Origin of the sequence: Bacillus sp. EKM501B (genome assembly GCF_011800505.1) — a bacterium.
Lineage (GTDB): Bacteria > Bacillota > Bacilli > Bacillales > Bacillaceae_G > Bacillus_A > Bacillus_A cereus.
Window position 1 is genome coordinate 1 of record NZ_JAALFZ010000027.1, and the last position, 56,170, is coordinate 56,170.

Consider the following 56,170-nt stretch of genomic DNA (forward strand, 5'->3'; position numbering starts at 1 on the left):
GATGGTTAGGTTGGTCATTATCTCGAAAATAATGTTTTAATTCTTTACCCTGTGGGACTACTAGTTCAAAGTTTCCTTGGGTACCAAAAGTCCCCTGAACAAAACAACCACTATGAGTCTGATTACTTAATTCTGGTATGCTACAAGGATTTGAATCAGGATACATAAATTTAATGGTTGCCAAATCACCTTCACTTAACCGAATTCTTTGTCCCATTCCTTCACATGTAGCATCCTTTTTAGTTATTTTACCTGTAATTTCAGGGTAATGCATAATTGAACAACAATCATATGGGCCAAACTTTGTTCCATTATCCACAATTTTATAATCGTTAGTCGTAGCTACAGATTGGTCAATTATCACGTAGTCGTCTCGATCAGGGCGTTGATGTTCGTGAATTAGACCAAATGCATGTCCAATTTCATGAATTAAACTTCCTACTGTGAAATTACCGTCTGAATTACAAATAATTGACTGTGGATTACCTCCTCCAGTCCTACCGATATCAGATTTGCATGCAATTCCTGAACTTAATGTTCCTATTTGAAAAACACAATAATCATCTTCACCATTAAAAGGTACTAAACGAACATTCGACATGCTGTTCCAGTGGGAAATTGCTTTCTCAATGATTTTCCGATTTGAAGATCCAATCGGAAAATCAGTATCACTAATTTTAAAAGGAATATAGCCACCTGGCCACCGTTTGTTTTCATCAGTTATATAGAATCCCATTTATTTCTCCTTTATCTCAAAATATTAAAATGCAGTAGATTCCCTTATCTTGTACCTTTTTTTTATTTTTATGTATTTTCTCATGTCCATCCCACGGAAAAGAGGGCGTATTCAAGATACAAATTTTTTTGAAAATACAAAATTAAAAATGGTAAAGTTAGGGGGGATACAAGTAACCCTAAGAATTATCTTATTTTGTATAAAAGGAGAGTGAAATTAAAGTTGAAAGGGGGGAAAAGATTAATAGAAGGTGAGGAATCATTTTAGCAGCATGTAAATTATTATTTATTAAGTACAAGTTAAAGAGTCACTAGATGTAAAAATTGATGATATTTAGGTAGAAATCATTATAAAGGAAGGCACGCAAATGAATATATTTAAGTTAAAAACAGATAGTAATGAAATATTTAAATTGACTGTATACAATTATGAAAATCAAACTCATAAAAAATCACCTTATTATGATATGAGTGGTAAAGAGGGGAGATACTATGCAGTATGTCCTTCATGTAATAATCCAATTCAAATATATAAACTCTATAAAGATACAACAGAAGGGCAAGGGCTACATGCTAGGCATTTTGGCAAAAGTATTAGAGGTTTAGCAGTTTATAATGAAGAAAGATATCTAGCTTGTGAATTAAGTAATCCAGAGTCATTTGGTGGGGAGACTAAACGTAAAAATAAAGAAAAATCTAATGAATTATTAACATTGATAAAAGAATATCCAGATGTATTATTTAATGAAATAAGAAAAATATCTGGTATTGGTTTTTCTTACAAAAAATTTGATACGATGCTAAAACACTTTATGAAATCGGAAGGTTACTATTATAATGCGATAAATAAATTTAATTTACCATATGGCTTTTTATATATGCAAAAATCTATAAATTTATATCGTGGATTTCTTCATAAATATAGTCCTCATGTTAATGAAATAAAAGAAGCAATTCAAAATAGCAAGTACCACACTGTTATTGAGGAAGAGATTAAAAAGAATATTGAGGATTACGCGGCATTAGATTTTTATTTAACAAATCATTCAGTCAAAGGAACAGAAGAAACAATTGAATTGAGAATTGTTGAATCCGCTGAGGACTATGAAAACATCATATTTAGAAAGAAAATTCCAGTGGATAAATTCTCTTTTATGAACAAAGTTTCAAAATTGAAGGATAGATCAAATGAAAATAATGATCAGGAAAAATGGAGACAAAAATTACAAGCAATAGTAGACGAATATATAAGTAGATAAGAATAAGCATTCAAGAAATGAACAAGTAAAAATAAATATTCATAAAAAAGTCCTATTTTAATAGGACTTTTTTATTTGTCGGAAAAAATCGTAAGAATAACTAGGGTTAAATTTAAGTTGAAATTGCTTCAAAATGCTATGCAAGAAAGTAAAAACCACTTTACCAAAAAAGCCCTTTCCATTGCTATAAAGCAACGAAAAGGGTAAGTGTGATGAGTGATTGTATTGGTAAAGGGCATAAGAAATAAGATGCCTTCAAAAATATTTTAAATTCCTCTTATATTGTATCTTTAAAGTTTACGAATTGGGACGGTAACAAAGTTAATTTGAAAGACAAGGTTTGAAATTGCATATCAGACAATCAGTAATACATATGCTTTACCAAAGCAATTACCAAAGTAGATATCAACCTTATATCCAAAGAAACTAGCATGATATCACTATCAAAAGAAATCCTCGATTATCACATGCTTTTAGGGGATTTTGGGTTTTGTTTATAGTAGGAGGAACGTAATGAGAAAAAGGAGAGGGTACTTCATGGGATAATCTAACGAGAGAATGAAACCACATACCTAGTCCTAAGTTTCGAAATGTGAAAGAAATTACAGAATGGTGTAGAAGTTCATTAAACAAAATTATATGTGGGTAGGATGCGCTTAATCAAAATGCAATGAGTACAACGGATACAACAAATTTCTTATATAGGTGGATTAATTGGTATGTTACAGAACCATTAGACAACACAAGAAATACGAAAGTTACCAGATGAATTTTTCGGTGTCATAAACAATGTACCTTTCGATACATTTGAACTCATCAAAAATACCTCTCATATGGTGTTAGATTGTATATACTTTGCATTGTACTGGATACCCAATTTGTTAACGTATTCTTTTCTTAGGAGGGAAAACATGTTGAATCGAAAAGAAACAATTTCTTTTCAAGCCTTTATGGATCAATCTTATAAGAAGAAAAAACAAACAAAAATATATAGTATTGGTCCTATTAGTCCGTTCGCATTTTTTCATATGTCATCACCGCTTGTTCATACTTATGTAGCTCTGGGAATAGTAGGTGGCCTTACAATTGGATCTGTTTTGTTAGAAAAATACTTAGTACGAAATGATTATGTTTTTGCATCCAAACTTCTTTCTAATGGCCTGTATTACGGTGTAAGAATTGGAGGTATAGGCTTTATTGGCTATGTATTTATTCGCATTTTAATCATGTTGTAAGGAGGCTGGAAAATGAAGGGATGGTTAAAAAAGAAGAGATACAAATACCAGCTAGAAGAGGTATTTAAGAAAGCGAAGCTATATGATGAGCACATTACACGAGGTGGAAAGGTCCCCATTTATCCTACGATTCATGATGTTTACGAAGAGAAAGAAAGTGTACGGTACACTTTTACATTGCCAAATGGTGTTGATCCAGCTCAAATTCATAAGAAATGGTTTTGTTTTCAACAAATACTAGGCGAAAATCTTATGATGGAAGGCAATATTAAAAAGTTCGTACTCCATGTATTTCATTCTAATGCGAGCTTACAGCCTTACGATTACAGTTATAAACAATGGCAACCATTATTGAAACAATATCGTCTTCCTGTGGTAGTAGGGCGAGATCAATTCGGAAATACGATTGTGTATGATATGGTTGATTCAAATACACCTCATTTACTAATTGCGGGAGAAACAGGAAGCGGAAAAAGTAGTATGGTGCGCGTAATTTTAGCCACATTAATCCAACATATGTCACCAGAGCATTTACATTTGTACCTGGGAGACTTAAAAAATTCAGAGTTTCATTTTTTAAGAAGAGTGAGGCATGTGAAGTATGTTTGCATGGAAGAACACGAAATGACAAGTATGTTATCAAAATTATGGAAAGAGGTATTGCATAGAAGAAAGTTAATGGAAGAATATGAGCTGGGTCATATTGATGAATATAATCAAATAATAAAGGATAAACCTTTACCCTATATTTTTATTGCCATTGATGAGGTAGCAATGCTACAGGACGAAAAGGAATGTATCACCATAATAGAGAAAATATCAGCTGTCGGCAGATCGCTTGGTATCTTTCTTATGCTAAGTATGCAACGTCCAGACGCAAAGATACTTGATGGTAAGTTAAAGCTCAATTTGACGGTAAGAATGGGCTTTAAATGTGCGGATTTAATCAATAGTAACATTGTGGGGACGCCTGGATCAGAAAATTTAAATCAATCGGGTCAAATGATTTTAAAATTAGATGGTTTAAAAAAGGTGCAGGCTCCTTTTTTGGCATTGGACCAGGCGAAAGAAATAATAAAACCGTATCGTTTATCTAAAGAGCAAATTGTAAAGAAGGAAGAACAAGAGCATCAAGAAGATAAAGTCTTTGGGGTGTTAGATGATGCTAACGAATAGGGATAAGCAAATTATAGGCAATTTAAAGCAATTTAGATGTATGTCGCGTGATGATATCATTGATCTTCATTTTAGAAATGTGAAAAATGCAGTAACATGCTGTAATACCGTTACAAAGCGCTTAAGCCGCGAAGGATACATTGATGTAGACACATCACAACGTCCGTATGTGTATTTTCCTTATCCAAATACCATTCGTAAAGGAAGCCAAAAGATACGTCACTTTTTAGCGATTGTGGATGTATATAAGCAGTTATTACGAATCGAAAGACCGAAAATATTTCAAGTAGAACCTAAATATAAAAAAGGTTATATGGAACCCGATATATTTACCATTTGGCGCAAAAGTCCATTTTTTATAGAAGTCCAGAACTCCATTTATAATAAGGCTACGATCCAAACGAAAATAAAACGTTATGAATTGTATTTTCGTAGCATGGAATGGAAAAAAGAATCGTGGCAACCAAAACATAATATGGTATTTCCCTCTCTTTTAATCCTTACTGACCTCAAATATCCAATCTCTAGTTCTAACTTTCGTATTTTTCAAGCGCCCTCTATTCAGCATTTTCTTGCACAAGTACAGCAACCAAAAGACATTTCGGTTCAAATAGGTTCAGTCAAAGTAAAATTATGAAAGCACAAGATACTGTTTCTTGTGCTTTTTACATATCCCAAAAGTCATTGATTTTGGCGTAAGGATCAATTTTTCTAATAGCATTTAATAGTTTTTTCATGATTTCAGGTTTGGGGATATAATCTGTATCTCTACATGCTTTACTGATGGTTTGAACAGAAACCTTCGACTTTTTGGCTAGTTCCTGTTGTTCGATTCCTTGCCGATCTAACCATTTTTTTAATTTAGTTCTATTTTTGCGGAAAAACATTTATCTCACTCTCCTGTCCTTATTTTTTTATTTACAATTATGGACAGGAAGTTAAATTCATATACAATTCAATTCAACTTAAATTTAAGTAAAATACAAGAGAACGAGATTCATAGAGTATTTACACGAACGATTTATTGATAATTTCACTTGGAATGAGGTATACATACAATGCAAAGATTTGACTTACGCATGATACAACAAATCTTTGCAAAGCACTTTCCAAAGAAATTTATCTTAATCTGTGTCTAGAGAATATGAAAAAGGACTACTTTGTTTTACTCGTATAAGATAAGTAAATGGAAAATGAATAAATAGAAAGGCTGTGGGTATATTACGTTTTGAGCATTGACTCAAAATTGTTATTGGAGTGGAAAAAATGACAGGTTTATTGGTTGTATTGTGTTGCACAATTATATTTTTTCTTTTAGCACAAATTCTCACTCCATCATCTACTTATAATCCTAATAATGATTCACAACGGGTGAAATGCTCTAACAAATTAGAAAAGCGAGTATATGATGCATTGCGCTTTAAAGGTTATTATCCAACTGTACAATATAAAGTACCTAATAAGCGTTTTAAGTTAGATTTTGCATTTTTTGCCCCAAATGGTATAAAAATAGACGTAGAGATTGATGGGCCTTTTCATCGAACACCAGAAGGAATCAAACGAGACAGTAGACGGGATAAATACATGAAAACAAATGGATGGAAAGTGATTCGTATTACTGACATTGCATTAAATAATGGGTTTGAAAAACAAATACTTTTGTTGGTGGCAATATTAAATGAATTAGGGATAGAATCTTCTAAAGAAACCGATTTTGTTATGTTAGAACAGGAATAAGACGTATGATGAAAAACTCCATCATACGTTTTTATTTTTTGAAAAAAACCTAGACCAGAATCCTTGTTTTTGTTCTTAGGTGGTTGTAATAAGTTTTTGTGATTCACGCATCTCATCCAAATCTCGTTTTAAGAGTATATCAATGCTATAGCACAAGGTGAATGCGTGGTTGTTAAAGAATAAACTAAAGTAATGGGAAGACAGAAAAAGGTACTCTAGGAATTAACAGAGTAATTAAATGGAATTAGGGATCCCTATAACAAAGATCAAAATTAATGGGTGCTATAGTATTGATACAGGTATGCTGAGTAGCTAAAGCGAAGACTAATAGAAAATAATACGGAGCGCCATGGGATTCCCTTGCGAGTATTAAGCAGGAATTGAGAGATAAAAAAACTTACTTGGAAGTGGGATAAAAAGTGTACAATGAGTATTAAGGATTAGTAAAATGATACTGTGGTAAGAGTGTAGCGATACTATAATGGAGGTGGTTGAATGGAGAACAGAGATGATGTTGTAAGTGAAGTGTATTTAAAAACAATAGATGTCTCCCGTATCACCAATCTAGCAGAAAGTACAATCAGAAAATATAGCTTAGAACTCGAAAAACAAGGCTATGAGTTTAATAAAGATGGCGATACAAGACTGTATCATGCCGATGATGTAACAGTTTTTAATACTTTAAAAGAGATTAGAGAAAAAACTAAGGTTTCATTGAATCACGCTGTTAGCGTGTTGATGACACAACATTCCCGTGCGACACAGGGTGTAGCGCATTCGGAAGTTGCTGTGACAAGGCCTCGGAGTGAAGAAGAGCAATACGCGCTACAATCCATATCGAGTGAAATTAGAAATTTCTTAGAAGATATCAAGACTGAATTTATAGGTTTTCGAAAAGAACTTGAAATTGAACGACAAAGCAATGATTTATTTAAACAAGAGCTTGAAGCGGAACGTAAAAAAAATCAGGAATTAGAAAAGAAACTCGATCTTATTATGAAGGAATTAAAAAAAATCAACGCTAAAGCTGATATTTCTAACCAAGAACCCAAAAGGAAGAAATTATTTGGGATATTTTAAGTTTATACAAAACAAAAAGAGTTGCTCTCATACAGGCAACTCTTTTTGTTTTAGAAATCAGGATCTTCTAAATCGTCTTCATCTAATGATCCTGTAATGTTGGTATTAGTTATTAATTGTCCCATTTGACCTACGTCTTTTAATAAATCGTCTGCCAGGGAATTATGGGTATTATCATCGTTTTGCATAAGAACAGCAGATACAGGAGCCACCCGGAGATCTGAAATTGTTTGTGTAATTTGTTTTATGGCATTCATCATTTGTTCTTGGTTTTTTGAGACATTTAGAAGTTCTTTTTTTGCATCAAAGGGCTCTTTTTGTGTTAAGTCTTGTTCAACTAATTGAATAATATAAGTTGCCAGCTTTTTTGAGCGGGCTTTTTGCTCAAGGTGATTATAAACTTCTTCGCTCATGTGATCTGTTCGAAGCCCAAACACTGTTTGTTTCTCGGTCTTTTTAGTACGCCCCATAATGCGGCTCCTCCTTTCTGGCTATACTTATTTCTCTGTTTTTTGCAGCATTTCACCGCGACTTTTTACTTCAAGACCATATAAATTTAATTTGCGTGAATCTGGTAAGAAAATATGATTTGCTTGAGCAATTTCAGCTCCATACATTTCTTCAATGACTTCATGAATGCTAGTTTCTAGTATTGGGGCAACACCACCGAAATAAACATATTTATAAACTTTATCAGCTGGTGCAGGCATTACATCTTGGATTTTTAAAATTAGAAACTTAGCAAACTCTTTTAAGGAAGAACGAATTTTGTCTGTTAAATCTACACGTTGGCCAGTGTTTCCGTCGATTAATTCCATTTTTGGTTTTTGGAAATTGTTTACTATAAATGTTTCAAAAGAACGTAAATCTGAGAATTTTTCTAGGAACTTTTCTTTTCTTAATTTTTCGATATGAGATAGATAAGATAATTTGTCTATTGGTTGCATTGAATCACGGTTCTTAGGTGACTTTAAACCGGCTGGTGATAATACTAGATCAATTGTTCCGCCGCCAATATCAACAAGTACTGTATCGTTGTTATCGAATTGTCTCGCTTCTTCACGATCTTCTAATTCAAAATTCTTTTTAATTGCTAAGCGTGCAATTTCTCCTTCGATACGACAAGTTGCCCTTTCTACAGTTATTTTTAATGTTTTTTCCATTCCTGGTGTATGTATTGTCACTTCATGCTCTCCAGCAAATCGTTCCGCCATTGCATTCTGGGCCTCACTAAATTTGGCTGTTCGTTTCAGTAACCATATAGGTAACATTGTTTGGAAATATTCAATTTCAATTGTATTGTCATCCGATTCACGAGTTTCATTAATAGCATGATAGAAAGAAATAGCTGATAAAAACATTACGTAAGGGATAGGACTTGTAATTTTATCATGGAGTTTATTAACATGATTGTTAGCTAATGCATGTTTTCCAGCTTCGTCGCCAACTAAGAAGAATCGTTCAGTGTCTTCTCCTGGGATTGTTGTTGAAATAAGTAGGCGGGATAATAATTCTTTAGGATTAGTAATGGTTGCTACAAAATGAGAGTCAGCTTCATCTTTACTGATTTCTACAACGTTTGTAGGTGTTTCAATATAGAAACCATCAATCAAGTTCATATCAAGTGAGTTTCCGGAATCCTTATTCATCATAGTAATTTTCATTAACTATTCACTCCTTTAGTTATCTTGTTAACAATATAACATTTTTTTGTCTATACTGGAAGATATATTTTGATATTAGTTAACAAAAATAAAGTGTTATTATCCCTATGTTTTTAAGGGTTTGTAATGATTTATTTTATATATATTACATTTATGTTAACTATAAAAAATATTGTTAACTTTTGTTTTAATGTATATGTATTCTTCACAAGATATATGTTTGTAACTGTAGGAAGTAAAAGCAAACCTTTCCCATCCAAAGGAGGTTTATTCTTTAAACAGTTGCTTTGATCAGCAATTGCATTAGTTGATTCAGCACTTATACCTAAAAATAAAGGGAAAATAGCATGATAAAACATTTTTACATTTTAAAATCACGTTATTATAAAGAAACTTGGTAGTCTTTAATTAGCCTTTAACTTAACCTCAAACTTAAGGGAGATGTATAAATGAACATTGGTAGACAGATACAATATCTTCGTAAAAGGGATAATATGTCCCAAGAGAAGTTAGCAGAAAAAATTCATGTTTCCAGACAATCTATTTCTAACTGGGAAAATGAAAGGAACTATCCAGATATTCATAATTTACTAATGATGAGTATCCTCTTTAATGTCTCCCTGGATGATTTAGTTAAAGGAGATGTAAAGATCATGAAAGAAGAACTTCAAAAATCAACTTTCTTTAAGTGGAGTTACATCATGTTAGCATTAATGATTATACTTCCGATTTCTATTGCACCTGTATTTTACTTTTTGGGTTATTATGGTCTTATAATACCTGTGGTACTTACGATTTTGCTTATGTTTTCATTACAGCAAGTTGAAAACATAAAAAAAGAGCATAATTTAAAAACTTATCGTCAAATAGTTGATTTTATAGAGGGAAAACCTGTAAGTGAAGTAAGACCTAATATAAAAGACAAATTATTAAAAATAGGTTTGATGCTTGCAAGTGCTTTAATTAGTTATAGTTTGATTTATTTAGGATTGAGTGTATTTGGAAGATAACTTAGAAAACTATTAAAAGTCCTCCGGATTGTTTAACTGGAGGACTTTTGTGTTTACATAATTATCGTTCTAGGAAGTTAAATATTATTAACCGATATGTCTTTATATTTGTCTTGGAATATCTTAAATTGTTCTTCGTACTTCTTAATTTTTTTTAAATCAGTATCAGAGTTGAGAAAAGGTTTACGTTTCCCAACAACCATTATGTTTTTATCATCAATAGAATCATCTGGAAATTTAATGTAAGGTTGAAAGAAATCACATTTAGTATTTTTAAGAATTATTGAAAGTCTTGCATACTCTTCAGTTGGAAACTGATTTGAGATATTTAGTTCTTGTAATTGATGCAAGCATGACAGGGGTTTTAAAGATTCATCTTTTACTCTAATATTCATTAAAGTAAGATCCTTAAGGTTAGACAGATATTTTAAAGGCTCTAATGTATCAATATTAAGTGATTTCCATATTCCACCTGATAAATTAAGTTTTTTAAGATTTTCACTATGTTTTAAGGGGGCTACATTGTCTAGTTTTGAGAAATCTTCTATCGATAATGAGATGAGTTTAATATTGTGAGTCAAATCCCATAATGTTGTTGCTTTTGTATTCCAACACATATGTATCTCTTCAATGTCAGTGAGTTTTTCAAGTGATGATAAATTTTCTACCCTCATTTCATAAATGTAAAGAATTTTGGGCTTTATGTAATTGAGGATTGTTTCGAATTGTTTTTGGTTCACTGTAAAAATCCATAATTTATTGATTTTGGGGAACGATGCTAGTTTTTCTAGATTTTTTGTTTTTCCATTTATCGCTAACTCATCGGGCGTATCTTCTAATGTTTTCAAATCATTAATAATTTTTGGTTGTTCACCTATGGGAAACATCTTATTTCCTCCTTTTAGAAATTGTTGTGTATTTAAAGTTTATACAACAATTTGTTTATAGGGTAGTTCTTTTTGATATGTATATTTTATACATGATCGGTTAACATAACGCATTATTATCGGTAGCCAGATTTTTTAGAATCCCTGTATGTACAGGGATTCTTCTTTTTTTGTCTCGTCATTTCGTATACAGGATTTTATACATTGTTGATATAGCGGGGATTCTGGGGATCCCCGCTATTCTTTTTTTGCATAAAATCTTGTATATAGAAAAAAGATTTTAATGTTATTATCGAGAAGTAATACATATCGGTGTTAAAATCGGAATGTATTTCGGAAATTAAATTGTTTTTAAAATCGGTTTTTATATCGGTTGTAAGTACATTCCGATTTTGATTGGAATGTTGATTTAATCGTGTTTTTTAAGTGAAAAACGTATTCCGTTTTTTGGGGAGGAATAAAAATTGGAACTAAAATCGGAAATGCACACACCGAAAATTGTTGCGGATATTTTAGGGGTCACACCTGATTTGTTAAAGGTATGGTCAAACGAATTTAATATACAAACGGAGCGAAGTCAGGGAGGGCATCGCAGATACTCGAAGGAAAATATAGAAGAATTAAAAGCAATAAAAGAAAAAATACAGGTCCAAAAATGGTCTTACGATCAAGTTCGGTCATGGCGAAACGGAGAACTTGATTCGTTTGTTTCAAAAGAAGAAAAATCAGAACTAGAAAAGAAATTGAATGAAGTATTAGAAAATCAACAATTACAAAATCAATTTAATCAAGCCCTTGTTCAAAAATTGCAAGAAATTACGAATGAATTGGTTACGACAAAAGAGCATTTAGCGAATACAGAGAAAAAGTTAACTGAAGTAGAAGGTAAAAACAGTGAATTAGAAGTTTTTATAGAGAAGAAGCTAGAAAAACGAGATCAGTTATTGCTTGAAAACATTAGAGATATGCAGGCGCAAAATCAGAAACAAAAACGGAAAGGTTTTTTCGGTTTGTTTAAAAAGTAAATTTTGCCGGTATTTTATGTAGGGTTCTAATGTCGGAAAAAGAAGAATAGAAATATAGCATACATACAATAAGGGAATGCAGTATAGATCAGTCTATAAGCATTCCCTTGCTTTTTTTATTTTATTTATTATTTTCTATATTTTTTTTCTTGTTCATAGATACCAGCAGCCATTCCAGCTTGGAATAAAATAAATGCCCCATGAACTACTAATGGTACTATGCCACCGTTTGTTGTTTGAATTTCTTCTTCTGTTAAATTTACTGCATTTTTAATTTCAACGTTTTTAATTTCGATATTTTTCATTATTTTTCCTCATCTCTTGTTGTTATTTATATTATTTTTTGTATGCTTGTTCGCCAATCCATTTTCCAGCGTCATATCCTGCTTTTACAATTTTTCCGCTGTTAACGATTACTGCAGTCCATCCACCTAAATTTGCTGGTACTTGCCAAATTCCGCCACCATTTGTTTGCATTTCTTTTTCATTAAGTTCTGTAAATTTAGTTGCATTTAATTTCATTATTATGTCCTCCTAAGTTGAATATTAAATAATAGTATTATTATATACTGATATTTAATTAACATTCTAATACGAAAATAGTATTATTAAATATGCAATATTGCATATTTCTTATTTTTTTATTATTCAAATATACTTCTATATATATAATTAACTATATTTCAATATTATTTTTGAGAAAGTAGGATATAAATTGGTAAAAAAATTTAAGTGTATTAAACAACATGATTTAAAGGATTGTGGGCCAGCTTGTCTTGCTATGATAGCTAAAAATCATGGTCTTTCTATATCGATTTCTAAAATTCGTGAGGTAGTTGGTACTGATTTAGAAGGGACTAATGTTCAAGGTTTATTAGCTGGAGGAGAAAAATTAGGTTTTGAAGTAAAAGGTATAAAAGCTACAGATTATACAGCGTTAAAGGAAATTCCTTTACCAGCTATTGCACATGTTGTAATGGATGGAGGATTATTACATTATGTAGTAATTCATAAAGTTAAAAAGGATAAAATATATGTTGCTGATCCTGGAAAAGGTTTAGTTACATATGATATAGAAGATTTTTGTAAAATATGGACGGGTATTTTGATTTTATTGAGTCCTAAAGTTGATTTTCAAAAAGGGAACGTTTCTCAAAGTACCTTTTCACGTTTTTTTGGGTTATTGAAATTACAAAGTAACTTATTACTTCCTTTGTTTTTAGCATCTATATTTTTTAATATATTTGGTTTTGCTGGGGCTTTTTATTTTAAATTTTTAATTGATGATATTGTATCTAATCAGTTAATTCAAACGTTACATATTGTGTCTATTGGAATTGTTATACTGTATGTTTTTAAGGTGTTACTTTCTTATTTTCGAACACATTTAATTTTATATTTTAGTAGAAGAATAGATATTCAATTAATGTTAGGATATTACCGTCATGTAGTTGGTTTACCTATGAATTTTTTTGAAACTAGAAAAGTAGGTGAAATAATTTCTAGGTTTATGGATGCTAGTAAAATTAGGGATGCATTGTCTAGTATTACAGTTACGTTAATGATTGATACATTGATGGTAATGTTAGGAGCTATTTTACTTTATATACATAGTTCTACTTTATTTGGTGTTACGCTTTTGTTAATTCCATTTTATATAGCTACTATTTTGTTATTTCATAAACCTTATGAAAATATTAATAGGGAAGAAATGGAGAGTAATGCGAAGTTAACTTCTTATTTAGTAGAGTCTTTAAATGGTATTGCTACTGTTAAATCGTATAATGCAGAAAGAGAAGTTTTCTTTCAAGTTGAAAGTCGCTTTATTAATCTTATGAGGCATGTTTTCAAAAGAGGTATGTTAGCTAATTTACAAGGTTCTTTTAAAATGGGACTTGAATTAATTGGTGGAACGATCATTCTTTGGGTTGGTGCTTTACAGGTACTAAAAGGGAATATGACTATAGGTGAATTAATTACATATAATGCATTATTAGTTTATTTTTTGAATCCAATTGAAAATATTATTGGTATTCAGCCAACTATGCAATCAGCGTTGATTGCTGCAGAAAGATTAAATGATATTTTTGATTTAGAAATAGAAAAGTCAGAAGTTGAGGAAAGAAAAGTATCTCCGAAATATTTAACAGGTCAAATAGATTTTAAAGATGTCACTTTTAGATATGGAATGAGAAATAATGTTTTAAATAATATTAGTTTTTCGATTAATTCTGGAGATCAAGTTGCATTTGTTGGAGAAAGTGGTTCTGGAAAAACAACAATTTCAAAATTATTGATGAATTATTATGAAGTGAATAATGGAAATATATTTTATGATGATTATCATATTAAAGAGATTAATAAAAATACCTTACGTGAGAAGATTGCATATGTATCTCAAGAATCTTTCTTTTTTAGTGGTTCAATATATGAGAATTTAACTTTTGGTTTAGATATAAAAATATCATTAGAAGAGATTATTGATATGTGTAAAAAGGCTTGCGTTCATGATTTTATTTCAGAATTACCATTAAGATATGAAACTTTATTAGAGGAAAATGCTTCTAATCTATCTGGTGGACAAAGACAGCGTTTAGCAATTGCACGGGCATTATTAAAGAAACCTAATATTTTAATACTGGATGAAGCAACGAGTAATTTAGATTCAACTACTGAAAAGCAAATTACAGATATGTTGAAAGTATTAAGAGAACAGGGGATTACAGTTATAATGATTGCTCATCGCTTAAGTACAATTGAGCATGCTAATAAGATTTTTGTTATGAAAAAAGGAGAGATTATGGAAGAAGGGACACACGAGGAATTATTATCTAAAAAAGAAGAATATTATAGACTTTGGAAGAATCAAACGGTTCATTCTGATCAAATAATATTAGAATCACATGGTATGTGAGGAGTTTAATATGCATAAAATACATTCATTTGAAGAGTTAACAGATAGTGCGGAGCTTTTGGATAGAAAGCCACCATCTTTTGTAAAGTGGTTTTTAGGATTTTTGGGATTTTGTTTGCTTTTTGGAATCCTATGGGGATATTTGGGTAAAATTGATATTGTGAGTAAAGGGACTGCTATTGTTCAGAGTGGTCAAGATGTATCTATAATTAGAACGTCATTAAATGGGATTGTGGAAGAATTAAGAGTAAAATCAGGAGATGAAATAAAAAAAGGTGATATTATTATCCAATTTAAAAATGAGGAATTAATGGATAAGAAAAAACAATTAGATATTATGATTAATCATATTGAAATTCAAAAGAATATGTTATTGCAGTTGAAATCAAGTATTGAAAAAGAAGTAAATTCTTTTTCAGAGAATGTTGATAGTAAATTTTTAGAGGAATATAAGAGTTATGAAAATGGTTATAAATTATTAAGAAAAGAAAAAGAATCTGAGATTAAAATGCTAGAACAAAATAAGGTTTCAAATGAAACTGATGAGGTTTTACAAGGATTATTTGTGGAACAAGAAAAAATAGAGCAAGAAATTAAGATGTTAGAACATAATAATGGTCAGGATCTTTCAGGAGTTTTAAAGGAAGAATTTGATTACAAAGTAAATTTATTAAAATCTCAAAAAGGTAATATTGGTAAACGTATAGAGCAGAGAAAATCTATATTAGATAGTGAAAATAAAAAAATATTAATTCAGAAGAAACATAAAGAAGAACAAAATAAAATTGCTTTAGATAAGTATAAGCAAGATAATATTGTAGCAATTAATCAACGTTTAGAAAAAATGGAAGAAGATTTATTTTTAAAGAAACAAGAAAAAGATTCTTTACTAAATAATGAGGGGAATATGTCAATTCGTTCTTCTAAGGATGGCATTGTTCAACTATCTTCTCCTTTACAAAAAGGTGATTTATTGGAGGCTGGACAAGAAATTACTTCTATTATTCCGAAGGAATCTGATAAAAAAATTAAGATTTTATTATTAGCTGATAATAGGAAAGATATAAAAGTAGGAGATAAGGTTAATTATTCTTTTAATATAGATAGCGAGAATAAGTTGGTTGGAGTGATAAAGTATATATCAGCACAACCAACATTTAATAAAGATATGAAATCTTATGTATATGAGGTTGATGCCACGGTTAATACAGATAAGTTAGATGATTTAAATGTGGGTATAGTAGGTAATGCTTCTATACTTATAGGTGAAGAACCAATTTGGAAATTTATTTTAAAGAAATTAGATTTTCTTTCATAAAATTGAAATACAAATGAGAAGAAATTAATCCTTTGTTATAGGATTAATTTCTTCTTATTTTTATTTAATTATATTTTAATTTCATTAAAAATGATCCTAAATCATATCCTACTTTTATTATCACAATGGCTGAAATTATAATTAATGGATATTTCAAGAATGGATTATTTAAAAGTTTTTTTATTTTTTTCATGTTGTAGTCCTCCATTGTACTAATTACCTTATTTCTAATATTATCATGAATATAGATATAATGATTAATGATTATGGTGTTTTTTTCTTTGTTAGATATAAAATGTATCAAGTATATTGTCTTTTTCTTCTTTGTTGATACCGATATATTTAAGAGTAATTTGTGGTGTGCTATGATTAAGTATTTCTTGCAACATTGCTACATCTTTTGTTTGCTTATAGAACCAATAGCCGAAGGTTTTGCGCATGGTGTGAGTCCCAATGGATTCTACACTAGCAAAATCTCCGGCTTTTTGCAATTGTCGATAAGCCTGGATTTTACTAATGGGTTTGTCTCCTTTTCTTGAAGGGAATAACCAGGTACTTTCTAGTGATTGGGCATATGAATATACTTCATCAAAAATAGAAGTAAGGTTAATTATGCGTTCTTTCTTCGTCTTTCCTTCTTTGATTTTAAATTCTTTTCTCTTTTTTCGTTTTAGTTTTACTATGGTTTGTGTTTCGATTTGGAGTAGATCACTCACGCGTAGTCCAGTATGGATACCAATTAAAAATAGGATATAGTCTCTTTCAGAACAATGACGTTTAAGAGCCCATTTCATATCTTCGATCTGTTCTTTGCTACGGATAGGTTGGACATCAATGAGATGTGGCTTTTTATTCATGGATTTATGACCTCTTTATTTATATCGTTTTGAATGTATACTTTTGTTGTGTATTTTGAGGATATCAGGGAATTTGATGTGAAGTCAATGTTTAAGGGGAAATGAATGTAAACTAATAATAAAAAGTTTATATTCAGGAATGATAACAACAATCTAATTATTTAAGGTTAATTTAAGGTTATTTTCATAGATATTTCTAATTTGTATATTATAATTACAATATTAAGTTTTATTTATGGAGGATGTTATAAAGTGAACTACAAAAAGGGTATTTTGATAGGTTTATTATGTGTATTTGTTTTTTCATTAGGTGGTTGTGATTTTCTGGATGGATTTAAAAGTGGATTCAATTCTAAAACTGAAAAAGTAGAAAATCAGGAGAAATAATAAATTTTTTATAGATGTTTTGAAGCCGAAAGATGACTTATTTAATATTATCTTTTGGCTTTTTTAGTTTCTGATAATATTGTATTAATTGAATGTAAAGAGGAATTTAGTAAGGATTTGAATATGTGAACCATTAGTTTACATGTATTAGATTAATGGTTTCTTTATTAATTAAGGGTTTATATGTAATGATTTCTTAGAGGTGAATAATATGAAATTAGGTTCGCAATTGAAAAAGTTTCGTGAATCAAAAAGCTTTTCACAAGAAGATGTAGCTCGAAAGGTTGGAGTGACTAGACAAGCTGTTTATAAATGGGAGAGTAATAAAAGTTATCCTGATATTGATAATTTGATTTTACTTAGTGACTTATATGAAGTAACAATTGATGAGTTAATAAAGGGATCAGGGGATGCTAGAGAGGATTTAGATAAAAAGGATAATGATGAGTGTGAAGATGATGAGGGAAATGATTTTGGATTTTTTATAGGTATTGTTCTTATATTTGTAGGGATATTTATTGGTATTGAAGGAATTTCTTTATTTATAACTATATCAGGGATGCTAATAATGGTATTTTATAGTGATGTGAAAAAAATAATTGTTAATGAATTTAAAATAAAAAGAAGACCAAACTAGATTTTTTTAGTTTGGTCTTCTTTTTATTGTTGTTTATGCCAAAACTGAACATATCTATGTAGAGCCTCAATGCTTTTTAATCCTAAATAGGCTTTAATTTCAATGGATTTCATGCCATTTTGTAGCGCATTTAATATAAAACGGTTCCGTAGCATAGTAGGCGTTACATGGATTTCAGCGCGTTTCGCTTCTTTCTGTAACATGCGTTGTACAGCGATTCTAGTTAAAGCAGCGGGTTGATCTTTTTCATAGTCCCATCGGAATGTTTGCGGGGCAAAATCAAACGCCACAAAAAAGGGATCGCCCGTTTGTTGGCGCGGTCTTACAAGATTAGGAATCTTGTTGTAATATGATAAGGCAAGTTTTACATGCTCTTTTGAAAGGTTAATAGATCGTTTGTGGGCGTGTAACCCTCCTGGGGTAATCGTATTGGTCCCAAAGTGTACATCATGCATAGAAAGCGTAAGAATGTCCTGGATAGATAGCCCATAATCTAACATGAAATGAATTAATAAAAGATTACGTTCTAGAATAAATTTTCTTCCTGACGCCTGGTAGTCGGTTAATCCGTTATAACTACGCATGACGCGGAATAGCTTTTTAATTTCTTTGTCCGATGCAAAGTGTTTAGAAGTTAGTCCAGGAGGGGAGACATCACTTTTTAAATCCTGGGCCACACCATGAAATTGTAAAAAGTTAATGAGAATACCTCGTACACGCTTGATATTAGAAATTGATGCTCCACGTTCCTTTTTAAGAGCTTTTAAGTATCTTTCCAATACATTTGCATCAAAAGAATAAAAAAACGATTCTGGTGGCAATTTGACGCGTTTCTGAATCCATGATGTGAAAAGTGTGAGATCGTAGCGGTATTGTTTAACGGTGGAAGATTTACGGCCATGTTTTAACAGATCAGAAAGGAAAACATCAACAGAAAGTTCCCAAGTCATGGTTATATACTCCTTTGTCCTAAAAATTGTGTACCGCAATTATATGCGAGAATCATACAAACAAGCAATAGGGGATTCTAGGTCGAGGTGTTTTCTTTGGGGCTTGGTGGGAGTCCATGGTCAGGACATTGCGGGGCTATGCGGAGACATGTGGGCATGGCTAGACAGGGCGTGGAGTTATGATATAGGTGGATATATAGATGTGTAGGAATGAGTGGAAGGCGAATGATGGGTCGATGTTGAAGGAGGACGATATGCGAGGAATGGGAATGGCCGCTATTGTAAAGAAACAAATGATAATCGCAAATATAAACTTATTATTGGCCATGTACTATTTTTGTTCAGGAAGTCTTCTGTATTTGTGTACGTTATGGGAAACGTAAGATATTTTCCTACAAGCATTTTTGATTGTAATTGTAGGAATTGCAATCATTCGATTGAGAAAAAGCTGGTATGTACCGCAAATACGTATCCAACTTCAAAAACTGCAGGAGCAAGTGACAAATATGAATGATCTGTGAGGAACTTTAAGAAAAAGGGAGTGGAGAAATCTTGATACATCAATATGAATTTGAATTTTCGGTGATGTATAGCGGCAAGGTAACAGACTCACAATCTACGATTATTCCAGCATGTTCTTTAGAGGAAGCAAATGAAAAATTACAATCAGAAGTAAAGAGGCGATTAGGAAAATGCAGTATAAAAGTGAATACGGCAAGTTTATGTGTTTCAGAGGATAGTCGGTATCTAATCGAACAAAAATAAGAGAGGAAAAGTCTTGTTTCTACAGCAAGGCTTTTTATTATTTTATGAGCTGATCTTGATGTGGAATTTCTGTTATAAAATCTCATTAAGTTTCGGTTTTGAGGGGGATATAATCTTTTGTTTTTTTGAGAAAAAAAGTATTGGGAAATGTTGAAATGACAATATTTTTCATGGTCCAGGTATATGTACTTAAGTTATGCACCCTAAAATAGACTTAAGCACATATATCTAGATATATGTGCTTAAAGGTATGTGGCTATTATTATGTGAAAGTTGGAGAGGGATTAAAAAAATGGAGCACGAATCTTTTTGTTTGGATAAGAAATAATACAAAATGGTGCTTTGAATTATCGGATTGGATAGAAATTTAAATGTATTGGCATTTTTGATTGTATTTTGTATACTAAACGTGAGTTTTTCTTACAGTAGGCAATCTTTCAGTTTCTATGAAACGCAACTAATCTGTTAATTATGTATGGTTTCAAACAAGCTCTTATGTCGATGGATATAAGAGCTTGTTTGCATGCGTATCCCTCTTTTATGTACAATGAAAGAAAAACATCTTATGAGATGGGGAGAGGAAAACCCATGTCCAACCAACAATTAGTGAATTTACGCATCGATTTTGCTTTTAAACAATTATTTGGCACAAGTGGAAATGAAGATATCCTAATTGCTTTTTTAAATGCGATGTTACAGGATTCTTTAGAATCACCTATTGTTTCGTTACAATTAGAAGACCCGCACTTACACCGAGAACATGAGGAAGATAAATTATCAATTTTAGATATTTCAGCGACATTAGATACAGGAACAAAGGTAAATGTGGAAATTCAATTGAATAATAATCATGATATGATTAAAAGAAGCCTGTATTATTGGGGAAGGCTATATACATCTCAATTACAAAAGGGGATGTCTTATAGTTCTCTTCACAAAACCATTACGATTAATTTGTTAAACTTTGTGATGTTTCCCGAATATGAAGCGTTTCATACAACTGGAATTCTATGGAATCAGCAACAACAAAAGAAGTTAAGTGATGATATTGAAATTCATATCGTGGAAATTCCAAAATTAATGCAACAGTGGCGTAATGAACAAGTAAATCCCTGGGAAGATTCGTTTGTTCGCTGGTTGTTACTACTTCCAGCGAATGAAGATGAACGATTAACCCAAACATTGGAGGATATTGCGATGAACCAAGACCCGATTTTACAAAAAGCCCTGAATAAATGGGAACGTATGAGTCAAGATTCTTCTTTCCGACAAGCGTATGAAGCAAGGGAGAAAGCGTTAATGGATGAAGCCGCAAAGTTTGCTTATGCAGAACAAAAAGGGATTGAAAAGGGCATTGAAGAAGGAAAAATACAGCTTATTCGTGGTATGCACAAAAACGGAATGCCAATAGAAGATATTGCAAAGTTTACAAATTTACGTATAGAAGAAATACGGAATATTTTACAAGCCTAAATGATTAAAAATAACACCTACAAATATTGTAGGTGTTATTTTTTAGTGGCCACCGCCACCTTGACGGTAGCAGCTATCTAAAGGAGAGCACATGTTAGTAGCATGTTGCTCTCCTTTTTGTGTTTATATTACAACACTTACAAGAGGATTCGCAATTTCACATGCGTTTTTTAAAAGAGCGCCAGGGTTCAACTCTAATTGATTTTGTACTTTTATCTCTTAATGTGTATTCTCTTATATAATATGATTTTTGTTTGTTATGTTCTTTCATTGTGGTGTCTCCATTATGATAATAAGAAGGAGAGGAAAGCACTTAATTAAAGTGCTTTCCTCTTTTGAAGTGTACCTATGTGACCTACAGACTGCTCTTCAATAATAATTGATATATCCATTCAATGATATTTGGCTTCAAATCTTGATCTTTAATTGGAATTACTTTGTTGCTAATCTTAATTAGCATAATGTTTCCAAGGGTATAGCATAAAAGGATTTTGATGAGGGACAACAATCCGCAAGCTTGTTGCATGATTTATAACTATGTAAAAAGAGATAAACGTAACAAATTTGGTTTTATAAACACATCATAGTTTGAAATTCCATATGGAGTTTTTATAAAAAGATAATATATTTTAATACTTTCAACATAATTTTATATGTTTTGTATGTTTATATAATAATTGTTTTATATGTTTTATATGTTTATATGTTTTAGGAAGCTGAAACATATTGATATGAAAGGGATTATAATACTTATCTATAACAAAAATGGTTTAAAAGATAACAAATTTGGTTTCATCTATAACAAAAATGGTTTAAAAGATAACAAATTTGGTTATCTATCTATAACAAAAATGGTTTAAAAGATAACAAATTTGGTTTCATCTATAACAAAAATGGTTTAAAAGATAACAAATTTGGTTATCTATCTATGACAAAAATGGTTTAAAAGATAACAAATTTGGTTTCATCTATAACAAAAACGGTTCTAAAGATAACAAATTTGGTACATGATATACATTTTTATAAATTTAAAAAGATGAAGTTTCATTATCTAAGTACTCTACATAACATAATTATGTTATGTAGAGTACTTAGATATCTTACAGTGGGAAATCGATTATAAGGGTTTGAAAAAAATTAACTATAACAAAGTGATTTTGTTTGTTATAGTTAATTTAGTAATAGGGGTAGGAAAGGAATGACGTATGTAGATATGTCTATAAATCAAGATTTGCAAATTAAAGAGAATAATATTGTCTCCAAATCAAATACATTGATTGAAGCTAATTCACGTTTGAATTTAGTTGAACAAAAAATGTTACTTTGTTTGGCTAGTAATATTGAACCCAACGACCGGGACTTTAAAACATACACATTCCCAATTAAACAATTTCATGATTTACTTGGTTTGAATGGATCTACTAAATATACAGAGTTAAGTAAAATTACAAAGGAACTATTATCTAAAGTAATTGAAATCCGAGCTGGGGAAGAATTAATACAAGTATCTTGGCTTTCTTCAGCAATTTACAATAGAAATAAAGGGACAATTGACATGCGTTTTGATCCTTTATTAAAGCCATTCTTATTAGAACTAAGTAGCAAATTTACAAGCTATAGATTGGCTAATGTTGTTAAATTAAAAAGTACATATGCTATACGTATTTATGAGCTACTTAAACAATATGAAGATTTAAAAGAACGTACAATTAGTTTAGAAAATTTAAGGTATTATTTAGATGCAATGGATGTATACCCTAACTATGCAAATTTCAAGCAACGTGTATTGAAGCCCTCTCAAAAAGAATTAAATCAAAAAACAGATATTTCTTTTGAATTTGAGGAAATTAAAATAGGTAGGAAAGTACAAAAAATTAGATTCATCATTCGTGCTCAGAAAAAGAAAGATTCTGATTTAGTTCATTTTGAAAAAAAATTAGATAAGTTTCAACAGCCAAATACATTCGAACAAAAAATCAAAAGATTTGAAGAACGTTGTAAAGAAAAAGTATTTCCTAAAGTGCTTGAGAAATGGGCAGAGCATAAAGAAATTGTATTAGAGATAATTGAGGATATACGTTTTCGTTCAGATATTGATTCGCCAATCGGTTATGTAGAATTTATTCTAAATTCCCGATTAAAAGAACTTTCTGATAAAAGAATATTAAATGAAAGTAGTCAAAATGAAGAGGAGTCTAATAATAAGTTACTAGAAATTGATACTATTATAGATTCAGTTATTACTAAATATTCAACAGCTACAGGGGCCATAGCTACATTTTTAGTTAAAGATACAGCAATTGAGGAGTTAGTGAGAGTAGTTACATTAGAGGAAGCTGAAGCTATTTGGAAAGAACAAGAAGAGTTTATTATGGATAAAATTTATGGACTTATTAAAAGAAATAGAAGTAAGAAAAGATACTAGTGTTACATAAAAAAATTCATTCCAAAAGAGTTTTTTTAGTATTGAAATTCTCTAAAACTCAATGTATTATATTTTTGTATTTTCTCGCTTTGTGAAGCCGAAAAAACATCATCACTTCTAAAAGAACCCGATCTCCAGTGGGTTCTTTTTTCTTTGAATTCATTACATTTTTTTGGCTTATTTCTTGAGGAAGTATTACATCACTATTAAGCTTAGAGTATAAAGATGTTAAATGTTTGTATGTTTTTTTGATTTCTACGACTAAGTGAAATATAGGTATTGGTTATTATTTTATTTTTTTTTAAGTTAAAGGTTTTGTAACTTTCGCTATTCTTTTAATGAAACTAGATTTGTAATTAAAGCTGGCCTAGTGTGGTCTCATATTCTTTTAGTATCTTATAAAAATTGCTTATCTTAAGTTCTAATAGGGGTCACCATATATGCCCATCAACTTAAGAATTTTATAACGCTCCCAAAACAAAAAATTGTACATCTTCACCTAAAGATGTCAATTTTCTCGTTTTGGGTATTTGTTTTTCTTAGCTTGATAGGAATGGAGTATCTTGTTTTTGTTAACTTAACGGCGATGTCTCCATACCCTAAAAAAGGAGGATTTTGTATATTTAAGTGGAAATATACTATAACAACTAGTGCTCAATTTGTATTAGTGTTACAAAACGAACTCACTCTTTAGATTGTTTATAATTGAACAAATAACTGTATTTTAGGGTTATTAATTCTCATCAGGATGAAAACTAATAAAAAGGGATGATTATATGTTTAAAAAATTTGTTGTAAGTGTATTAACATTAGGATTTCTTGTTATGGGAGGAATCTCTGCACAAGCGGAGGGACTGAATGTTCTTAGCAATAATGGGATATGTAAAGACGTTACACAAAATGTAGAAGCAAATGAATATGTGAAAAGCTGTTTTAAAACATTTCCGAATCCTTTCCTCGGTCCAATAATAAGCATCCCTAATACTTTTACATATGATGATGGTACTTATCAAGGGACACTCCATCTTGTTTCTCAGGAACGTTCCAAGTTTTCGATTGTAGCTTATTATGAAGGAACTTTAAAAAAATACAAATAAATATAAAATCTGGATTTGTTTAACAATAAATTAAATGTGTTTATTGAAAAATACAAAAAGGCACTCTGTTGCAAGGTCTCTTATAAGAAAGTTTGATTTGAATTACATGTTTCAACTCTGCTATTTGCTCCTCTTATTAATAAAGCATAAAAAAAGAAGAGTAATGACACTTATCTGTCACTACTCTTCTTTTTTTTGTAGAAATGATCTGAATTAGAGGTAATAACCCATCCAATAACTATTAATGTTACAGAAAATAACTTAAGACATGTCTTATATATATAATCTAAATCTTTAAGATAAACAAAGGATATTACCCCCATAACAGCACCAATTATCCCAATAATCAAACCTTTATATTTTTGTAAAAACATTCAGTTACCCCTTTCATATAAACAAAATATTATATATATGATACCAATTTGTGGAATGAAGTTAAAGACTTAAAATGTTGTATATTCTATTTATAGGTTCTATTTTTTATGCAAATAAAAATTTCACTTTACATAATTAACTAATTGTACCGCTACTCACTCTATTTTCTCTAACTAGATCTTGTTGACTTAAATTGTGTCTATCTATGAATTTGTTAAATTTATTTTTTAGTTTGTCGATAGCAAACCAATCCATTATATTCGCTTTAATTAATTTAATTTTTTCGTTTATATTTTTGGAGTTCTTCAAAGAGTTTTTGACGTTCCGCCTCAATGACTTTTGCTGAATTCTGTTTACTAGGTTGCTCTGTTTCTTCTGCATGTAGCCATTCTGGAACAAGTTCTCGTCTTTTGGTTCTCTGATTATTAGATTTTGGTACTAAGTCTAATAATTGTTTCTCACGTTCCCTCCGAAGTTCAAGATCTGTAATCTTATTTTCTATGGAGGTAATTAAGTAATTTTCATAATTTGGTACATTGCCTTTTTTATAGTTATTAACACATTTCTTTAAGACAGAATCAAAGGATCTCTTTTGTATTTTATCTTTAAAAAGATCTCGAACTTTATTGGTAATTATTGAAATTTGTTTATCTGATAAACAAATTTTATCTGCAGTAGGGGCATGTTTAGTATCATTAATTTTTGAATTTTGAATGTTATTTTTACTTGAAAATAAAAAATTCGATATATCTTCATCATCAATATTTGTTTTTCTTTCTTTTGTATATTTTTCTTTTGTATATGTACCATTAGTACTGTACTGAGAGTGCTGTACTAATGGTACATCACTAATTTTATTTGGAGAAATCAACTGATGTACTAATGGTACATCAGTTGATTTCTCCGTAATAACAAGGGTTCCGCCACTCATTAGGTTTAAAGATTTTACGGATGCACCCGAATTTATTAGTTCTGAGCAAGTCTCAAGAATGAATTCGGAAAGTTCCTCAGATACGAATGGAATATCCGAAACATTATAAAAAGATTTCTTTTTTCCATCTATGTAGCAATTAAAACCAATTATATAGTTTTTATTTGCAAGTTCTTTCCAAGCTGCATCTATATTTTTCCTACTAAACTTTTTATAGAGTTGCGTTTTATAAATTACCCAATCGCTAGGTAAGCTCATAAGATGGGAAAGAAGACCAATTGCTCGTAAATCAACTAAATCATTTTGTAAGGGGTTATTATGTATTTGAGCATATTGATTTGTATGACGTCGTTTAATTATATTACTCACGATATTATTGCTCCTTTTAGAGACAAAAAGAAAAAGACCGGTTTCTTTTTTTAGTTATAGGAAATCAAGCCTATTGAAAAACCGTTTTAAAAATGTACACTATATTTAATAAAGCAATAAAACATGCTTTACAAGCATCTTTTTAGTAATTGGAAGTTGTTCTGTACTGGGAAAAGTAGGAAAACAACTTTTTCTTTTTGTCAATTTTCTGATTATTTCGATATATTGATAGCTAAATGAAAAATATAAAGATTAGATGTTATCCCTATTATTTATGTGAAATTAATTGATTAATAATTTTATAAAAATGAAATCGCTTTCTATATTATCTTACGTGTTATTAATGTTATGGGCTGAATATACAAATCTGCATATTCAGCCCATAACATTAAATTTACCGGCGAGACTTTAGTAGTTTCTTGACTATGTGTTTGATGAAAGAAATCCATACATAGTTTTTTAGTGATTTGATAAGGAAATATAATTAGTCCCATTCATATAATTTCCGTACCATATTAAGAGTAATTCGAAATATATAATGGCTAGGAATTTTATTATACAAAACCAAAAGCCACATATTAATCACTTCCATATCTTAATTACAGATCATTTGAGCAGAAAAGAAGAGAACATTCATTAAATTATATAGCGATAGGCTTGTTAAAATATAAATTAAAAATATCCCTTTTTTCATGCTATTTGAAAATGAAATATTATATCATACTATCTATTAAATATGTATTTTCAAGAGGCTTTAATTACAAATCTTTATTACATAATATCCCTCAATTGTATAAAAATATTGTACCATATTGAAATTAATATAAATAACATATTTTATAATTAATGTAAAAAAATAAAAAAAGTTGTGTTTTTTGCTAAATATATGATTTGGTCATAACATGTTTATATTTTGAATTTTTCTCTCTTTTTTCTAAATACCTTTTAGTAAGTTCATAAACTTTATCCACACGTTCTAAAATTTTTTCGTTATGAGTAATTTCACTTTTTTGTATATTTATGTTAAATTGTTATTACCATCACAAATGTCTTGGATAATTTAACTTTCAAGGCTCAGCCCATTGTACTAGTAGTATAATGGGCTTTTCCACAATATATGTTACAACTATATTGGTGTACATATATGTAAGTCGATATTTAGAAATTTCATAGAGTATCTCTTAGTATTAAAATATATTTTTTTAAGTCTGTGAGTTTGTTTATTCTTAATATTTAAATTATGATAATACATATTGGTAATAATTATATAAGATACTATTAATTACCGAAAGGAGAAAATTATGAAAAGTATTATACTATTTGATGGTGATTGCAATTTCTGTAATCAGAGTGTTCAATTCATTATTAACAGAGATCCTAAAGGATATTTTCAATTCGCATCGCTTCAAAGTGAATTGGGTAAAAAATTGTTAAAAAAGTATGAAATAGATGAAACAATAGATAGCATAGTATTAATAGACAAAAATAATAGTTATATTAAATCAGATGCTATACTAAACATTTGTAAAAATTTAAAAGGTATATGGAAATTTCTTATTATCTTTCTATTAATTCCAAAGCCGATTAGGAACTTTTGTTACGAAAAATTCGCAAAAAATAGATACAGGTGGTTTGGTAAGCAGGAACATTGTATGTTACCATCACCAGAAATAAGAAAAAGATTCCTGGATTAATTTCAGGATTGTCTTCAGATTAACAATGTATTGTTATGGATTATATTGAAATAAATACGCTATTCTTTCTTGCGAATTAAAGAAAGGAATGGTGGTTTTTATTTCTTTTTTTTGAAGTAGGTATTTATTTAATTGGATAGATTCCTCCTAGTAATAGATTAAATCTGGTATTTATATCAATTCAAAAAATATAAGTCAAAATTAAATAAGGAGAAATTTATAATGTTTATTAATGTTTTGTTAGGTATTGTAGTTATTTGTATAGTGGTTTTGGTTATTGTGTTTATGCGAGCGAGGAAGGATATGAATAAAACGGATCCACAATATATTTTGTCGTATATTAAAGAAAACGCACAGAAGAATACATGTGCATTAATTATAAAAAAAAATGATGAAATTCTATGTTCTATTAATGAAGATAAAAGGTTACCGTTAGCAAGTATGGTTAAATTAATAATTGCTATTGAATTTGCTAAACAAAGTGCTAACGGGATCATTAATGAAAACGAATATATTTCTTTAAGCGAATTAAAGAAATATTATATCAAAAACACAGATGGTGGCGCACATCCAAAATGGGAACAGGATATGATACAAAATAATCAGATTAAAAATGATTGTGTAACTTTGCATAATATAGCAAGGGGAATGTTACAATATAGTTCGAATGCAAATACAGAATATTTAATCAATATTCTTGGGATTGAAAATATTAATCAAAATATAAAGGAATTAGGCCTTAAACATCATGAAGAAGTATATCCATTTGTGTCAGCTTTATATATTCCAGGATTCTTGCAGGAGAAATTTAATTTAAGTAAGAAGGAATTAGTAAAACATCTAAATAATCTCTCTCAAGAAGAATATAAGAAGTATGCGTTTAAAATAAATGAATTAATGAAAAATGAACATCAGCTGCCGAATTTGAATATGTTTTCACTAGACTTACAAAAGAATTGGTCAAATCGTTTGACATCAGCAGCAGCTTCTGATTATATCTCTTTGCTAGAAAAAATTAATTCCAAAAATTATTATGATGAATTAGTGCATCAAAAATTGGACAAAATTCTAGAGACTGTAATAGAAAATGAACATAATAAAAAATTGTTTTTACATGCAGGACAAAAGGGTGGTTCTACTGCATTTGTTTTAACTAATGGCTTATATGCAACAAATAAAAAAGGAGATTCATTTGAAATTGTATTTATGGCAAACGAGTTAAATAGAATTGATGCTTTCAAGTTACGTAAGAGTCTAAATGAATTTAATTTAAAAATATTAAAAAATGAAGAATTTAGGGGAAAGATAAAGATGGAATTGGCATGATAAAAGAGAAAATTGCATTCTATGTGCTATAGCCGTATAGAATAGAAAGCACCTGAATTCTCTTGTCCAAGAATCTAAAAATAATGAGCCCATATTTTAACGTATTCCCCGAAAGAATTCTCCTTCCTCAAGCGTGTGAAGGGCGTAGCCCAACGATAGGTGGGAGATGAATTTCGGTTTGGCATCGCCAAAAACTTTTGATAAACTTGCTATATGAAGTTCTTTGATAACTTGATATAGAAGGTTGCAGGAAGAAAATAGAGTGCGAAAATCAAGCCATTCGGTTCTTGCGTAAAATATCAACCGTACCAAAAGAGCATCCATGCGTTGGACATCTAGGGGTGGAACACCCCGAAGTAACGCTCAGGGAGACGAAAGGTTACTTTCGTCGTGGAACTGAGAAGCTCCCACTTCAAGCTTTGCTAAGTGGCGAGTAGTTCACAGAAGAGAATGGACTATATGCTATATGTAAACGATTATAATAGATAATATGTTCATGAGTTTTGATCAATCCTTTTTATAAAAACTAAATGCAGATTTCTAACAAAAGACTCCATTTTGATTAATCTTTTTTCAAAATGGAGTCTTCTTATTTACCATATAATATGTGTTTGTGGAGCTTTTTTGATTAAACTTTATTTCAAATCAACAATTGATGGCTATTTTTGCAAAGGAAACTGTCATGATAATACCTGTATCGAATTGCTTTTCTTCAATCATTATATTTAATATTATTTTGATACTCATATCTTAGTAACAGGCCAAATAATATATTCTGCTTTTCCTAAAATTTTCGCTTCAGGTACAAAGCCAAAAGACCTACTATCTTTAGAGTTTTTTCTATTATCCCCTAAAACAAAGAAATGCCCTGATGGAACAACTTGTTTTCCAGTTAGATTTTTTAAATTGAAATCAGAAGTTATTAGATCTTGGTCATCCTTCTTTTGGGAGAAATCTAAATATTTTTCTTGATAAGACTTTCCATTTACATATAAAATGTCATTCTTATATTCAATACTATCTCCCGGTAAACCAATAATTCTTTTAATCAGTTGATTTTTATCATTATCTACAATTACTACTACATCAAATCGAGAAGCTTCTTTAAAAATATACCCAGCTTTGTTTATAAAAATTTTATCTTTATTATGTAAAGTTGGCATCATAGATTTGCCGTCTATTGAAGTAAAAGTAAAGATAGCATCATTACAAATAAAAGCTATCAGAAGTGTAATAAATACATACTTAAAACGCTTTATAAACTTCATAAAAAACCCTTCTTTGTTGTGTCATTTTATACATATTTTTCCTAGAAAATGTTAGTTTAAGATTCTATTAGCGATAGACACGAATTGCACCTGCAGAGTTATCACTAGACTGACCAACTACTTCGAATTTTAAACCGAAATTTGGTAATTCACGTCCGGCATCTGGAATTTGATTGTTAATATATTTATTAGAATCATCAAATTTTGAAACACCTGGTAAACTTGCATAATCAAAAGTCCCAAACATTGGGGTTCCAATTATCCATCTGGGTGTTGGATTAAGTGAGAATGCAGCATCAGAAATTTGATATTTTGTACTGTTTGCCACAGTAGGTTTTCCATTTAACTCGCCTACAATTGGTTCTGGGTGAGAATCTACGACACCCAAGAAGCCCCGTCCAGGATGAATTCCTACCCAATTATCCGTATAGCTTGAATCTGCATACCATACAACAAGCCCGGTATTGTAAATTGCGTGTGCAAATCTTAAGCCTTTATCAGAACCTGCGTAATTCCTCCACTCCAAATAATAATTATGCTTTTTATCTTCAATGCCATTAGCCATAATAAAACCATTTAATTTAAATTTTGGTTCGCTTTCAGCATCATCTAAAAATACAACGTCTCCATTTATACTTAGGCTAGCATTATCAATCGCAAATCCCATTGAAGTTAAACTTCCATCCGTAATATATTCAATCATTAATTTTATTTTTTTACCTTTAAATGAACTTAAATCATAGGATTTATCTATCCATTCATAATTGGTAGAAGTAAACTTATCTTGTGTTTCATTTTCGCCAATTCGCTCAAGTATTGTTTTATTCCCATTTTCTTCTACAGCGGTGATTTCAACGATATCAGAATTACTTTCAATTTCAAAAAAGGATTTGAAATCAAATTTAGCACTTGTTGCATTTGTTAAATCAAATGTAGGCGTTTCTAGTGTTGTGTGAATGTCGTCACCACGTGTACTAAAGTAATATTTTTTACCGAATTCGGGTTGGATTCCGTCTCTCACTTGTTTATCAGGTAGATTGACACGAATAATTCCCGGCCGATCTGATTTTGTTACACTTTGATCTAAAAATGTTGCATACCCTATACCTTTATTTAATTGAGCATAATCTACTTCAATAATATTTGCCCAATTACCACCCATTGTATTTTGAAAAAATTCTTTATTTTGAGGCGAAAAGCTTGTAGGAGTTGTACCTGCGATTTCTCCAGCCCAACTTCCGTCACTCATAATAGACCAAGATTCAATTGGCTCACCTTGTCCTGAATATTTTGTATCATATTCATCCGGAAGTCCTAAATCATGTCCAAATTCATGAGCAAATATACCAACTGCTCCATCTTCAGGCTCCATTGTATAGTCATAAACAGCTATCTTATTATTCCAATATGGTACTGAAGATTTTGTTTCTTCAATTGCAAACGGTTCTAAGGCAACTTTTGAACGATGAGACCAAATGGCATTATCCCCTAATTTTCCACCACCTGATTCTTGTCCTTCGCCAGCATGGATAATCATTAAGTGATCAATAATTCCATCAGGTTCATTTAACTTTCCATTTTCATTTACATCGTATTGGTCATATTTATCGAATTCCGACAAATCAAGCCCACTAGCTACAGCTGATTTTAGAGCATCCTTAACTAAATCTCTTGGTTTTAAAGGTCCCTTATTATCGCGACCTTCATTTGCGTCAGCACCATAATCGGATGCCTTTCCTGGGACTGTAATCCAATTTGTAACTGTACCATCTACGGTGTAACTCCCACCAGATTGTTCTTCATAATATTGTTTAAATGTATTAATTTTAGTTCCGTTAGATAGGGTAAATTGTTCATCACCGAATAACATGTTCTGGTAATGTTGTTGGTTAAAATCATTTGAGTACATATAACCTGGGACTTGTTCAATATTATTGTGTTTAAAATCATCAAATTCAACGAGTAAAACTAGGACTTTATCCGTACGAATATCTCCATGATATTCCTTTGATTTTGCTGGAGGAACGGGTAATTTACCATTTAAGCTTCTTGTCTCTGCTTTTTGATTACTTGCGTTACTGTTTGCTACTTGAGCTGATTTTTCTTTTAATTCTATATTTGATTCTTTAACTCTTTTCATAAAATTAGAAGCTTCTTGTGTAATCTCATCTCTAGATACAAGGTCTTTTTCAGTGTCCATTTTCTTTTTTTTAATATAATTTTCGACAGCTTGTAATTCTGCTTCTTTTGATGCAGAATTATTTATTCTACCTTGTTTTTTCAAGGCTTCTGCAAGTCGCTCCATAGGTATGATATTTTCATCCATGGGTATAGAATATAAATATTTTTTTTGTGTTTCTGCATAGGTAGAGTGATTGTCTAACCCCAAAGTATAGCTTAGTAGTAGTATTGCTACAGTAAAGATAGGTAATAGTTTAAAAAGTTTTTTTTTCATATTTTTTTCCCCTCTTCTAAAAAAATAAATATATCCTAGCGTTTTGATAATAATAAAAATATATTGTTTTTTCAATATATTTAGTGCATTAAAAACGATTCCAAATTAATTTTCAAAATTTTAATTTATACATTTAGGTTAAAATAATTATTTGAATATAAAACTATTTGACTACCAGATACTGTAATATGTTGATTAATCATTGGTTTTTATATTTTACAAATATATATATTTTTTTGTAAATACAAATAAGTCAAAAAAATAATATTGTCTTTTTTGTAAAAGGATGGTAAATTCTTAATTGTTAGTATTTTCTAATACGAATACTAAATATAAAGATACAACGGGAGGAATTACTTTTATGAAAAAGAAGTTTAAATTTGTGGCATTATCTTGTGCATTTGGACTAGGTCTAGTCGGAACAACATTATTCTCTTCACAAGCTTCAGCAAGTTCTTTAAATACTAAAGTTGTAAGCTTAGAAAATTCTAGTCAAGAGCCAACTGTAGAATATGGTAAAACTTCAGGGCTAGCAAAAGCTTGGGTTTATGGTACGGAAGCAGCTACCTATTATGCAAAGAAAGTTGGTAAAGCCGCTCTTGATGCAACTGGATGGATGGCTCCTTCACATGAAATCAAGGTCAATACGGACATTGTTTTTGATCAAAAATAATAATTTTTTGATTAATGATAAAAACGCTGAACTTTATGTTAAAGATAAGTTCAGCGTTTTCTCCGTGAATTTTATATGAAATTAGGATACGTATAATAACTCCCATATATGTAAAAGAGATTATTTCTGGATTTTGAATAGAGGCATATAAGTATTACCTCCGTCTTGTTAATTTTCTATATTAACTTCCCAGTATAGAAAAGCTATTAAATATTTATCAGGTGAATTGAATTAAATTAATAACTTAATATTGGAGTGAAGATTTTGAAACATAAATGCATGTTACTTACTATAATATCGATCTTGTCATTATATTTTTGCTTCCATTATGTAATGGTAATTTTTGCAGTAGGCCCTACCAATCCAATATCCACCAATTTAAATCCGATAACTTCTAAGTATCTGGATAAGACATGGTTTGCTCAAAATTGGCATTTATTTGCTCCGGATCCACTTACTAAAAATAATTATATATATATGCAGATTAAATTTGATAATGAAGCTGAAGAGGGTAAGGAATGGATTGATATTTCAACACCATTAATTGAAAATAATCATAAAAATGTTATTACACCTTATAATCGAATTGTTCGACTTGTAGATGGATTTCATACTGAAGTTGCAGGACAAATTTCAGACGATCTTACAGTAAAATATGAGGAAGCTATATTAAAAAAAGAAGATAAAGATAAAAATAAGAATGATGGAAAAAAAATGATTGATGAGCAGTCAAAAAGAATTCAAGAAAAAGGGGAAAAAACCATATATCGATATGCTTCATCTTATGCCAAAGCATTATATCCTAATAAGAAAATCGATTCTATTAAGGTAAGGGTAACTTCGTATAATGTTATTCCGTTTTCACAAAGAGGCGTTAAAAATCCTAAACCCGAACTAATGTATGATAATGATTTAGGATGGAGAAAAATTGATAAAGATGTAATATCTTTTTACTAAATGATAATCGAGGTGTAATAAATGAATCAGAGTATTTCAACTAGAATATTAAATTGCTTTTTACAAGAGAAATATTATAAAGGTGCAAGTTTACTACGTATATCTTTTGGTATACTAACCCTTTATTTCTATTTAATACAATACAGTCAGCGTCATTTTTTGTATTCTGAGGTTGGTTATAATGCTAACTATTTTGGGGTTGCTCCCTCTCTTTATAGTTTGAATTCTTCATTATTATATTTTGATGTAATATATCTTTTGGGAATACTGTTTACCTTTATTTATACAATTGGATATAAGGGCAGATTTATTAGTATATTAAATTTTATTTTCTACTATTCATTATATGTTCGTATGGGTCCGATTAGTGATGGTGGAGATAACTTAATGTGTATTAGTTTATTCTTTCTTTTATTCGCTGATTGTACAAGATATTTCTCTATTGATGCTATTAAAGGAAAAAAGGTTACTAATAGAAACAATACATTAGCAACCAATATAAGCACAATATTACATAATTTTTCAATTCTTTTTTGCATCACTCAAGTATGTGTTGTTTATGCAACATCAGGAATATATCAAGTAATGGGTGATCTTTGGAATAATGGTACAGCTTTATACTATGTATCACAGGTTAACACAGTTTCCACTCCTTTCTTAAAAGAATGGGTAAATAATTACGTATATCTTGCTGTCATATTTACTTATCTTAGTATTTTTGTAAAGCTTGCTTTTCCATTGTTAATTATAAATAAAAGAACTAAACTCTTTGGGGTAATAGCTATTTGCTTTTTCCACGCGGGTATTGGTATAGGGATGGGTTTATATTCATTTTCTATAGTTATGATATCCATGGAATTGTTAATATTTACTGACGAAGAGTATCAAAAATATACTAAAAAGTTAAAAGATTGGTATAAACAAATTTCGATATTATGGAAGAGTAAGATATCAAGAGTTGAAAATAAAGAATTATCTAAATCTAAATAATTTTTAATTATGATTAAATATAATTTTCTATATTCATTTTGTAAAAAATGAAGAGAAAATTGCTTTAGTCTTAATTATTTTATAGTTTAAATTATTTAGTATACATCAAAAACTTTAGTAGACATTAGGCCTCTTGAAGAAACGGATGTAAAGCATGTCGATAATGAAGAACATTTTGTTAAAAGAATAGATATTTTTAGTTTAGTGAGTAATTATTATTGAAATATCAAAAAATTTCAATAATATGTCATTATTCTATTGAAATTTATAGGTTTAAAGGTTAAAATTTACATGAAAGTAAAAAAAAGCAAAAAGGGATGGGTTTATTAATGAAAAAGAAATTTAAATTCGCAGCATTATCTTGTGCACTTGGACTAGGTCTAGTTGGAACAACATTATTTTCTTCACAAGCCTCAGCTAGTTCTTTAGATACTAAAGTTGTATCTTTAGAAAATTCTAGTCAAGAGCCAACTGTAGAATATGGTAAAACTTCAGGGCTAGCAAAAGCTTGGGTTTATGGTACGGAAGCAGCTAAATTTTATGCAAAACAAGCTGTTCAAATGTATCTTGATAATGGTGGGCTTGCTCCAGCTAATGAATTCAAAGGAAATGCTGATATCATTTTTGATCAGAAGTAATGTAATAGAAGATGTTCTAATTAATTTAGAACATCTTTTTTATTTTAAAATATTTCCTTTTTTTCAAAAAAAAGGTTGATTATATTTGATATTTTCAATATAATGAAAAATGTCAGATATTTCTATATATTAGGAGGACTAAATATGAATATACTAAAAAATTCAAAATCATGCACTGAACAAAAATTAGAAAGTTTAAAATTACAAAAATTAACTCCAACAGAAATGGAAAATATTAATGGTGGTGATGGATTTATCAATTGGAAGCAGGCACGGAGAAATGCTATTAGATTAAGAAGAAAATTTGGTATTTAAAATAGGCATATTAAGATTAGTATGAAGTGAAATTGTAGATAAATATACTTTGTGTGTAGTAGCGGCTGAAAAGGTCAAATAAAAAAGCTACTGGAGTTACTGATTCTAATAATTTAAATTTAAACAGATTTAACCGATGATTTGCACATTTAACGTATTCCCCGAAAGAATTCTCCTTCCTCAAGCGTGTGAAGGGCGTAGCCCAACGATAGGTGGGAGATGAATTTCGGTTTGGTATCGCCAAAAACTTTTGATAAACTTGCTATATGAAGTTCTTTGATAACTTGATATAGAAGGTTGCAGGAAGAAAATAGAGTGCGAAAACCAAGCCATTCGGTTCCTGCGTAAAATATCAACCGTACCAAAAGAGCATCCATGCGTTGGACATCTAGGGGTGGAATACCCCGAAGTAACGCTCAGGGAGACGAAAGGTTACTTTCGTCGTGGAACTGAGAAGCTCCCACTTCAAGCTTTGCTAAGTGGCGAGTAGTTCACTAAAGTTATAATAGGGTTCTATTTTTTATTTACTATATTTTCTATGTAATAAATAAAAAATTATACTCTATCAGGAGTCCCATTGGATGATTATCCTCTGTATTTATTTGATAATGTTTTGTGAAGAATTAAAAAGGGAGAAGAATAATGAAAATTCTTCCTCTTTTATTTATTTTCAAAACTAACCTGAAAAATGGTGATAATAATAAAAATATTCATAGTTTTTAATTGGGATAAAATACTTTAAAATCTTAGAATCATTTCACAATATAATTTAGAGTTATTTAAAGTTAAAACTTTAAATAACTCTAAATTATAATACTGATTCTTACTCATGTTGCGGTTGTGAGGTAAAATTTAACTTTTTTGTTATGATTATATAAAATAGGTTTCTTTAAAATAATGAAAAAGAAATCTTTATACACGCAGTAAATAATTTTACTATAGAGAATTTTAATCCGTATAAAACCTCATTATTTACAGGTTTAAGCGGTATATTATATTTTCTTCAAAGATTAGAAAATAGTAAGATGAATAGTATTTTATACTTTAATTACTAAAACAGGTGATACATATGATAAAAAAGAGAGTTAAATTTATTCCTCAAATGACATCTTATGATTGTGGCCCTAGTTGCCTTGCTATGATTTTGCATTATTATGGGTTATCCATTAAGCCTTCAGACATTAGAAAAAATAAAATTGTGAATAAAAACACAGCATGGAGTTTATTAGATATTAAAAAAGTTAGTGATTCGTATGGTTTTTCAACGAATGCTTACAGAATAGATAATATTAATGATTTACAAATGATAAATAAACCAGTAATAGCATTTTGGGGGCTAAATCATTTCGTTATAATTGAAAAAGTTAAGAAGAATAGGTTCTATATCGTTGATCCTAAGGCTGGTCCTATGATTATTGATGAAAAGAGTTTTAAAGAGATGTTTTGTAACTACATCTTACTTATTGAAAGTACAGCAGATGTAAAAGTAAGTAATAAATCGAATGAAAAATATCTTCTATTTAAATACATGCATCATTTTTTATCACTTAATCAAATTATTATGTTGGGGTTACTATCCTTATTAGCACAAATTTCTTTATTTTCTTTTCCATTCATTCTAAAAGAACTTATGGATATATTGGACACCTCAAAAGAATTGAATATAAAATACTTTTTAATTATAATAAGTGGTTTAGTAGTTGCTATAGGAATTAAATCTTTGAGTTCAATTGTTACGATTAAGTTTCAAAAAGATATTGATCGAAAGGGTACGACAAAGGTTTTTGAACATATATTTAATATTCCTATAGAGAATATTACAACACGCCATGTTGGAGATTTAAATGTAAGAATTTCGGGTTTAGAAGAAATTAGGAGTTATATTCTAGAAGATCTAATTCAAATGTTAGTATCAATATTCGTTATAATACCTATGCTTGTTTATCTTTTATATAGTGAACCTTTATACACTGGAATACTTATATTCTTTATCCTCTGTTCTCTATTTATAAATATTTCTTTAGGAAAATCCCTTCTTAATTCTCATTTAGTAGAAAAGCATTACTTAGGAGAACATCAAGGGAAAATAAATGAATCTTTAAAGGCAATGTATTATGTTAAGGCAACAGGGATTTTTTCAAGAATTAAAAATGTATGGCAAAAAGATTATGATAAATATTTAGATATAGTACATAAGCGAACTTTAAAACAACACGCTTTAGAGTCATTTAATGGTTCCCTATCCACAATATTCATTATCATACTGCTTGCTATAGGTTTCTATGATTATAGTAGAGGACAAGGGGATTTAACCAAAATATTCTTTTTTATTGCTATTTCAAGTATTATATTCTCACCCGTTACAATCATTATCGGATCAGTTTTGAATTGGAATGCAATTAAACCTCTATTATTAAGAATTTTAGATGTATTAGATGAAGATCCAGAAAATGATGGGTTAAACACCAAGAAAAAATCCATAACAGGCGCAATTCAATTTAATAATATTTCTTTTAGCTTTAATAATAAACTTATTTTAAGCAATTTAAATTTAGAGATTAATAAACATGAAAGTATTGCAATCACTGGAAAAAGTGGTAGTGGTAAATCTACTTTAGCTAATCTGCTATTAAAAATACATACTCCAGATAAAGGGGATATTTTAATAGATGGACAAGATATTAAAGAATGGAAAAATGACGAATTAAGAAAAAATATCGGATTAATGACTCAAGATGGCGTTCTCTTTCGAGGAAGTCTTTCGGAAAATTTAGCTTATTTCGACATTGGATATGATCCTTTGAAAATACAAGATTCTATTCAAAAATTAAATCTGAATAATTATCTTCAATTTCAAAGTATGAACGATATTGCTATATCCGAAGGAGGAACAAATTTATCGGGTGGACAAAGACAAAGACTAGCTATGTTACGTTTATTCATGAAAGAATACCCTATTTTAATTTTAGATGAACCTACTAATCATTTAGATAGGGAAACAGCAGATACTATAATTGAGAATTTATTTCACATTCCTTCAACTAAAATTATTATTACTCATGATGAGAAAATTTTGGAACGTGTAGACAAGGTTTATGAACTTACTGAAAGACATTTGGAGCAAAGAGATACAGATTCAAAATATAAACATGATATGACTAAATCATATATTTAGCAAAAACATAATAATTTTTGATTATTTTTACATTATTTCAAAAAAATTCTATTTGTATTAATTAAATCGTGTTATACTAATTTTATAAAAAGGAGGGATACCATGCCATATCCAGGAGTAATTAAAGCAGTTTGGAAGTATATATTTAATAGATAGAATTTGATTTTAAAATAACCCGAAAAAAGGCTATTTTAAATTTGTTTTTTACAAATCTACTCATCTCTTAAGGAAGGGGATTTCCCGCCCAGAGAATTTGTTGTGGATTTGAAATAAAGTTTGATCAAAAACATCATACAAACCCAAATTCTATGGTAAATAAAAAGAATCCATTTTGAAAAAAGATTGATCAAAATGGATTCTTTCTTTAAAACAATTGAAAAACTGTAGTTGTGTAAAAATTACACATTAAATAATGTTTTTTAACTTGTTTTTGGTGACGGTCCTGACCACGTTTTAACGAAAATATACGCTAAGCAAATTTCAACATAATAAGAGCCGGATTTTCTATCCTGAGAAACATTCGGCTCTTATTCTTCATTTATTTAGTTTTTAATTTGTTCTCTTCATATTCTTTCATTATTTTATAAAACGTATTTTTCTTGAGTTCTAACATTTCCATAAACATAACAGCAGTTACTTTTCCGCTCTTCCATTTTGAATGAGTTTCTTCTATTATATGTAGTTGTTGTTTGCTTAGTGTAGAAAGGTTCACCCGAGGACGTCCTAAGTGTTTTCCTTGAGACTTGGCTACAGCAATCCCTTCCGCTTGTCTCTGATGAATTTTTTTTCGTTCTTGATCTGCAACATAGGAAAGCAAAGATAAAAATTGATCTTCCATTAATCGGCCCATATCACCCATCTCACGAAATTTCCGACTATCAAATAATGTTTCATTTTCTAAAACTACGATATCAGCTTGTAATTCTCTTGTTATATACTTCCATTCTGAAATTACCTCATCATAATTGCGGCCCATACGATCTAAGGCATCTATGTAAACAATATCACCTGTACTTAATATTTTTCGTAATAATTGATATTGAGGGCGATCAAAATGTCGTCCACTTGCTTTATCGACAAAAATGCGTCGAGCTTCAACTCCTCGTTCCATCATCTTATGTAACTGACGTTGTTCATTTTGATCTTTTGTACTTACACGTATATATCCATAAATATTTGCCACGTTTTGTATTCTCCTTATATTTGTTACCATAATTATACCATCTTTGTTTATAAAGATATTCATCAAAAACAAACGTTTATAAAATAATTCTAACTACCTTTGTAAACTTGGTATTTCAATGTTTCATAGATAGGAATCATCTGTTTGTAAAGGTATACCTTTACAAACGAAGGGTTGTAATAAAATTTTTGGGTATTAGAGTAGTACCAACATTTCACGGATTCTGTACGTAAGGCTAAATTCCTTGATATGAAAAGGGTTTTGTTATAAGTACCGAAAACGGTCGTCTATGACACTTGGTTGGTTAAAATAATTCACTAAATATATCATCTTTTATTTATTATATATTGTTTGGAAAAATCACCATTTAAACACCATTAGTATTAGTCTATTATTCATCTAGTACACTAATACTGAGGAGGGAAGAAATGGAAAATGAGTTTTCTCCTAATATCCCGATTTATATTCCGGTAATGGAATACATAAAATAGGAAATTGTAACAGGTCGTTTAGCACCGGGTGATAAAATCCCAGCTGTACGTGAACTAGCCAGTGAATTACAAGTGAATCCAAATACGATTCAACGCACATTTCAAGAGCTAGAACGAGAAGGAATTGTCCACTTAATAAATCATACTCAAGCTGTATCTTTACTCCCGCTGTATGGCTGCATCCTCCCGCACCAGGATAAATTGATGAAAATGTATCCGGAAGTTGAAATGCAGTTGAATCTAAAATACGAATACGCTTGAAAACAGAAGTATATGGATAAGAAATTGGCATAGATGAAGTCAGTTTTTGGTTTAGTAGTTCAGCTAATGGATGTTGTAAAAATTGAACAGCCGCTTTATTAAATCCTTGATTCAAGCCCTCAGGGCTGATAAGTATTTTTGTTGATGCTTCTAAACAGCTAGATAACTGAGTTAAAGAAGTCATAGCTACATTTTGGCTCACCCATACACATAAAGCGACTAAATCTTTTGCTTGGTACTTACTGGTTCTTTGTACAAAGCCAACATCTCTAGCAAGATCCCGTAAGACATTTGGAGATAGGGCACTTTGAATCTCTTGAGCAAATTGTTGTAATTCGTTAGAAACAGACATAAAAAACGCCATCCTTTCCTATGATTCTACAGAAAGAATAGCGTATTTTTTCATTTTAGGGGGATTTTATTTTGTTAGCTTGATAGCGATGTGGTGCTACCCCATCAATAGCCTACATTGAATCTTATGTTGAACTCATCTGCTAAATGGAGTCCCTTCTCTTTTGTCCAGAATCCTGTAGGCGTTTTTTTAAATTCCCACTCTTTAAAACGATTTGGATATAATTTATTCAACATATGATAAGGACGACTACCCCAAAATTATAGCGCATTTAACATAGCAAATGGACTTGATTTCCAAAACTTTATACAAGTAGTTTGGAGTCTATGTTTTAACAACCATTTTTGTGAATATACATCTATTAACTCTTCACGAGACAAGTAAACGGACCTTTATTTAATACTTAAATTATCATTCCGATTTTTACCACAAATTCTTTTTAATTGTATAGCAGGTGAAAATTTTCTGTACTTATTTCGTTTTAGCTTCCATACTTTATGTATGTAGTGCATTCTTATCAATTTTCCCCATTACTTTAACTCGTAGGGGCATTAACTTTAGAACTCTGCTAATGGATAAGCAAGTTAATAATTATACTTGAAAATGGAGTGATACGATGAATAAGACGTATGATGTCATCATTACCGGTGCTAGATGTGCCGGCTCTACCCTGGCAATTTATCTTGCTAAGGCAGGTTTCCATGTGTTGTTAGTGGACCGAGCGAATTTTCCAAGGGACACATTATCAACCCATACCTTTTTCAATAATACTGTCGCTCTTCTTCGAGAAACCGGTGTCCTGGACAAGTTATTGGAAACAAAAGCACCGCCGGTACGGGATATTAAATTTCAATTTGAGGATACCGTGATAGAAGGTCTCATCCCTGAGGTTTACGGAGAGGAAAGTTGTTATTGTATTAGAAGAACTTATCTCGATCATATTCTACTTGAACAAGCCAAATCCCAAATGAATGTAACTGTTTTAGAAGGATTTCGTGTGACGGATGTCATCCGTGATGACGAAACAGTGATAGGCGTGAAAGGTTTAGACGGCGACAACGAGAAACAAGAATTTTTAGCTCGCCTGGTAGTCGGGGCAGACGGCCGATCCTCTATTATTCGCAAGCTGGTAAAAAGTGAACTCAAAATAAGTATTCCGGCAACAGTCGGCATCTATTTCGGGTATTTCTCTGGATTTCGCCACGATAATGTCCCTAAATTTGAAGTATACAAGATAAAAGATAACACAGCCATTCTCTTTCCAACGAATGATGATTTATATGTAATTGTCGGCATTTTCCCATTAGAAAATAAGGAATTGATAGAACGGTTGAAATTAAATCCGGAAAGCTGTCTACGCAATTTCTTTACAGATAACTTTCCGAATACAACAATTGGGGCGCGCTTGAAAAATGCAGAACTAGTAGAACCGGCCAAAGGCATTCTCGGATATGATAATTACTGGTATAAAGGAATGGGAAAAGGATGGGCGTTGGTTGGAGATGCAGTTTGTTTTAAAGATCCTGGCATGGCGCAGGGTATCCATGATGCTATATGTGGAGCACGTATATTATCCAATATTCTATCAAAATATAAGGGACAATCCGATCAATCAAATCAAATGTCTGAAGAATATCAAAAGGCAATAGAAGATGAGTTTATGGTTCGGTTTCACATGGGATGCCAAATTTCGAAGAATGAACGCATATCTGAACAACAGGATGCTGTCAACAAGCTAATCAGTTCCCATCCAGAGGCTATAGAGAAGTTTTTAGGGATTTACAATTATGCAAACGAGCCCGCTGCTTTAGAAAAAGAACTCGCACGAATTATGCAATCGATCTAGCAATGATTTTAGAGATTAAGTGATTTAAGGGGTAGCACGCACATTTTAACTTTTTTATACGCTAAGGGATTCTCAAAACTCAATAATACGATTTGAATTGAGTTTTTGATTTAAGGATGAGTTTTGAGACACTATTTAGGCTCTTTTCATCACCTTTTACATTGGAACGTACTTGTCTCAAATACATACGTTTTTGAGATCAGATGATTCTCTTAGAGTAGTAAAATCAACGTTTTTTCATGTTGAATTTTGCTTAGCGTATATTTTCGTTAAAATGTTGGTGATACGCCTATCAAAAATCACAAATAAAAAAAGATAAGATCGGCGAACACGATCTTCTCTTTAGCACAAGGAGTAAACAAAAGGATAACCATCATATTTTTATTATAATTTATTTTTTGTTAATTTTGAATATTAGAACCATACTTAACAAGTATATCTATATTGAGAAATTTATTACAAAATTAGTTATAAATGATTCAAAACTCCAATGTAAACTTTTTAGCCATTAGTTTACTTTCATATCATTGTTTTTATTGAGTTTATGCTTTTTTCATTATTTTACAGAAAACAACAACAAAAGTATACATTTGTAACATCGATTTTACTGATCTCATAAAACAATGTTGTTTTTTGTTAACTATCTCTATTTTTTCAAAAAATCATTTTAAATGCTCAAATCCTTTATTTATTCGATAGAACAAAATGAGAAACCTAAAACAGTCCAACTGTATTTTTGATACTGTCGGACTGTTTTAGGTTTCTTCACATGTTTGTTTGAAATTAATTCAAACTGTTTATAAAAACTATCTCTAATTAAAATTCTCTAGCATTTTGCATATTTTTGGCACGTTGTTCAATAGCAAGAATAGAATTACGGAGGATTGGGTTTATTTGAGACAGATTCCCATTTTGAATAATTTTATCAGCATGTTTAGTATTGCTTGCTGTTAAGAATTCAGCAAATGATTCTATATTATCGGGATTAATTTTCCCTCTAATAATGGATTCCATCAATGTCTGAGCACTCCATTGATCACTTTCGAAGGAAATCTCCCACAGTTCTTTCAAACAAATTAATCTGGCTGTTGTGAACGGTAAAATATTATATAAGTTATAAAAAAATCTCGCAAAATCATTTAAATAACTAAATGGCCATTTATACTGTTTATAACAATCATGTAAATGATTCGTAAAAGCTTCTAAAAATGTTAAAATTTCTTCTTTTACATAAGATATATAGGCTTCGGTTCTTTCTGTTTTTTCGAACAATTCTACTATCGGCTCTAAATAATCATCAAAGACATGATCAATTACTTTTCCCCCTAGGGCCATTTTATGAAATTCATTCCAATCTATCTGTTCTTTATTATTTTCTACATATTGCTTCATTGTCTCATATGATGTTGAAGAAGTTTCACTTGGCATATAAATAGCTTTTAATTGCTGATATTGAGTAATAAACTCATTAATGTCTTGGTGTCGATCTTCTGGGCTCTGAGATACTGCTTTTGAAATCAAACTATAAAACCTCACTGTAGGTTCTATACTAAGTGGATCTTTTGCAGTTAGTATAAAATATAGAAGTTTTCCTAAAGAGTAGATATCGCTTTTCACTGTAGCATTTTTTATGTTATCGTACTGTTCAGGTGCGACATAAAAGATTTGCCCATAGGAGCCCACTGATTTTGAAAAATGGGACATACTGTTTATATCTTTTCCAAGTCCAAAATCACTAATTTTAGCTTGAACATTCTGGTCTTTAATAAATATAAGAACATTATTAGGAGACAGATCTCGATGTAGGATAGTTTTTTCATGAGCGTATTTCATTCCTACTAATATCTGATTAAAAATCATTATTTTTTCTTGTAGACTGATTCTACTATTGTATTTAATGATGTACTTATGAAGATGATAATCAGCTAACGGCATAGCGTAGCGATATATCTCTTTAGTATCATCACACTCCATATCTAAGCATGAAATTATGTATGGGCATTCGTCTAATTCCTTTAGAAGAGATATTTCTCGTTTAAATCGATATACATAATCTTCATTCCGAACGAAATCTCTTTTTAATTGTTTTATAGCAACCGTTTTCTTCAATTCATTTTTTGCTTTCCAAACATCACAAAAATAGCCGCTTCCTTTTACATTTAATATCTGATAATCCAATAAAATTCCTCCTTTTATCATTTTTAAGTATCTACTTATTTACTAAATTTATAGTATGAATTTCAAAAAAATCTAGAGATCCAATTTTAAAAATGAATAATTTCTTCCATTAAACCACCTGGCCAATTTAAATGACCTATATTAGCCTAATTTTACTTATATCGGGAAATTTTTCAATATTGAGTTATAGATAAAAAGGAGATGAATGTTTACAATTCTTCTCCTTTTTATTTATATATTAAGTAAATGTAGAGTAAATTGTAATATGGCATTTATAATATCATCCAAAATATCAATCGGTTAATCTTCATTTGAAAATGAGGAATTATTCTTTGTAAATCCAGAGACACCTGAATTACCAGATTGACCAATGGGTTAAATCTTTGCTAGCTGTAACCTTGCTCCTGATGGTTGCTGATTGAATGAACCTCATTGATTTCCCCAACTTTTTAATTATCTTGTAATCTTTAGTAATATTCAAGTATTTGTTAGTTTCAAATGAAATAAAGCACAATATTTGAACTATGTACATTCAACGATTTAAAATTTCTTGATAAATCTGTACTAACCAGTATTCAAAATGTAAGAATCTAATTTTAAGAGCATCACAAAAAAATAAAAGCTTTATAATCGGGTTGAAAATTATGGTTACTTATAAAATTAAATTTATTTTATTATAGTTAATTATGCTTGAATATAAATATAAGTCTATCTGTAAGAATCCTACATTCTTCTCTATTAACCTATACTTATAATTTTCATAATTTATTTTGATATCAACATTGATTTAAAGCGTTTTATATAAAATAAATAAATGGGATTTTTAGAGGAAAGGTGGACTTTTATTTTTAAATTCACATAATTTTCAAATATTAAATTTCTGGATGTTAATATTTGTTATATAATGGAATCAAGCCGTAATCAATATGGTTTCCCCGTTATGAATAATGAGATAATTTATGTGTCCCGTGTATTCGCTTTAAAGCAAAAAGAACTTGTAGTTATTTCTACAAGTTCTTTTTGTTTCTTGAAAGTAAATAAAGTTAATGCTATCTCTATCGGAGAATCATATATTATTCGTCTAAAAATCTTCAAAAGGTTATGCTTTAATGTACATAGGGGGAATTAGCGAAATGTCCAATAATTTTTGTTGAAGATTTTTATATAACTGGACAGATTATATTAAATTATATAGTATTTTTTCATCAAAAATCATAATCAGTGTTACTATTAGTATGAAGAAAAGAAATGGGAAGGAGATTTTGTATGACTGATATATTTATAACGGAATTGAAAATTAACAAAGTTAGGCACTTAAAAGATATTCATATTCCAATTTCTGAAAAAACTAGAAAACATTTAATTTTAACTGGCAAAAATGGGTCTGGAAAAACTTCGTTACTTGAAGGGATTTTAGAATATTTCGCAATATTAGACTACACTACTTTATCAATGCTTGATCGTCATCGAGATTTTATCAACGTTCATAAAAATGAACTAACTCGCTATGAAGATCGCTTAAAGGAAGATCCTGATAATTCTGCTTTTCTGATGCAAATTAATGAAGCTAAAAGAAATATTCAATCAAATGTAGAAATCATAGCTAAATATGAAGGTAAAATAAAACCATCATTTAATACACTTTTAAATTTTGATGAATATCATGAAAATGGGAAGTATATAATTGTATATTTTGATGCAAATAGAACTTCTCATATGGATATTCCAAATGGGATTGAAAAAACGAGACTCTTACCAACAAAAGAAATTAGAGCAAATGCAAATGCTGTTTTTCTAAAATATTTAGTAGATTTAAAAGCACAACAAATGTTTGCACAGCAAGATGGAGATAAACAGACAGCTAATGATATTGATTTGTGGTTCAAAAATTTAGAACAATGTTTTAAAACGCTATTTGAAAATGATAAACTAGTCTTAAAGTTTGATTATAAGGATTATAATTTTATAATTGAAGAACCTGGAAAAGAATCATATACACTTAATACATTATCGAGTGGTTATTCAGCTATATTACATATTATAACAGAGCTTATTATGAGAATGCTTGCTGCTAAAGCGCCTCTTTATGATATACAAGGCATAGTAATGATTGATGAAATAGATGTCCATTTACATATTAGTCTTCAAAAAAAAATATTAAAGTTTTTAACAGAGTTATTTCCAAACATTCAATTTATCATTACAACGCATTCTCCGTTTGTTATTAATTCAATTGACAATACAATTGTTTACGATGTGGAAAAAGATATCCTTGTTCAAGATTTATCGTTATTTCCCACTCAAGCAATACTTGAAGGATATTTTGAAATTGATCAATATTCATATTTGTTTAAAGAAAAACTGCAGGAATATCAAAATTTGAGTGAGAATATAAATAAGTTGTCAAAAGAGGAAATTATAAAATTCGAAAAATTGAAAGAAGAATTTTCTAGAATTCCGAAAGAAAATACAAAAGAGTTGCAATTAAAATTAGCAGATATAGAATTGAATATGATTTTAAGTGGTGAAAATGATGATATCAATTACTAAATCTCAACCTGAACCTAAAGAATTAGCAGATGAAAGAGCGAAGCTGAACGGTACCTATAGAGTTGCAAGCGTTTTAGATAGGTTAAGAGAAGATTTTTATGATAAGTGTTATATTTGTGAATCTAAAAATCCCACAAGTGTGAATGTAGAACATTTTATACCACATAAAGGAAATAAAGGGTTAGAATTTTCATGGAATAATCTATTTTGGTCATGTGCACACTGTAATAATACAAAGTTAGCTAAGTATGATAACATTTTAAATTGTACAGATCCTGAAGATAATATTGAAAATAGGATTAAATTTATGATAGAACCTGTCCCTTTTGCTAGAGTAAATATAGAAGCCTTGGATCAAGAGGAAAAAACGATTCAAACTGTCGAACTGCTAAACAAAGTATATAATGGGAGTACTCATTTAAAAGTGATAGAGGCAGATTATATTAGAGAGGCATTAGTCGATGAAATGTTAGAGTTCTATAAGTTGTTACAGAGTTATGCCAAGAGTACAAATGAGCAGTTGAAAAATATATTCTTTTTACAAATAATTGATGAATTGGATTCAAGTTCTGCCTTTTCAGCATTTAAGCGACAATTGATAAAAAAACACAGTAATCTGATGAAGATATTTGGTGAAAGTTTTGATACTCCATCAGAAGAATTTAATGCTAGTTGAAAGAAAAAAGGGTTCTTACTAAGGGAATCCTTTTTTCTGGCTTAGTGTTTAGAATGAAAAAAATAATTCACTTGTAACAATACATCTAGAAAGATATACCTTTCGAACATATTTAAAGATTACAAAGAAAAATGAATTTTACAAAACATACAAAATGTAAAACTAAAAAACCAGTTACATATGTGTGTTTTCACATTTATAACTGGTTTTTTCCTAATTAAACAATTTTATCAAACAAAAAATATAAAAACATCGAATCACTAATTATACCAATCATACCCTAGACGGATAATATTTGCGTCGTTATAAGAACATGAATTCTCTTCCAGAAAGGTCTCAAAATCTATAAAGTTATTTAAATATATTTCATTATTTGTTAACCAAGTTGCATCACATTCATCACATACGTATACAATCTGATTTAGTTTTTTAATTTCTGCTTTATAAATTAGCCCATTCCCATCGCATCTAGGACAAATAACTTTCTCTCTAAATAGTTTCATGTAAATTTTCCTCCATTAATTTTTAACTGGATATGAAGTAATAACCTTATTTGTACCAGGTCTTACTACTATTTTAATCGCAGTTTCACCTTCAGTTCCTACAATTCTTCCCATAGGAATTATATATGCACCGGAGTCGCCAGGTACATGGGTACCTTTCTTAGACCAGGCCTCGTCTACTAATTCTAATAACTTTGTTTTATCAACATTAAACACAGAATGTGTAGGTTTATTGGGATTAGGTTTTGTATGATCTAGTACATGCTTCACACGATTTCCGTGAACACTACCTTGAGTATATTCAAGTCCACCAGAAGAAGTCCATGATTTTGTTTCTTTATTATAAGTTAATTTCCCGAATTTACCCAATATAGGAAGTTCTTTTAATAAAAACTTATTCCCAATTTTAGATAGAACAAGCATTAGCGCTGATTCACCCGGTATCGGCATGGCTTGTAAGATTGCTAAATCACCATCAAATAATGTTTCATAGATGCTTCCTTCAGCATCTCTACCTAAATCTACATCACGTTTCGCATAATATCGAATACGATCGTCAATTTGTGCATCTTCTTCTAGCATCTTCCCACTAATTGCAACACCAGGATCCCATTTATTTAGTACTTTTTTATAGGCTATCAGTGACATATAAAAATCAGAGTTATAAAAGCCTGTCAAATCACCAAAATAGAACTTCATTTTTTGTAAATTCTTTTGTAATTCTAAGATAGCACTTGTGTCAGTCGTTTTATTTAATTGATTTAGTGTATTCATTAAATCTGGGTCTGTATTAAGGTCTTTATTGTTCCAAAGCTTCACATAATATGTTCCCGCAGCTGTAGGTTTAAAGCTGTTAGAAGCATTTCCAGGGAACATCGTTTTTACGACTTCACCACTTGTATTTTCAATTGTTGCTACATTATTTGTAAGACTTATTTTTTGTTCATTTAGTGAAGTAAGATTCACCTTATAATAATCTACATCATATAAAGATGTAAGATTATGATCTTTTATTTGATCCCAGTTTACAGCTTCTGCTGTTTGTTTCGTACTATTAAAATCACTTTCGGCCATTAATGTTGTTTTTAAAACATTTTGTCCAGAAGGGTTAGATAGTTTTAAAACATACGTTTTCCCTGCTTGTAAATTATATTCGATTTTTGCATAATGAGCACCGTATGGACCACTTGAATCCATGTTAGAAGCAAGTCTTTGTTCTTCCTGATATAGTTTTAATTCATTTCCTGATCCTTGTTCTTTCCCTTTATAAGGCATAGTAAAGAATCTGTATAATCCTGTTTTATCCGGCTTGAAATAAAAATCCATAGAGTTTTTATTTTCATTAATATCAACAGGTGTAAGATTCTTTAGGTTAACGTAATTCGTAATTTTATAGTTCAGTGTAGCACGATTTACTATGTTTGAACCTTTTAATCCAATCGCTTTTACTACTGCATCAGCTTTAATAGGAATAGCACCTGTATAGGTAGAACCATGACTAGCTGTAGGTTCTGTTCCATCTAATGTATATATTATTTTATCTGAGCTTGTAGAAGTTAGGGTAACATCGATTGGATTCCCATAGCTTCCCTCAGGATAATTGGTACTTAATAATCCAGGACTGTGCCAACCATCTCGGATAACTTGGGCATATGCCCAAATATATACCTCGCCTAATTTTTGATTAAAGCCATCATTAATTGCCTCATTTATATTCTTCCAAACATGTTGTTGCTCTTTATTTAAAACAAACCCTGAGAAATAATGAATCTTTTCTTTTGGATAACCTAAATTTTCTTGTGCAAACTTTAATGTTTCTTTGTGTTTATCCATATGTCCGTCAATCAGGTAATCATAGTCCTCGATCATAAAGAAGTCCAGATTTGGATATTTCCACTGTTTTTTAGGGAAATTAACGATTGACATCATCGGTGGAACACGATCTTTATCAATTACAGAAGGAGTAAAGAATAAAACAGTAAATTTAGCATTAGAATAGGAATTTTTTAATGTATCACGTAACAGTAAAGAAAATTCACCATTTTTGTTACTTAACCACTCTAACATATCTTCATGGCCAGTTATGTCTTCCGTTGATGAGTGAAACTCATACATAGGATATCCATTTTCTTTTTCAAATAGGTCTTTTGTAGCTTGATCATAAAAGCAAGGTGGCTTCCCTGCTATGTCTTCTTTATGCCACCACCAAGGTTCTCCTAACTGAACCATTGGTGTAATACCAGCATTACTTGAGATTTTTGCTAATCCTAAAACGTATTTTTTATAAAAAGCTTTTACATCTTCGTTCGTAAAGCTTAAAAGATGAGGAGTGGGTGTCCAACCTGTTGTACCAGGAACATTATCCCAAGTACGTTGCCACCATGACTCTGGAGCGTCTACAGATTCCATTGAAATAGATTGTATAAGATCCATATTATTTTCTTTTAAACGTTTCGCATAATTCTTATACCACTCTTCAAACCCTTGATTAAATGGATAATCTGTATTCATTTCGACGCCGGAATCCGTCAAAATTTTGTCATAATAATGAGAAGCACCTATATAAAAATTGACCAGCTTGCTAAACCCTAATTTTTTATAATCATTTACAACCCTTTCAGGAGTTAGATTATATATATCATCATAATCGTCAGTCATCCTCACGTTATGGCTCGGTGCACTTTTAGGTTCATCCATTAAGTATGTATTTCCTGTTACTTTCCAATTATTAAAATGAAGTTTGAATTTTTCAGACTTTCCTAATTTCTTACTAGATTCAGAAGACTGATATCCTTGTGGAACAACGGACCACATAATTGATTTAATGTCATTTACAGGTATCTTCTTCCAATTTGGGTCTGTCGTATATTTTCTTTGTTCGGTATTGTAGCTATATGGCGTCCAACCAGCATATAAATTATTAAAATCTATTTTAATATGTCCAGTTTCCCCATTGGCAGTTCCTTCTTTTCGATTTTCAGGAAAACGAATCTCTTTCCCTACATCTCTAGTGGCACCAAGTTCCCAAGATTCCGCAGGACGATCTACAACGTAATTCCAAAGACGTACATAATGAACTTCACCATTATTGGTTTCAATTGTTAAACTGGGTGCTAACCCACTGTCCATTAGGTTCGTAAAGCCTTCAATTTTATAATCATATTCAAGGTTAACATTACTAAAATCAGGTTTTGTTGGGTATTTTAAATCAGGATGACTATAATTATCTTTAGTTTCCCACTTTACTCCAACTAGATCCTTTCCTGTTCGGAAATTACCAGCAACATAAAAGTTATTTTTATCAACAGTAACAGTTGATGCGTTCATATCAAAATTAAAATTGGTTACTAAATATTTAGGCATTAATTTATGAATCGCATTAGAATTTGGAGGTGTTTCAGCTTTTATGTGTAGCTGAGGTAACCAACTCAATTGAGAAAGCAATAACACAGCTGTAATGATAAATATACTCCACTTTTTGAACATATCTTTCCTCGCTTCTGGGGATCTAATTATTTATTAGTCCATAAGTTTTCTAAAATAGATAAAACGCAAAATTATTTTATAATTAAGAATATTTTCCTTAAAAAGAATGATTAACTTGAATCCATTTATTTACCTCCATGAATATATTTAGTTATATATAAGGATATTAATTTATAAAAATTATAATGTAAATACATTTAAATATGCAATTTAAGGTTTTTATTGATTATTTTTATTTAAATGAAATTTTAATGCACTTTCAAATAAAATATTTGTGATGATCTTATTACAGACTTTTAATTACACATCTTAAAATGAATTTTACAAAAGATACAAAATGTTAAACTCACAAAAACCAGTGATATCATGCGTTTTTCTATGTTATTACTGGTTTTTTTCGCTATAAAATGAAAAGAAAAATATTGTAGTTTAACAAAATGAAGTTATAGTAAAACTAAGTTTTACATATTATAGATAACAGCAATGAATTAGGAGGTCGTGTTTTATGGCGAAAGGAGGACGAAAACCTGGAGCAAAGGAGCCGATTCGTTCATTAGAAAAAATTGAACAAATGAAAGATTGGTTATTACAAAATTCCTCATATCGAAATTACTTTTTATTTTACTTTGGAATTAATACAGGTTTACGTATCAGTGACATTTTACGATTACGCGTAAAAGATGTTCGTGGAAAAGATGTCATGAAAATTAAAATGGAAAAAACAGATACAACGGTAGAAGTGTATTTTAATTCAGTCTTACAACAAGAGATTGCAAAATACACGAGTAACCGGGCTGACTCCGATTGGCTTTTTCCAAGTCGTCAAGGTGATAAGCCAATTACGAGACAAATGGCTCATACTTTTTTGCATAAATCAGCTAAGGCTTGCAATATTGATTCAGAACAATGGGGAACACATAGTATGCGAAAAACGTTTGGATATCACTATTACCAGAGAAAGAAAGATGTTTACTATTTAATGAAACTATTTGGCCATGCCACACAAGGTCAAACACTACAATATATTGGTGTAGAAGCCGATGAAATTCGTAAAACAATGGAAGATTTCACGCTATAGAGTAAGGGGGAACATAATGAAATTTAAAGGGTATGTAAGTAGTTTTTTAGTGATGGGATTATTATTTTCGGGATGTTCAGCAATCCAAAATTCAAATCACGCAAAACAAACAAGTGGTTCACAAGATATTGCACAAGTTATAGAGTTCCCTTCAAATAAGTACCCGGAAACAGGTGCCCATATAAAGGAAGCCATTGAAAATGGAAAAAACGATATTTGCACAATAGACCGAAAAGGGGCCGCGGATAGAAGGAAGCAATCATTAGCGGGAGTGCCAACTAGAAAAGGGTACGATCGTGATGAATACCCTTTAGCTATGTGTAAAGAAGGTGGATCGGGTGCGGATATTAAGTATATCAAGCCCGCGGATAATAGAGGGGCTGGGTCGTTTATAGGAAACAAAGTGGATCATTTACCAGATGGAGCACAAGTTAAAATTGTTGTAAAATAGAAAACACAGATGCATTTTAAATGCATCTGTGTTTTCTATTTTACAATGTTGGTGATACCTCATGTCCATTAACTTAAGAAATTTCACTACCCCAAAAACACGAGAAATGTACTTTAGCTTGATAACGATCGAGTGTGTCCCTAAAGTATTTATAGATTAATCACCTGTCACCCCTGTAATTTCATTACCATTTACAATAACAGGAGATGGGCCATTCCAACTTCGTATTTTGCTATCGAAATAGTATTGAGCCAGCCAGTCCCCCGTTCCATCAGGATCAATTTCTGGAGTCATCCGAACAATCATTTCAAGATTGCCAGTATAGTCATTCGGCTTAAAATTGCTTTGGATTAAAGATACGCTAGTCGGGTTGCTTCCAATGAAAATAATTCTTCCATTACTCCCCCCATTTGCCGCATTTGGTTGAGACCCACTTAGATTCCAAGGATGGTTAGGTTGGTCATTATCTCGAAAATAATGTTTTAATTCTTTACCCTGTGGGACTACTAGTTCAAAGTTTCCTCTAGTTCCAAAAGTACTTTGGATAAATGCAGGATTACCCGTAACCCCTGTAATTTCATTACCATTTACAATAACAGGAGATGGGCCATTCCAACTTCGTGTTTTGCTATCAAAGTAGTATTGAGCCAACCAATCCCCCTTTCCATCAGGATCAATTTCTGGAGTCATCCGAACAATCATTTCGAGATTACCAGTACAGCCATTTGGCTTAAAATTGCTTTGGATTAAAGATACACTAGTCGGACTGCTTCCAATGAAACCAATTCTTCTAGTACTCCCCCCACTCGGCGTATTGGGTTGAGAATCATTTAGATTCCAAGGATGGTTAGGTTGGTCATTATCCCGAAAATAATGTTTTAATTCTTTACCCTGTGGGACTATCAGTTCAAAATTTCCCTGAGTACTAAAAAAAGTACTTTGGATAAATGCAGGATTACCCGTAACCCCTGTAATTTTATTACCATTTACAATAACAGGAGATGGGCCATTCCAACTTCGTGCTTTGCTATCAAAGTAGTATTGAGCCAACCAATCCCCCATTCCGTCAGGATTAATTTCTGGAACCATCCGAATAATCATCTCGAGATTACCTGTACAGCCATTCGGCTTAAAATTGCTTTGGATTAAAGATACGCTAGCCGGACTGCTTCCAATGAAACCAATTCTTCTAGTACTCCCCCCACTTGCCGCATTTGGTTGAGACCCACTTAGATTCCAAGGATGGTTAGGTTGGTCATTATCTCGAAAATAATGTTTTAATTCTTTACCCTGTGGGACTACTAGTTCAAAGTTTCCT

48 protein-coding genes and 4 pseudogenes are annotated in these 56,170 nt (G+C 30.6%); 32 read left to right on the forward strand and 20 right to left on the reverse strand.

The window, feature by feature from the left end; genetic code table 11:
- A partial coding sequence (locus HFD78_RS26670) for a M12 family metallopeptidase (protein ID WP_191968130.1) occupies positions 1–736 on the reverse strand: 736 nt, incomplete at its 3' end.
- A gap of 367 nt (positions 737–1,103) precedes the next feature.
- Between HFD78_RS26670 and HFD78_RS26675 the strand changes: the two genes are divergently transcribed.
- The 5 genes and pseudogenes from HFD78_RS26675 to HFD78_RS26690 all read left to right on the forward strand — a co-directional run bounded on the left by HFD78_RS26675 (position 1,104) and on the right by HFD78_RS26690 (position 5,042).
- On the forward strand, positions 1,104–1,994 hold the full coding sequence (locus HFD78_RS26675; protein ID WP_001020003.1) for a hypothetical protein: 891 nt from the start codon (positions 1,104–1,106) through the stop codon (positions 1,992–1,994).
- A gap of 562 nt (positions 1,995–2,556) precedes the next feature.
- Positions 2,557–2,890, forward strand: a pseudogene (locus tag HFD78_RS29715) (hypothetical protein); the annotation flags it as partial.
- A gap of 15 nt (positions 2,891–2,905) precedes the next feature.
- Entirely contained in the window at positions 2,906–3,229 is a 324-nt protein-coding gene (locus HFD78_RS26680; RefSeq protein ID WP_000934654.1) for a hypothetical protein, read from the forward strand.
- 12 nt (positions 3,230–3,241) lie between these two features.
- Positions 3,242–4,405, forward strand: coding sequence for an FtsK/SpoIIIE domain-containing protein (locus HFD78_RS26685; RefSeq protein WP_000679433.1), 1,164 nt, complete (start codon positions 3,242–3,244; stop codon positions 4,403–4,405).
- A complete protein-coding gene (locus HFD78_RS26690; RefSeq protein ID WP_033668148.1) occupies positions 4,389–5,042 on the forward strand; it encodes a replication-relaxation family protein in 654 nt (217 codons plus the stop codon). The genes HFD78_RS26685 and HFD78_RS26690 overlap by 17 nt, the downstream gene beginning before the upstream one ends.
- A gap of 28 nt (positions 5,043–5,070) precedes the next feature.
- On the opposite strand, the gene HFD78_RS26695 is transcribed toward HFD78_RS26690, so the two are convergent.
- Complete coding sequence (locus HFD78_RS26695; RefSeq protein ID WP_000466109.1) at positions 5,071–5,292, reverse strand: helix-turn-helix domain-containing protein; 222 nt, start codon at positions 5,290–5,292, stop codon at positions 5,071–5,073.
- A 379-nt stretch (positions 5,293–5,671) separates the two neighbouring features.
- Here HFD78_RS26695 and HFD78_RS26700 point away from each other — a divergent pair, with 379 nt between their 5' ends.
- Positions 5,672–6,142, forward strand: a complete 471-nt coding sequence (locus HFD78_RS26700) for an endonuclease domain-containing protein (RefSeq protein ID WP_000147247.1) — start codon at positions 5,672–5,674, stop codon at positions 6,140–6,142.
- A 495-nt stretch (positions 6,143–6,637) separates the two neighbouring features.
- Positions 6,638–7,222, forward strand: a complete 585-nt coding sequence (locus HFD78_RS26705) for a hypothetical protein (protein WP_000431489.1) — start codon at positions 6,638–6,640, stop codon at positions 7,220–7,222.
- Between the two features lie 50 nt (positions 7,223–7,272).
- Here the strand turns inward: HFD78_RS26705 and HFD78_RS26710 are convergent, their stop codons facing one another.
- Both HFD78_RS26710 and HFD78_RS26715 read right to left on the reverse strand, forming a co-directional pair.
- Positions 7,273–7,692 (reverse strand): hypothetical protein, encoded by a 420-nt coding sequence (locus HFD78_RS26710; RefSeq protein WP_000533813.1) that lies wholly within the window; start codon positions 7,690–7,692, stop codon positions 7,273–7,275.
- A 27-nt stretch (positions 7,693–7,719) separates the two neighbouring features.
- Positions 7,720–8,886 (reverse strand): ParM/StbA family protein, encoded by a 1,167-nt coding sequence (locus HFD78_RS26715; RefSeq protein ID WP_000705232.1) that lies wholly within the window; start codon positions 8,884–8,886, stop codon positions 7,720–7,722.
- A gap of 449 nt (positions 8,887–9,335) precedes the next feature.
- Here HFD78_RS26715 and HFD78_RS26720 point away from each other — a divergent pair, with 449 nt between their 5' ends.
- Positions 9,336–9,896, forward strand: coding sequence for a helix-turn-helix domain-containing protein (locus tag HFD78_RS26720; protein WP_001020688.1), 561 nt, complete (start codon positions 9,336–9,338; stop codon positions 9,894–9,896).
- Between the two features lie 77 nt (positions 9,897–9,973).
- Here HFD78_RS26720 and HFD78_RS26725 read toward each other — a convergent pair whose 3' ends face one another.
- Positions 9,974–10,783, reverse strand: coding sequence for a leucine-rich repeat domain-containing protein (locus HFD78_RS26725; protein ID WP_000483950.1), 810 nt, complete (start codon positions 10,781–10,783; stop codon positions 9,974–9,976).
- A 464-nt stretch (positions 10,784–11,247) separates the two neighbouring features.
- On the opposite strand from HFD78_RS26725, the gene HFD78_RS26730 reads away from it, so the two are divergent.
- The gene (locus tag HFD78_RS26730; protein ID WP_000421197.1) at positions 11,248–11,808 is read left to right on the forward strand and encodes a MerR family transcriptional regulator; all 561 of its coding nucleotides are present in this window, start codon (positions 11,248–11,250) and stop codon (positions 11,806–11,808) included.
- A 128-nt stretch (positions 11,809–11,936) separates the two neighbouring features.
- On the opposite strand, the gene HFD78_RS26735 is transcribed toward HFD78_RS26730, so the two are convergent.
- Both HFD78_RS26735 and HFD78_RS26740 read right to left on the reverse strand, forming a co-directional pair.
- Positions 11,937–12,113, reverse strand: a complete 177-nt coding sequence (locus HFD78_RS26735) for a class IIb bacteriocin, lactobin A/cerein 7B family (protein WP_000789094.1) — start codon at positions 12,111–12,113, stop codon at positions 11,937–11,939.
- Positions 12,114–12,144: 31 nt separating this feature from the next.
- Complete coding sequence (locus tag HFD78_RS26740) at positions 12,145–12,330, reverse strand: hypothetical protein (RefSeq protein WP_000772691.1); 186 nt, start codon at positions 12,328–12,330, stop codon at positions 12,145–12,147.
- 193 nt (positions 12,331–12,523) lie between these two features.
- Between HFD78_RS26740 and HFD78_RS26745 the strand changes: the two genes are divergently transcribed.
- Complete coding sequence (locus HFD78_RS26745; RefSeq protein ID WP_000239230.1) at positions 12,524–14,722, forward strand: peptidase domain-containing ABC transporter; 2,199 nt, start codon at positions 12,524–12,526, stop codon at positions 14,720–14,722.
- Positions 14,723–14,732: 10 nt separating this feature from the next.
- Positions 14,733–16,040 (forward strand): putative HlyD family type I secretion protein, encoded by a 1,308-nt coding sequence (locus tag HFD78_RS26750; RefSeq protein WP_097863005.1) that lies wholly within the window; start codon positions 14,733–14,735, stop codon positions 16,038–16,040.
- 64 nt (positions 16,041–16,104) lie between these two features.
- Here the strand turns inward: HFD78_RS26750 and HFD78_RS29870 are convergent, their stop codons facing one another.
- On the reverse strand, positions 16,105–16,233 hold the full coding sequence (locus tag HFD78_RS29870; RefSeq protein ID WP_000721372.1) for a hypothetical protein: 129 nt from the start codon (positions 16,231–16,233) through the stop codon (positions 16,105–16,107).
- 91 nt (positions 16,234–16,324) lie between these two features.
- A complete protein-coding gene (locus HFD78_RS26755; protein ID WP_001035965.1) occupies positions 16,325–16,897 on the reverse strand; it encodes a tyrosine-type recombinase/integrase in 573 nt (190 codons plus the stop codon).
- Positions 16,898–17,149: 252 nt separating this feature from the next.
- Here HFD78_RS26755 and HFD78_RS29875 point away from each other — a divergent pair, with 252 nt between their 5' ends.
- A complete protein-coding gene (locus HFD78_RS29875; RefSeq protein WP_001106970.1) occupies positions 17,150–17,284 on the forward strand; it encodes a hypothetical protein in 135 nt (44 codons plus the stop codon).
- Between the two features lie 211 nt (positions 17,285–17,495).
- On the forward strand, positions 17,496–17,921 hold the full coding sequence (locus HFD78_RS26760; RefSeq protein WP_000766026.1) for a helix-turn-helix domain-containing protein: 426 nt from the start codon (positions 17,496–17,498) through the stop codon (positions 17,919–17,921).
- A gap of 23 nt (positions 17,922–17,944) precedes the next feature.
- Here HFD78_RS26760 and HFD78_RS26765 read toward each other — a convergent pair whose 3' ends face one another.
- Positions 17,945–18,871, reverse strand: a complete 927-nt coding sequence (locus HFD78_RS26765) for a tyrosine-type recombinase/integrase (RefSeq protein ID WP_000219648.1) — start codon at positions 18,869–18,871, stop codon at positions 17,945–17,947.
- Positions 18,872–19,107: 236 nt separating this feature from the next.
- Here HFD78_RS26765 and HFD78_RS29720 point away from each other — a divergent pair.
- The 5 genes and pseudogenes from HFD78_RS29720 to HFD78_RS26790 all read left to right on the forward strand — a co-directional run bounded on the left by HFD78_RS29720 (position 19,108) and on the right by HFD78_RS26790 (position 24,631).
- A pseudogene (locus tag HFD78_RS29720) lies at positions 19,108–19,392 on the forward strand (hypothetical protein).
- A 31-nt stretch (positions 19,393–19,423) separates the two neighbouring features.
- On the forward strand, positions 19,424–19,636 hold the full coding sequence (locus tag HFD78_RS26775; protein ID WP_000581805.1) for a hypothetical protein: 213 nt from the start codon (positions 19,424–19,426) through the stop codon (positions 19,634–19,636).
- Positions 19,637–20,224: 588 nt separating this feature from the next.
- Positions 20,225–21,109 (forward strand): Rpn family recombination-promoting nuclease/putative transposase, encoded by an 885-nt coding sequence (locus HFD78_RS26780; protein ID WP_000070880.1) that lies wholly within the window; start codon positions 20,225–20,227, stop codon positions 21,107–21,109.
- 1,213 nt (positions 21,110–22,322) lie between these two features.
- Positions 22,323–23,534, forward strand: coding sequence for a replication initiation protein (locus HFD78_RS26785; RefSeq protein WP_033668445.1), 1,212 nt, complete (start codon positions 22,323–22,325; stop codon positions 23,532–23,534).
- A gap of 776 nt (positions 23,535–24,310) precedes the next feature.
- Complete coding sequence (locus HFD78_RS26790; RefSeq protein WP_097863007.1) at positions 24,311–24,631, forward strand: hypothetical protein; 321 nt, start codon at positions 24,311–24,313, stop codon at positions 24,629–24,631.
- Between the two features lie 170 nt (positions 24,632–24,801).
- Here the strand turns inward: HFD78_RS26790 and HFD78_RS26795 are convergent, their stop codons facing one another.
- Positions 24,802–25,005, reverse strand: coding sequence for a hypothetical protein (locus HFD78_RS26795; protein ID WP_000479690.1), 204 nt, complete (start codon positions 25,003–25,005; stop codon positions 24,802–24,804).
- Between the two features lie 275 nt (positions 25,006–25,280).
- Positions 25,281–26,306: a hypothetical protein gene (locus tag HFD78_RS26800; RefSeq protein WP_000065260.1), complete on the reverse strand. Its 1,026-nt coding sequence runs from the start codon at positions 26,304–26,306 to the stop codon at positions 25,281–25,283.
- Positions 26,307–27,607: 1,301 nt separating this feature from the next.
- Here HFD78_RS26800 and HFD78_RS26805 point away from each other — a divergent pair.
- Together HFD78_RS26805 and HFD78_RS26810 are read left to right on the forward strand one after the other, a co-directional pair.
- Positions 27,608–28,000 (forward strand): thiol-disulfide oxidoreductase DCC family protein, encoded by a 393-nt coding sequence (locus tag HFD78_RS26805; RefSeq protein ID WP_000835759.1) that lies wholly within the window; start codon positions 27,608–27,610, stop codon positions 27,998–28,000.
- A gap of 222 nt (positions 28,001–28,222) precedes the next feature.
- A complete protein-coding gene (locus tag HFD78_RS26810) occupies positions 28,223–29,326 on the forward strand; it encodes a serine hydrolase (protein ID WP_000470476.1) in 1,104 nt (367 codons plus the stop codon).
- Positions 29,327–30,069: 743 nt separating this feature from the next.
- On the opposite strand, the gene lepB is transcribed toward HFD78_RS26810, so the two are convergent.
- Complete coding sequence (lepB, locus tag HFD78_RS26815; protein ID WP_000668732.1) at positions 30,070–30,594, reverse strand: signal peptidase I; 525 nt, start codon at positions 30,592–30,594, stop codon at positions 30,070–30,072.
- Between the two features lie 67 nt (positions 30,595–30,661).
- Positions 30,662–33,049, reverse strand: a complete 2,388-nt coding sequence (locus HFD78_RS26820; RefSeq protein ID WP_097863217.1) for an immune inhibitor A domain-containing protein — start codon at positions 33,047–33,049, stop codon at positions 30,662–30,664.
- 361 nt (positions 33,050–33,410) lie between these two features.
- Between HFD78_RS26820 and HFD78_RS26825 the strand changes: the two genes are divergently transcribed.
- The 6 genes from HFD78_RS26825 (at position 33,411) to HFD78_RS26850 (ending at position 39,797) form a co-directional block, all read left to right on the forward strand.
- The gene (locus HFD78_RS26825) at positions 33,411–33,722 is read left to right on the forward strand and encodes a hypothetical protein (RefSeq protein ID WP_000726234.1); all 312 of its coding nucleotides are present in this window, start codon (positions 33,411–33,413) and stop codon (positions 33,720–33,722) included.
- 255 nt (positions 33,723–33,977) lie between these two features.
- Entirely contained in the window at positions 33,978–34,679 is a 702-nt protein-coding gene (locus HFD78_RS26830) for a DUF5819 family protein (protein ID WP_232293924.1), read from the forward strand.
- 21 nt (positions 34,680–34,700) lie between these two features.
- Complete coding sequence (locus HFD78_RS26835; protein ID WP_001076452.1) at positions 34,701–35,669, forward strand: HTTM domain-containing protein; 969 nt, start codon at positions 34,701–34,703, stop codon at positions 35,667–35,669.
- A 329-nt stretch (positions 35,670–35,998) separates the two neighbouring features.
- Positions 35,999–36,307, forward strand: a complete 309-nt coding sequence (locus HFD78_RS26840) for a hypothetical protein (RefSeq protein WP_000726232.1) — start codon at positions 35,999–36,001, stop codon at positions 36,305–36,307.
- 144 nt (positions 36,308–36,451) lie between these two features.
- Positions 36,452–36,622 carry a hypothetical protein gene (locus tag HFD78_RS26845; protein WP_001023502.1) on the forward strand — a complete coding sequence of 57 codons (171 nt, stop codon included), beginning with the start codon at positions 36,452–36,454 and terminating at the stop codon, positions 36,620–36,622.
- 1,069 nt (positions 36,623–37,691) lie between these two features.
- A complete protein-coding gene (locus HFD78_RS26850; protein WP_000592625.1) occupies positions 37,692–39,797 on the forward strand; it encodes a peptidase domain-containing ABC transporter in 2,106 nt (701 codons plus the stop codon).
- A 538-nt stretch (positions 39,798–40,335) separates the two neighbouring features.
- Here the strand turns inward: HFD78_RS26850 and HFD78_RS26855 are convergent.
- Positions 40,336–41,010, reverse strand: coding sequence for a recombinase family protein (locus tag HFD78_RS26855; protein WP_002197167.1), 675 nt, complete (start codon positions 41,008–41,010; stop codon positions 40,336–40,338).
- 398 nt (positions 41,011–41,408) lie between these two features.
- On the opposite strand from HFD78_RS26855, the pseudogene HFD78_RS26860 reads away from it, so the two are divergent.
- Positions 41,409–41,597, forward strand: a pseudogene (locus HFD78_RS26860) (GntR family transcriptional regulator); the annotation flags it as partial.
- On the opposite strand, the pseudogene HFD78_RS26865 reads toward HFD78_RS26860, so the two are convergent.
- Positions 41,590–42,084, reverse strand: a pseudogene (locus tag HFD78_RS26865) (IS4 family transposase); the annotation flags it as partial. The pseudogenes HFD78_RS26860 and HFD78_RS26865 overlap by 8 nt on opposite strands.
- A 616-nt stretch (positions 42,085–42,700) precedes the next feature.
- On the opposite strand from HFD78_RS26865, the gene HFD78_RS26870 reads away from it, so the two are divergent.
- Complete coding sequence (locus tag HFD78_RS26870; RefSeq protein ID WP_001044753.1) at positions 42,701–43,930, forward strand: NAD(P)/FAD-dependent oxidoreductase; 1,230 nt, start codon at positions 42,701–42,703, stop codon at positions 43,928–43,930.
- 816 nt (positions 43,931–44,746) lie between these two features.
- On the opposite strand, the gene HFD78_RS26875 is transcribed toward HFD78_RS26870, so the two are convergent.
- Positions 44,747–46,108, reverse strand: a complete 1,362-nt coding sequence (locus tag HFD78_RS26875; protein WP_000386251.1) for a serine/threonine-protein kinase — start codon at positions 46,106–46,108, stop codon at positions 44,747–44,749.
- Positions 46,109–47,374: 1,266 nt separating this feature from the next.
- Here HFD78_RS26875 and HFD78_RS26880 point away from each other — a divergent pair.
- Both HFD78_RS26880 and HFD78_RS26885 read left to right on the forward strand, forming a co-directional pair.
- Positions 47,375–48,658, forward strand: coding sequence for an AAA family ATPase (locus HFD78_RS26880; RefSeq protein WP_116291568.1), 1,284 nt, complete (start codon positions 47,375–47,377; stop codon positions 48,656–48,658).
- Positions 48,642–49,334, forward strand: a complete 693-nt coding sequence (locus HFD78_RS26885) for an HNH endonuclease (protein ID WP_000623678.1) — start codon at positions 48,642–48,644, stop codon at positions 49,332–49,334. The genes HFD78_RS26880 and HFD78_RS26885 overlap by 17 nt, the downstream gene beginning before the upstream one ends.
- Before the next feature lie 260 nt (positions 49,335–49,594).
- Here HFD78_RS26885 and HFD78_RS26890 read toward each other — a convergent pair whose 3' ends face one another.
- Positions 49,595–49,837, reverse strand: a complete 243-nt coding sequence (locus HFD78_RS26890) for a hypothetical protein (RefSeq protein WP_000765552.1) — start codon at positions 49,835–49,837, stop codon at positions 49,595–49,597.
- A gap of 15 nt (positions 49,838–49,852) precedes the next feature.
- Entirely contained in the window at positions 49,853–53,323 is a 3,471-nt protein-coding gene (locus HFD78_RS26895) for a chitobiase/beta-hexosaminidase C-terminal domain-containing protein (RefSeq protein ID WP_000475313.1), read from the reverse strand.
- Between the two features lie 505 nt (positions 53,324–53,828).
- On the opposite strand from HFD78_RS26895, the gene HFD78_RS26900 reads away from it, so the two are divergent.
- On the forward strand, positions 53,829–54,401 hold the full coding sequence (locus HFD78_RS26900; protein ID WP_001051789.1) for a tyrosine-type recombinase/integrase: 573 nt from the start codon (positions 53,829–53,831) through the stop codon (positions 54,399–54,401).
- A gap of 16 nt (positions 54,402–54,417) precedes the next feature.
- Positions 54,418–54,852, forward strand: a complete 435-nt coding sequence (locus HFD78_RS26905) for a NucA/NucB deoxyribonuclease domain-containing protein (protein WP_000669309.1) — start codon at positions 54,418–54,420, stop codon at positions 54,850–54,852.
- Between the two features lie 156 nt (positions 54,853–55,008).
- Here HFD78_RS26905 and HFD78_RS26910 read toward each other — a convergent pair.
- A partial coding sequence (locus tag HFD78_RS26910; RefSeq protein WP_202983771.1) for a hypothetical protein occupies positions 55,009–56,170 on the reverse strand: 1,162 nt, incomplete at its 5' end.

Coding starts and splice junctions, on each gene's coding strand:
- HFD78_RS29870 (WP_000721372.1), bottom strand. CDS start 16,233: ATGAAAAAAATAAAAAAACTTTTAAATAATCCATTCTTGAAATATCCA.
- HFD78_RS26755 (WP_001035965.1), bottom strand. CDS start 16,897: ATGAATAAAAAGCCACATCTCATTGATGTCCAACCTATCCGTAGCAAA.
- HFD78_RS26805 (WP_000835759.1), top strand. CDS start 27,608: ATGAAAAGTATTATACTATTTGATGGTGATTGCAATTTCTGTAATCAG.
- HFD78_RS26720 (WP_001020688.1), top strand. CDS start 9,336: ATGAACATTGGTAGACAGATACAATATCTTCGTAAAAGGGATAATATG.
- HFD78_RS26835 (WP_001076452.1), top strand. CDS start 34,701: ATGAATCAGAGTATTTCAACTAGAATATTAAATTGCTTTTTACAAGAG.
- HFD78_RS26905 (WP_000669309.1), top strand. CDS start 54,418: ATGAAATTTAAAGGGTATGTAAGTAGTTTTTTAGTGATGGGATTATTA.
- HFD78_RS26675 (WP_001020003.1), top strand. CDS start 1,104: ATGAATATATTTAAGTTAAAAACAGATAGTAATGAAATATTTAAATTG.
- HFD78_RS26785 (WP_033668445.1), top strand. CDS start 22,323: ATGTCTATAAATCAAGATTTGCAAATTAAAGAGAATAATATTGTCTCC.
- HFD78_RS26760 (WP_000766026.1), top strand. CDS start 17,496: ATGAAATTAGGTTCGCAATTGAAAAAGTTTCGTGAATCAAAAAGCTTT.
- HFD78_RS26780 (WP_000070880.1), top strand. CDS start 20,225: ATGTCCAACCAACAATTAGTGAATTTACGCATCGATTTTGCTTTTAAA.
- HFD78_RS26710 (WP_000533813.1), bottom strand. CDS start 7,692: ATGGGGCGTACTAAAAAGACCGAGAAACAAACAGTGTTTGGGCTTCGA.
- HFD78_RS26790 (WP_097863007.1), top strand. CDS start 24,311: ATGTTTAAAAAATTTGTTGTAAGTGTATTAACATTAGGATTTCTTGTT.
- HFD78_RS26855 (WP_002197167.1), bottom strand. CDS start 41,010: ATGGTAACAAATATAAGGAGAATACAAAACGTGGCAAATATTTATGGA.
- HFD78_RS26845 (WP_001023502.1), top strand. CDS start 36,452: ATGAATATACTAAAAAATTCAAAATCATGCACTGAACAAAAATTAGAA.
- HFD78_RS26820 (WP_097863217.1), bottom strand. CDS start 33,049: ATGAAAAAAAAACTTTTTAAACTATTACCTATCTTTACTGTAGCAATA.
- HFD78_RS26765 (WP_000219648.1), bottom strand. CDS start 18,871: ATGACTTGGGAACTTTCTGTTGATGTTTTCCTTTCTGATCTGTTAAAA.
- HFD78_RS26825 (WP_000726234.1), top strand. CDS start 33,411: ATGAAAAAGAAGTTTAAATTTGTGGCATTATCTTGTGCATTTGGACTA.
- HFD78_RS26735 (WP_000789094.1), bottom strand. CDS start 12,113: ATGAAAAATATCGAAATTAAAAACGTTGAAATTAAAAATGCAGTAAAT.
- HFD78_RS26850 (WP_000592625.1), top strand. CDS start 37,692: ATGATAAAAAAGAGAGTTAAATTTATTCCTCAAATGACATCTTATGAT.
- HFD78_RS26750 (WP_097863005.1), top strand. CDS start 14,733: ATGCATAAAATACATTCATTTGAAGAGTTAACAGATAGTGCGGAGCTT.
- HFD78_RS26870 (WP_001044753.1), top strand. CDS start 42,701: ATGAATAAGACGTATGATGTCATCATTACCGGTGCTAGATGTGCCGGC.
- HFD78_RS26840 (WP_000726232.1), top strand. CDS start 35,999: ATGAAAAAGAAATTTAAATTCGCAGCATTATCTTGTGCACTTGGACTA.
- HFD78_RS26885 (WP_000623678.1), top strand. CDS start 48,642: ATGATATCAATTACTAAATCTCAACCTGAACCTAAAGAATTAGCAGAT.
- lepB (WP_000668732.1), bottom strand. CDS start 30,594: ATGAAGTTTATAAAGCGTTTTAAGTATGTATTTATTACACTTCTGATA.
- HFD78_RS26880 (WP_116291568.1), top strand. CDS start 47,375: ATGACTGATATATTTATAACGGAATTGAAAATTAACAAAGTTAGGCAC.
- HFD78_RS26810 (WP_000470476.1), top strand. CDS start 28,223: ATGTTTATTAATGTTTTGTTAGGTATTGTAGTTATTTGTATAGTGGTT.
- HFD78_RS26725 (WP_000483950.1), bottom strand. CDS start 10,783: ATGTTTCCCATAGGTGAACAACCAAAAATTATTAATGATTTGAAAACA.
- HFD78_RS26700 (WP_000147247.1), top strand. CDS start 5,672: ATGACAGGTTTATTGGTTGTATTGTGTTGCACAATTATATTTTTTCTT.
- HFD78_RS26795 (WP_000479690.1), bottom strand. CDS start 25,005: ATGTTTTTACAAAAATATAAAGGTTTGATTATTGGGATAATTGGTGCT.
- HFD78_RS26715 (WP_000705232.1), bottom strand. CDS start 8,886: ATGAAAATTACTATGATGAATAAGGATTCCGGAAACTCACTTGATATG.
- HFD78_RS26740 (WP_000772691.1), bottom strand. CDS start 12,330: ATGAAATTAAATGCAACTAAATTTACAGAACTTAATGAAAAAGAAATG.
- HFD78_RS26695 (WP_000466109.1), bottom strand. CDS start 5,292: ATGTTTTTCCGCAAAAATAGAACTAAATTAAAAAAATGGTTAGATCGG.
- HFD78_RS26685 (WP_000679433.1), top strand. CDS start 3,242: ATGAAGGGATGGTTAAAAAAGAAGAGATACAAATACCAGCTAGAAGAG.
- HFD78_RS26690 (WP_033668148.1), top strand. CDS start 4,389: ATGATGCTAACGAATAGGGATAAGCAAATTATAGGCAATTTAAAGCAA.
- HFD78_RS26900 (WP_001051789.1), top strand. CDS start 53,829: ATGGCGAAAGGAGGACGAAAACCTGGAGCAAAGGAGCCGATTCGTTCA.
- HFD78_RS26680 (WP_000934654.1), top strand. CDS start 2,906: ATGTTGAATCGAAAAGAAACAATTTCTTTTCAAGCCTTTATGGATCAA.
- HFD78_RS26895 (WP_000475313.1), bottom strand. CDS start 53,323: ATGTTCAAAAAGTGGAGTATATTTATCATTACAGCTGTGTTATTGCTT.
- HFD78_RS26705 (WP_000431489.1), top strand. CDS start 6,638: ATGGAGAACAGAGATGATGTTGTAAGTGAAGTGTATTTAAAAACAATA.
- HFD78_RS26890 (WP_000765552.1), bottom strand. CDS start 49,837: ATGAAACTATTTAGAGAGAAAGTTATTTGTCCTAGATGCGATGGGAAT.